The sequence below is a fragment of the Acinetobacter sp. YH12070 genome, from assembly GCF_013419625.1.
In the GTDB taxonomy this organism is placed as follows: Bacteria; Pseudomonadota; Gammaproteobacteria; order Pseudomonadales; family Moraxellaceae; genus Acinetobacter; species Acinetobacter amyesii.
Window position 1 is genome coordinate 1 of record NZ_VOZT01000032.1, and the last position, 40,817, is coordinate 40,817.

At 40.5% G+C, this 40,817-nt stretch carries 41 protein-coding genes, 2 tRNA genes and 2 pseudogenes; 22 read left to right on the forward strand and 23 right to left on the reverse strand.

Features of this window, described 5'->3' with window-relative positions; genetic code table 11:
- Window positions 1-124 precede the first annotated feature (124 nt).
- The 3 genes and pseudogenes from FTU17_RS17665 to FTU17_RS10575 all read left to right on the forward strand — a co-directional run.
- Window positions 125-496 (forward strand): annotated as a pseudogene (locus tag FTU17_RS17665) (PadR family transcriptional regulator); the annotation flags it as partial.
- Entirely contained in the window at window positions 496-837 is a 342-nt protein-coding gene (locus FTU17_RS10570; RefSeq protein ID WP_180003932.1) for a DUF3861 domain-containing protein, read from the forward strand. The pseudogene FTU17_RS17665 and the gene FTU17_RS10570, both read left to right, overlap by 1 nt.
- Entirely contained in the window at window positions 830-1,090 is a 261-nt protein-coding gene (locus FTU17_RS10575) for a DUF2798 domain-containing protein (protein WP_180003934.1), read from the forward strand. Before FTU17_RS10570 ends, FTU17_RS10575 begins: the two co-directional genes overlap by 8 nt.
- A 13-nt stretch (window positions 1,091-1,103) precedes the next feature.
- Here FTU17_RS10575 and FTU17_RS10580 read toward each other — a convergent pair whose 3' ends face one another.
- Window positions 1,104-1,454, reverse strand: a complete 351-nt coding sequence (locus FTU17_RS10580) for a co-chaperone YbbN (protein WP_180135430.1) — start codon at window positions 1,452-1,454, stop codon at window positions 1,104-1,106.
- 131 nt (window positions 1,455-1,585) lie between these two features.
- Here FTU17_RS10580 and FTU17_RS10585 point away from each other — a divergent pair, with 131 nt between their 5' ends.
- Entirely contained in the window at window positions 1,586-2,578 is a 993-nt protein-coding gene (locus tag FTU17_RS10585) for an NAD(P)H-quinone oxidoreductase (RefSeq protein WP_180135432.1), read from the forward strand.
- Window positions 2,579-2,732: 154 nt separating this feature from the next.
- Here FTU17_RS10585 and FTU17_RS10590 read toward each other — a convergent pair.
- Window positions 2,733-2,818 (reverse strand) — tRNA-Leu (locus tag FTU17_RS10590).
- 10 nt (window positions 2,819-2,828) lie between these two features.
- Window positions 2,829-2,902 (reverse strand) — tRNA-Cys (locus FTU17_RS10595).
- 152 nt (window positions 2,903-3,054) lie between these two features.
- On the opposite strand from FTU17_RS10595, the gene folD reads away from it, so the two are divergent.
- Both folD and FTU17_RS10605 read left to right on the forward strand, forming a co-directional pair.
- On the forward strand, window positions 3,055-3,903 hold the full coding sequence (gene folD, locus FTU17_RS10600) for a bifunctional methylenetetrahydrofolate dehydrogenase/methenyltetrahydrofolate cyclohydrolase FolD (protein ID WP_078192972.1): 849 nt from the start codon (window positions 3,055-3,057) through the stop codon (window positions 3,901-3,903).
- Window positions 3,904-4,099: 196 nt separating this feature from the next.
- Window positions 4,100-4,768 carry a methyltransferase gene (locus FTU17_RS10605; protein WP_180020683.1) on the forward strand — a complete coding sequence of 223 codons (669 nt, stop codon included), beginning with the start codon at window positions 4,100-4,102 and terminating at the stop codon, window positions 4,766-4,768.
- A 68-nt stretch (window positions 4,769-4,836) separates the two neighbouring features.
- Here FTU17_RS10605 and FTU17_RS10610 read toward each other — a convergent pair whose 3' ends face one another.
- The 3 genes and pseudogenes from FTU17_RS10610 to FTU17_RS10620 all read right to left on the reverse strand — a co-directional run.
- Window positions 4,837-5,265, reverse strand: coding sequence for a hypothetical protein (locus FTU17_RS10610; RefSeq protein WP_180041678.1), 429 nt, complete (start codon window positions 5,263-5,265; stop codon window positions 4,837-4,839).
- Window positions 5,266-5,463: 198 nt separating this feature from the next.
- Window positions 5,464-6,783 (reverse strand): MFS transporter, encoded by a 1,320-nt coding sequence (locus FTU17_RS10615; protein WP_078190125.1) that lies wholly within the window; start codon window positions 6,781-6,783, stop codon window positions 5,464-5,466.
- Between the two features lie 288 nt (window positions 6,784-7,071).
- Window positions 7,072-7,248, reverse strand: a pseudogene (locus tag FTU17_RS10620) (alpha-ketoglutarate permease); the annotation flags it as partial.
- Window positions 7,249-7,603: 355 nt separating this feature from the next.
- Here FTU17_RS10620 and glpD point away from each other — a divergent pair.
- Entirely contained in the window at window positions 7,604-9,121 is a 1,518-nt protein-coding gene (glpD, locus tag FTU17_RS10625; protein ID WP_180003942.1) for a glycerol-3-phosphate dehydrogenase, read from the forward strand.
- An 80-nt stretch (window positions 9,122-9,201) separates the two neighbouring features.
- On the opposite strand, the gene FTU17_RS10630 is transcribed toward glpD, so the two are convergent.
- On the reverse strand, window positions 9,202-11,034 hold the full coding sequence (locus tag FTU17_RS10630; protein WP_180003944.1) for a phosphoenolpyruvate carboxykinase (GTP): 1,833 nt from the start codon (window positions 11,032-11,034) through the stop codon (window positions 9,202-9,204).
- Window positions 11,035-11,446: 412 nt separating this feature from the next.
- Between FTU17_RS10630 and FTU17_RS10635 the strand changes: the two genes are divergently transcribed.
- The 5 genes from FTU17_RS10635 (at window position 11,447) to FTU17_RS10655 (ending at window position 16,744) form a co-directional block, all read left to right on the forward strand.
- Window positions 11,447-12,385 carry a diacylglycerol kinase family protein gene (locus tag FTU17_RS10635; RefSeq protein ID WP_180003946.1) on the forward strand — a complete coding sequence of 313 codons (939 nt, stop codon included), beginning with the start codon at window positions 11,447-11,449 and terminating at the stop codon, window positions 12,383-12,385.
- Complete coding sequence (locus FTU17_RS10640) at window positions 12,366-13,151, forward strand: metallophosphoesterase (protein WP_180135434.1); 786 nt, start codon at window positions 12,366-12,368, stop codon at window positions 13,149-13,151. The genes FTU17_RS10635 and FTU17_RS10640 overlap by 20 nt, the downstream gene beginning before the upstream one ends.
- Window positions 13,152-13,334: 183 nt before the next feature.
- Complete coding sequence (groES, locus tag FTU17_RS10645) at window positions 13,335-13,625, forward strand: co-chaperone GroES (RefSeq protein WP_078192966.1); 291 nt, start codon at window positions 13,335-13,337, stop codon at window positions 13,623-13,625.
- A gap of 73 nt (window positions 13,626-13,698) precedes the next feature.
- Window positions 13,699-15,333: a chaperonin GroEL gene (gene groL, locus FTU17_RS10650; RefSeq protein WP_078192965.1), complete on the forward strand. Its 1,635-nt coding sequence runs from the start codon at window positions 13,699-13,701 to the stop codon at window positions 15,331-15,333.
- 259 nt (window positions 15,334-15,592) lie between these two features.
- Window positions 15,593-16,744, forward strand: coding sequence for a LuxR C-terminal-related transcriptional regulator (locus tag FTU17_RS10655; protein ID WP_180135436.1), 1,152 nt, complete (start codon window positions 15,593-15,595; stop codon window positions 16,742-16,744).
- A 38-nt stretch (window positions 16,745-16,782) separates the two neighbouring features.
- Here the strand turns inward: FTU17_RS10655 and FTU17_RS10660 are convergent, their stop codons facing one another.
- Complete coding sequence (locus FTU17_RS10660; RefSeq protein ID WP_180026658.1) at window positions 16,783-17,967, reverse strand: hypothetical protein; 1,185 nt, start codon at window positions 17,965-17,967, stop codon at window positions 16,783-16,785.
- 244 nt (window positions 17,968-18,211) lie between these two features.
- Between FTU17_RS10660 and FTU17_RS17520 the strand changes: the two genes are divergently transcribed.
- Window positions 18,212-18,337 (forward strand): hypothetical protein, encoded by a 126-nt coding sequence (locus FTU17_RS17520; protein ID WP_257222683.1) that lies wholly within the window; start codon window positions 18,212-18,214, stop codon window positions 18,335-18,337.
- Window positions 18,338-18,419: 82 nt separating this feature from the next.
- On the opposite strand, the gene FTU17_RS10665 is transcribed toward FTU17_RS17520, so the two are convergent.
- The gene (locus FTU17_RS10665; RefSeq protein ID WP_180007485.1) at window positions 18,420-18,902 is read right to left on the reverse strand and encodes a copper resistance protein NlpE; all 483 of its coding nucleotides are present in this window, start codon (window positions 18,900-18,902) and stop codon (window positions 18,420-18,422) included.
- 281 nt (window positions 18,903-19,183) lie between these two features.
- Here FTU17_RS10665 and FTU17_RS10670 point away from each other — a divergent pair, with 281 nt between their 5' ends.
- Complete coding sequence (locus tag FTU17_RS10670; protein ID WP_171262613.1) at window positions 19,184-19,762, forward strand: 1-acyl-sn-glycerol-3-phosphate acyltransferase; 579 nt, start codon at window positions 19,184-19,186, stop codon at window positions 19,760-19,762.
- Window positions 19,763-19,856: 94 nt separating this feature from the next.
- Here FTU17_RS10670 and FTU17_RS10675 read toward each other — a convergent pair whose 3' ends face one another.
- Together FTU17_RS10675 and FTU17_RS10680 are read right to left on the reverse strand one after the other, a co-directional pair.
- A complete protein-coding gene (locus FTU17_RS10675) occupies window positions 19,857-20,186 on the reverse strand; it encodes a hypothetical protein (RefSeq protein WP_078189873.1) in 330 nt (109 codons plus the stop codon).
- A gap of 190 nt (window positions 20,187-20,376) precedes the next feature.
- On the reverse strand, window positions 20,377-21,114 hold the full coding sequence (locus FTU17_RS10680) for a sulfite exporter TauE/SafE family protein (RefSeq protein WP_180055799.1): 738 nt from the start codon (window positions 21,112-21,114) through the stop codon (window positions 20,377-20,379).
- A gap of 223 nt (window positions 21,115-21,337) precedes the next feature.
- Here FTU17_RS10680 and FTU17_RS10685 point away from each other — a divergent pair, with 223 nt between their 5' ends.
- Window positions 21,338-21,820 carry a hypothetical protein gene (locus FTU17_RS10685; protein WP_180135438.1) on the forward strand — a complete coding sequence of 161 codons (483 nt, stop codon included), beginning with the start codon at window positions 21,338-21,340 and terminating at the stop codon, window positions 21,818-21,820.
- Between the two features lie 56 nt (window positions 21,821-21,876).
- On the opposite strand, the gene rsmD is transcribed toward FTU17_RS10685, so the two are convergent.
- Together rsmD and mrdA are read right to left on the reverse strand one after the other, a co-directional pair.
- Window positions 21,877-22,428, reverse strand: coding sequence for a 16S rRNA (guanine(966)-N(2))-methyltransferase RsmD (gene rsmD, locus FTU17_RS10690; RefSeq protein WP_180089048.1), 552 nt, complete (start codon window positions 22,426-22,428; stop codon window positions 21,877-21,879).
- A gap of 3 nt (window positions 22,429-22,431) precedes the next feature.
- Window positions 22,432-24,474 carry a penicillin-binding protein 2 gene (mrdA, locus tag FTU17_RS10695; protein WP_180135440.1) on the reverse strand — a complete coding sequence of 681 codons (2,043 nt, stop codon included), beginning with the start codon at window positions 24,472-24,474 and terminating at the stop codon, window positions 22,432-22,434.
- Between the two features lie 234 nt (window positions 24,475-24,708).
- Between mrdA and FTU17_RS10700 the strand changes: the two genes are divergently transcribed.
- The 4 genes from FTU17_RS10700 (at window position 24,709) to FTU17_RS10715 (ending at window position 27,636) form a co-directional block, all read left to right on the forward strand.
- On the forward strand, window positions 24,709-25,227 hold the full coding sequence (locus FTU17_RS10700) for a hypothetical protein (RefSeq protein ID WP_180060043.1): 519 nt from the start codon (window positions 24,709-24,711) through the stop codon (window positions 25,225-25,227).
- Window positions 25,228-25,291: 64 nt separating this feature from the next.
- Window positions 25,292-26,608, forward strand: coding sequence for a hypothetical protein (locus FTU17_RS10705; RefSeq protein WP_168378316.1), 1,317 nt, complete (start codon window positions 25,292-25,294; stop codon window positions 26,606-26,608).
- 84 nt (window positions 26,609-26,692) lie between these two features.
- Window positions 26,693-27,352 (forward strand): adenylate kinase, encoded by a 660-nt coding sequence (gene adk / locus FTU17_RS10710; RefSeq protein ID WP_078189866.1) that lies wholly within the window; start codon window positions 26,693-26,695, stop codon window positions 27,350-27,352.
- An 86-nt stretch (window positions 27,353-27,438) separates the two neighbouring features.
- Window positions 27,439-27,636, forward strand: a complete 198-nt coding sequence (locus FTU17_RS10715) for a hypothetical protein (RefSeq protein ID WP_078189865.1) — start codon at window positions 27,439-27,441, stop codon at window positions 27,634-27,636.
- Window positions 27,637-27,692: 56 nt separating this feature from the next.
- On the opposite strand, the gene nth is transcribed toward FTU17_RS10715, so the two are convergent.
- Together nth and FTU17_RS10725 are read right to left on the reverse strand one after the other, a co-directional pair.
- Window positions 27,693-28,382 (reverse strand): endonuclease III, encoded by a 690-nt coding sequence (gene nth / locus FTU17_RS10720; protein WP_180020700.1) that lies wholly within the window; start codon window positions 28,380-28,382, stop codon window positions 27,693-27,695.
- Between the two features lie 2 nt (window positions 28,383-28,384).
- Complete coding sequence (locus tag FTU17_RS10725; protein ID WP_180003967.1) at window positions 28,385-29,179, reverse strand: RnfABCDGE type electron transport complex subunit B; 795 nt, start codon at window positions 29,177-29,179, stop codon at window positions 28,385-28,387.
- 330 nt (window positions 29,180-29,509) lie between these two features.
- Here FTU17_RS10725 and gdhA point away from each other — a divergent pair, with 330 nt between their 5' ends.
- Window positions 29,510-30,856, forward strand: coding sequence for an NADP-specific glutamate dehydrogenase (gdhA, locus tag FTU17_RS10730; protein ID WP_257246863.1), 1,347 nt, complete (start codon window positions 29,510-29,512; stop codon window positions 30,854-30,856).
- A 162-nt stretch (window positions 30,857-31,018) separates the two neighbouring features.
- On the opposite strand, the gene FTU17_RS10735 is transcribed toward gdhA, so the two are convergent.
- The 4 genes from FTU17_RS10735 to rlmH form a co-directional block, all read right to left on the reverse strand.
- The gene (locus tag FTU17_RS10735; protein ID WP_257224256.1) at window positions 31,019-31,309 is read right to left on the reverse strand and encodes an META domain-containing protein; all 291 of its coding nucleotides are present in this window, start codon (window positions 31,307-31,309) and stop codon (window positions 31,019-31,021) included.
- Window positions 31,310-31,484: 175 nt separating this feature from the next.
- Window positions 31,485-32,261, reverse strand: coding sequence for an META and DUF4377 domain-containing protein (locus FTU17_RS10740; RefSeq protein WP_180020701.1), 777 nt, complete (start codon window positions 32,259-32,261; stop codon window positions 31,485-31,487).
- Between the two features lie 168 nt (window positions 32,262-32,429).
- Entirely contained in the window at window positions 32,430-33,206 is a 777-nt protein-coding gene (locus FTU17_RS10745; protein ID WP_078189859.1) for a dioxygenase, read from the reverse strand.
- Between the two features lie 137 nt (window positions 33,207-33,343).
- On the reverse strand, window positions 33,344-33,826 hold the full coding sequence (gene rlmH / locus FTU17_RS10750) for a 23S rRNA (pseudouridine(1915)-N(3))-methyltransferase RlmH (protein WP_078189858.1): 483 nt from the start codon (window positions 33,824-33,826) through the stop codon (window positions 33,344-33,346).
- Between the two features lie 152 nt (window positions 33,827-33,978).
- Here rlmH and FTU17_RS10755 point away from each other — a divergent pair, with 152 nt between their 5' ends.
- Window positions 33,979-34,941 carry a M20/M25/M40 family metallo-hydrolase gene (locus tag FTU17_RS10755; protein ID WP_373684069.1) on the forward strand — a complete coding sequence of 321 codons (963 nt, stop codon included), beginning with the start codon at window positions 33,979-33,981 and terminating at the stop codon, window positions 34,939-34,941.
- Window positions 34,942-35,353: 412 nt separating this feature from the next.
- On the opposite strand, the gene lon is transcribed toward FTU17_RS10755, so the two are convergent.
- The 4 genes from lon to FTU17_RS10775 form a co-directional block, all read right to left on the reverse strand.
- Window positions 35,354-37,780: an endopeptidase La gene (lon, locus tag FTU17_RS10760; RefSeq protein ID WP_180135441.1), complete on the reverse strand. Its 2,427-nt coding sequence runs from the start codon at window positions 37,778-37,780 to the stop codon at window positions 35,354-35,356.
- A gap of 147 nt (window positions 37,781-37,927) precedes the next feature.
- The gene (locus FTU17_RS10765; RefSeq protein ID WP_180135443.1) at window positions 37,928-38,515 is read right to left on the reverse strand and encodes a 5-formyltetrahydrofolate cyclo-ligase; all 588 of its coding nucleotides are present in this window, start codon (window positions 38,513-38,515) and stop codon (window positions 37,928-37,930) included.
- 137 nt (window positions 38,516-38,652) lie between these two features.
- Window positions 38,653-38,913, reverse strand: a complete 261-nt coding sequence (locus tag FTU17_RS10770; RefSeq protein WP_180135445.1) for an OmpA family protein — start codon at window positions 38,911-38,913, stop codon at window positions 38,653-38,655.
- A 1-nt stretch (window position 38,914) separates the two neighbouring features.
- Entirely contained in the window at window positions 38,915-39,538 is a 624-nt protein-coding gene (locus tag FTU17_RS10775; protein WP_180040700.1) for a hypothetical protein, read from the reverse strand.
- Between FTU17_RS10775 and FTU17_RS10780 the strand changes: the two genes are divergently transcribed.
- Window positions 39,519-40,733 carry a cadherin-like domain-containing protein gene (locus tag FTU17_RS10780; protein WP_180135447.1) on the forward strand — a complete coding sequence of 405 codons (1,215 nt, stop codon included), beginning with the start codon at window positions 39,519-39,521 and terminating at the stop codon, window positions 40,731-40,733. The two genes, FTU17_RS10775 and FTU17_RS10780, sit on opposite strands and share 20 nt — an antisense overlap.
- Window positions 40,734-40,817: the final 84 nt, after the last annotated feature.

The window sequence follows — 40,817 nt, forward strand, 5'->3', positions numbered from 1 at the left end:
CTAGACAAAATGACACCAAATGAGTTTTACTATGATCAGCTACCCCAACAAAACAAGGTGGCTTAACTAGAGCGGAATATCACTTATAAATACGCTTTTAGTTGTTCAAACATGTGGGACCACCTCTATCGTTGGCGGCGGTTACAGTCCAAGCACAGGGACAATTTACCCAACGCTGAATTACCTCGAAGAACAGCAATACATACACGCAGAACTGAATGCCGAAGACCGTAAACAATACAGCGTTACGCAGTCAGGCATACAACACCTAGATGCAGAAAAAGCCACAGTAGAGAAAATCCTCTGCCGTTTTGATACCCGCAAGCAAATTCATAACAATGAACAATATGTCGACATTAAACGCGCGATGGAAAACCTAAAAGCATCACTGCGCATCAAAATTCAGCACTGTGAACTGACACCTGAACAGGTGTATGCCATTGCAGAAAAAATCGATCAGGCGGCAGTCGAAATCAGCCGTATGGAGGTGTCTTAGTGAAACAGCATCAATATGAAATTACACTCAAACACATTGCCGATGCGCAGGGCAATCCATCGACCTATACTGAAGCTTTGCAGTTTAAGGCCTACAACCATGATGATATGTTTAAGGTGCTGGAGCATTTGAGCAAAGCGCAATTGTTAGATGGTGAAAAGACCAAAGCCTTTGCCGTTGGTCTGAAACTGTTTGGTGAAACTTTGCTGGAAAATAAAGACATCCCTTTATTTAAGGAGTTTTTACCGCAATTTATTGAATTTATGAAAACTCTAAAACAAACCGTGAAAACTCAAAATGCACAATCAGCAACGATAGAACAAGGTGAAAGCCATGAATAATCTCCCAAAATTTCATCCTAAGCATCTTACGTGGTTAATGCCTTTGATCCTATCTGGCATTATGAGTGGTGCTATTTCTTGCTTTAATATTTTTTTAAAAGTAGGTGCGGTTGAGGGCTTCTTAGGGATTTGGTTACATGCTTGGAGCTTATCGTGGATGATGGCATTTCCACTTATTTTGATCGTGTTGCCATTGGTGCGTAATACGTTAATGAAGTTTGTGCGTCTACCAAATGAGCCTGCATCCAAATAAAAGGAAAATTTGCTTAGTCATCGTCTGAGTGTGCTTGCATCGCGCTTAGAATGATGGCTGTTAATTCAGTCAGTGATTTGACACCTGCAATACGTTGAATCACTTGTCCGCGATAAAACACTAAGGTTGAAGGTAGACCATAAACGTTATAGCGCAAAGTTAGAATAGGCGAGGAATCAACATTCACCTTGCCAAATTTGAGCCGTGCATGCTCTGCTGACATTTGGCTTGCACACTGCTCAAATACAGGATAGTTCTGCACACAGGGCGCGCACCAGTCAGCATAGAAGCGAATCACGGCAAAACCATCAAACCATTCATAGTCATGGGCGTTATCTTCATTGTATTCAATGATCTGAGACATGCTCGGCCTATTATTCATTTACGAAATACAGTACAGATTATACATAAGTCCATGTTTATTCATTCTGTGCCATTTCTATGTTCAAATAGTGCAGAGATAGATGAATAGTCAATAATTGAAAAGGAAAAACAATGTCACAGCAAAGCATGCAGCAGGTCATTATTACTGAACCGGGCGGTGTTGATAAACTGGCTTATGAAACGGTAGCCGTACCTACAGCGAAAGCAGATGAAGTTTTGGTTAAAGTGCATGCTTTTGGTATCAACCGTCCAGACATCTTGCAGCGTCAAGGCTTGTACCCAATGCCGAAAGGGGTAACACCAGTACCGGGCTTAGAAGTAGCTGGTGAGGTTGTTGCGGTTGGTGAAGCTGTTACCCAATTTAAAGTGGGTGACAAGGTATGTGGTCTGACTAATGGTGGCGGTTATGCCGAATATTGCGTAGTACCTGAAAGCCAAACTTTAAATATTCCTGAAAATGTCAGCTATGTGCAAGCTGCTGCGATTCCTGAAACCTTCTTTACCGTTTGGGCGAATGTATTCCAAATGGGTCAAGCCAAAGCAGGTGAAACGGTGCTGATACATGGTGGAACCAGTGGTATTGGAACCACGGCAATCATGCTCTGTAATGCGCTTGGGATGAAAACCTTTGCAACAGTCGGTTCAGATGAAAAAGTGGCAGCGATCTCTGATATCACGCATGCGATTAACTACAAGACGCAAGACTTTGAGCAAGTGATTAATGAAGCGACCAATGAGCAAGGTGTAGATGTCATTCTAGATATCGTTGGAGCACCGTATTTGGCGCAGAACCTCAATCTATTGCGTCGTGATGGTCGTTTGGTCTATATCGCATTTTTAGGCGGTGCAAAAGCCAAAGAGGTGAAATTGGGTCAAATCATGATGAAGCGCTTGACGATTACAGGCTCAACCATGCGTGCGCGTAATACTGCAGAAAAAGCAGAGATTGCCAAAGGCATTCAGGAAAATGTTGTTCCGTTATGGTCTAAAGGTGAATGCCTGCCAATGATTTACAAAACATTTAAGTTTGATCAAATTCAAGAAGCACATGCAGCCATGGATACAGGCGACCATGTGGGTAAGATTGTGGTTGAAGTGATCTAAAGGATTATTTTTAAAACGCGATGTATTTGCAGGGTGTTTTAAAATAATAAAAGGGGGCGATGTCCCTCTTTTTTATTGTCTTACTAAACTTTAGGCATAAAAAAACCAGCTTATCGCTGGGTTCTTTATTACACCATCTTCAGTAGTAGAAGAATGGTGCCCGAGGCCAGACTCGAACTGGCACGCTTTGTGGGCGGGGGATTTTAAATCCCCTGTGTCTACCGATTTCACCACTCGGGCTTAACAAGATTGGAGGCGGAGGTCGGAATCGAACCGGCGTACACGGAGTTGCAGTCCGCTGCATGACCACTCTGCCACCCCGCCATGTCTTGTTGATGCGTATATTAGCAAGCTCTGAAAAAAAAACAATAGCAGATTCATCTGTATGAGCATAAAAGCAGCATACAAGGTAAAAAATTTAATATAATCATGTATTATGTGCAAAATTGATTCATATCATCACTTGGAGAAGTGCCGTGGCATTAGTTTTAGATGGTCGTGCATTGGCGAAGAAAATTGAAGCTGACTTGTTGACTCGCGTAGAAGCGCTAAAAGAGAAAACTGGTCGTACCCCAATTCTTGCGACTATTTTGGTAGGTGACGATGGTGCATCTGCAACTTATGTACGTATGAAAGGGAATGCTTGCCGCCGTGTTGGTATGGATTCATTAAAAGTTGAGCTTCCTAAAGAAACCACAACTGAGCAATTGCTTGCTGAAATTGAAAAATTGAATGCAAATCCAGATGTTCACGGTATTTTGTTACAACACCCCGTACCTGCTCAAATTGATGAGCGTGCTTGTTTCGATGCGATCTCTCTTGAAAAAGACGTGGATGGCGTGACCTGCTTAGGTTTCGGCCGTATGGCAATGGGTGAAGCAGCATATGGTTCTGCGACTCCTGCAGGCATCATGACCATTTTAAAAGAAAACAACATTGAAATCGCAGGGAAACATGCGGTTGTTGTGGGTCGTTCTGCAATTTTGGGTAAACCAATGTCTGCGATGCTACTTGAAGCGAATGCAACAGTGACCACTTGCCACTCACGTACTCAAAACTTAGCTGACTTTGTTAAGCAAGCTGACATTATTGTGGGTGCGGTAGGTAAAGCTGAATTGATTCAAAAAGATTGGATCAAACCAGGTGCAGTGGTTGTTGATGCTGGCTTTCATCCACGTGATGGCGGCGGTGTAGGTGATATCCAATTGGTGGGTATTGAAGAAGTTGCTTCTGCTTATACACCTGTTCCGGGTGGTGTAGGCCCTATGACCATTACAACGTTGATTCGTCAAACTGTTGAAGCTGCTGAAAAAGCTTTAGGTTAATGTTGTCGGTTTTTCCTTCTCCCTCTGGGAGAAGGCTAGGATGAGGGTGCTTTTTATAAATAATCCTCTCCCTAACCCTCTCTTGCGCTTCAATTTAAAAGCAGTGCTTTAAATTTTGCTCAGGAGAGGGAACTTCCGATCTTAATTTAGGCTTTTATGACACTAAAACTCTGCATATTCGAAAAATAAAATTCTAATGAGCTGTACTTTCCAATTTCCCAAAGCCCCTGAACATTTACTTAAAGCACTGCATGAAGTCATTCCACATTGTGAATTACATGCTCAACAGTTGCCTGAAACCCCGATTTCTTTATGGTTGATCCCACCGGTATTTCCAACCGATAAATTGGATAATGAAGTCATTCGTCGTATATGGAATGATACGCCGTATTGGATTTTTTGTTGGGCTTCAGGGCTTGCAATGGCGCAGTGGTTGTTGGCTGAACCCCATCATGTCAAAGATAAAGTGGTGTTGGACTTTGGTGCAGGTTCAGGTGTGGTGGCGATTGCAGCAAAAATGGCAGGGGCGAAACGCGTGATCTGCTGTGACATCGACCAAGTGAGCCTAGATGCATGCCGTGCCAATGCAGAGTTGAATAATGTTGAACTCGAATATTTGGACGATCTGTATAAAGCCGAACAAGTCGATATTTTATTGGCTGCAGATGTGCTATATGACCAATGCAACCGTTTCTTTTTGGATGAGTTTTTAAAGTTTGCTCCAGAAGTGTGGGTGGCAGACAGTCGTGTGAAAAACTTTAGTCATCCTAAATATGAAAAACTCGATGAACGAAGCGCGACGACATGGCCTGATTTGGATGAATCACCTGAGTTTCGTAATGTGAGTTTTTATAAAACCCTATAAATATTAAACCCATAAAAAATAAGACGCTTTAAGCGTCTTATTTTTTGTCTTTTAAACTGCAAATTTGATTAAGAACAGTTATAGCGAACCACACGTAAGGTTGCAGGGCGAGCATCGAGTGCATTACGCGCGCCTAAGTTTTCAGAGTTACGTAGATCAGGAGTATTTGATAGACCGAAGTTCGCACGTGTATTACCAATTTGACGGCCGTACTGGGTATTTTCCAAAGCAGGATTTGCAATTTCGTTCACGCTTAAGATTTGTAATTTATAGGTCTTTTGCGTATTTAATACTTTTTGGCAAGCACGTTGTAATTTATTGGCATCCAGTTGTTGGTTTTGGCGACCCGCTAAAGTATATGCAAGTGTTGCGCTATCTGCAGATTTGGACTCTATTTGAAAGCCCGTTTGACCATTAAAAGCACGTGGAGTGCTTTGGCAAGCAGCCATCGACATTGCAACAATACCCAAACTTAAAACTTTGTAAATATTTTTCATCATTCATTCGCCGTGTGTATTTGTATGTTCAGTATGCCATAGTCCGTCTGTCGACTCGATGGCGAAAACCAAGAAAGCCAAAGAAGTTTGATTAAATCTTTGATGCAGCCGAAACGATGAGTAGATGGAAATGGAGATAAAAAAAGCTCATCAAAATAGGCTTTGATGAGCTTAAGTGGAATAGCAGGGCTGAGCGAATTAATCGTCAGTGATCATGCTATGTTTTTTAGTATCTTTCATGAAGACATAGGTAATTAAAGATAAACCAATCATGAATGTAATGTAGTAGAAGAAGTAGTTTTCATGGCCTGCATTTTTGAAGCTCAAAGCTACAAGTTCTGCGGTACCACCAAAGAGTGTATTTGCAATGGCATAAGGCAATGCAACACCTAGGGCACGGATGTGTGCAGGGAACAACTCTGCTTTTACTACGGCATTAATCGCAGTATAACCAGTAACAATCACCATACCGCTCATGCAAAGCATAAATGCTGTGGTTGGGCTGGTAGTTGAACCGATACCATTGAAAATAGGAATGGTAAACAGCACACCAAGCACACCAAAGGCGATCATAATTGGCTTACGACCAATTTTGTCTGAAAGCGCACCGACAGCAGGTTGTAAAAGCATAAAGATGAAAATCGCAGCAGTGGTAATTTCGGTAGCTGTGGTTTTTTCAAAGCCAGACGTGTTGACCAAATATTTTTGCAAATAAGTGGTAAAGGTGTTGAACGCTAAAGTACCACCGGCAGTTAACATGATCACAGTGAAGGCTTGTTTAGGGTATTTGGTAAATAACGCTAAAGCACCTGATTTTGGACCACCATTTTTAGCCTGTTCTTGGGCTTCTTTAGAGGATTGAGTTTCAACTAAACCGCGACGAATCCAAAACACCACAATAGCGAGCAACGCACCGATGAAGAATGGAACACGCCAGCCCCATTCAGTTAAAGCTTGTTCGGAGAAATTGCGTTGTAGGATAATTAAAACGCAAAGAGCCAATAGCTGACCTGAAATCAGTGTGACATATTGGAAACTTGAGAAGAAACCGCGATGGTTTTTACCTGCCATTTCAGTCAAATAGGTGGCACTAGAACCATATTCACCACCAACACTTAAGCCTTGGAGTAAACGCGCTAAAAGTAGAATAGCGGGTGCGAGCATCCCTACAGAATCGTAGGTTGGTGCACATGCGATCATCAGTGAGCCGACACACATCAACGATACAGACAGCGTTAAACCTGCTTTACGACCTTTACGGTCAGCATAAATACCCATGACCCATGCGCCGATTGGACGCATTAAGAAACCGAGTGCAAAGACTGCAGCCGCTTGTAAGAGTTTTACAGTATTGTCACCATCAGGGAAAAATTGCGGTGCAAAGTAAAGGGTAAAGGCAGCGTAGACATACCAGTCGTACCATTCAACGAGGTTGCCGGCAGATCCGCCGAGGATAGATTTGACACGAGTTTTTCTATCCAATTGTTCAGGAACAACTGGCTCAGATGAGTTTGACACATCATTCTCCAAGGAATGAATGCAAAACATATCCATTTAAACTCTTTGGGAAAAGTTTAAATCAATATATTTTGTCGAAATGGGAGATGGAACTATATTTATTTAATTTATACTCCTGTTGTCGCAGAAAATCATGCGACTTTAGTCTATAAAATGCGATATTTTTGACCAGATACATTTTTCACGACTAAATGAAAAAAAACAAAGCCTCATAGACTGAGGCTTTGATGGGGAAAACATGCTGTTTTTGATCAGCTTGATCAATAAGTCATCATCAAATGAACCTGATCAATGCTCCTGAATTTTGGAATGGTGTTTGGTGTCTTTCATAAAGACGTAGACCAATAATGAAATAAAAATCATGATGGTTACATAGATGAAGAACCATGTCTCATAGCCAGCTTCTTTGAAACTTAGGGCAAAAAATTCTGCAGTACCACCAAAGATGGTATCTGTAAGTGCATAAACGGGGTACATCAAAACTGAAGGCTTCTGCAGCTGAACATGCAATATATAAAAGCTTGAAATAAAATTTTAAAAAAGATTAGGTTGAAAAAAAATACAAATCAACTGCTTGTAATTATGTTTGCTTTGAATATAGGTTCTGACTTTAAAATGATTGATTTCATGCTTGAGCCAGCAGGCTTTTAAACGTACATTTAAAATATAACTTCTCATTTAATGAGGAATACAAAAACTCAGCGTAAGGATATCGTGACCAAAATAGGTATCTTGATCAAAAAATCATGATCAATGAGAAAAATAATAAAGCAAAGAAAACGAAGCATTGTTGAATAAAAAGATAGAGTGGGAGGGAGCGATGAATACAGAACAACAATCAATATATGACATGGTGGTCATTGGTGGTGGAATTAATGGTGTTGGTATTGCCTGTGATGCTGCGGGGCGGGGTTTAAGTGTTTTGCTCTGTGAAAAAGACGATCTCGCGAGCCATACTTCATCTGCAAGTAGCAAATTAATTCATGGTGGTCTGCGCTATTTAGAACATAAAGAATTTCGTTTGGTACGTGAAGCACTCGCAGAACGCGAAGTTCTCCTTAAAAAAGCCCCTCATATTATTCGACCGATGCGTTTTATCATGCCACATGAACCGCACTTACGTCCGGCTTGGCTGATTCGTACTGGATTATTCTTTTATGATTATTTGGGTAAACGTGAACAGCTTGCAGGTTCAAATGGAATTGAATTTGATGTGGAAGCTAGTCCTTTAGCATCCAAATTTACCCGAGGGTTCGAATATTCCGATTGTGCAGTAGATGACGCACGCTTAGTTGTACTCAATGCAATACAAGCACGAGAACATGGTGCACAGATTCTGACTCGAACAGAATGTTTAAATGCATATAGTAAAGGTGGAATTTGGCAGGTATGTCTAAAAAATGCCAAGGGATTGCAAAATGTGCAGGCTAAAGTCTTGGTGAATGCGGCAGGTCCTTGGGTCGCTGACTTTATAAAACAGGGGTTAAAGCAAGAGTCACCTTATGGTATACGGCTGATACAAGGTAGTCATATCATTGTTCCAAAACTTTTTGAGGGTGATAAAGCTTTTATTATGCAAAATGATGATCATCGCATTGTCTTTGCGATCCCTTATTTAGAACAATTTACACTGATCGGCACGACAGATCGTGAATATCATGCAGACCCAAATCGAGTAAAGATAAGCCAAGAAGAAATCGATTACTTGCTTGATGTGTCAAATGATCACTTTAAAACTCAATTGACGCAAACGGACATCATTTCAACTTATTCAGGTGTGCGTCCGCTGTGTGATGATGAGTCAGATAATCCAGCCGCAGTCACGCGAGATTATACTTTGGCACTGACCGATGTAGAAGGGGCTGCATTACTTTCAATCTTTGGTGGCAAACTTACCACTTACCGAAAACTAGCAGAAGCGGCATTAGATCAGCTTAAAACTGTTTTTCATCATCGATCCAAACCTTGGACTGCTGATACAGCATTGCCTGGTGCGGAAAATTTAGAATCAATCGAGCAGTTGATAGCTGAAATCCAACAAAAAGTGCGAGGGGTTTCGATCAGTCTAGCCAGTCGTTGGGCACATGCTTATGGAACACGTGTTTGGGCTTTACTGAATCATTTAACTTCGATTGATGAATTGGGTCAAAACTTTGGACATGGTTTGTATGCTCAAGAAGTGGATTATTTAGTTGAGCAGGAGTGGGCGAGAAGTTCTGAAGATATTTTGCAAAGACGGACAAAGTTATATTTGCAATTCAGTGCAGCTGAAGTTGATGTTTTGGATGAATACTTAATGGCAATACGTATAAAGCAAAAAGCTCAAGATGTGGCTTAGTTGATATAAAAAAGACCGCGCAAGGCGGTCTTTTAAATCTTTCTTAATCCCTCTTTTAAAGGAGGGAAATTAAAGGCCAATTAAGCAGATTTTTTTACAGCTTCTAAAAGTTCGTCTTGACGTACTTTAAGTGCTTTTGGTAAGCGATCACCAAGTTTGTTGAACAATTCAGTGTGGCTTTCAAGTTCTTTGATCCATTGATCTTTATCTTGAGAAGTTACAAGCTCGAATTGCTCTTTAGTGAAGTCTGAACCAGTCCAGTTCAATTGTTCGTATGTTGGAACAAGGCCGATAGGTGTTTCAACAGCGTCTGCACGACCTTCACAACGGTCAATGATCCACTCAAGAACACGCATGTTTTGACCGAAACCAGGCCATACAAAGTTACCTTCAGCATCACGACGGAACCAGTTCACGTTGTAGATACCAGGAAGTTTATTGCCAGCAGCTTTAGCTTTAGCAGCAACTTCTTCACCAAGTTCTAACCAGTGAGAGAAGTAGTCAGCCATGTTGTAACCCGCAAATGGAAGCATTGCGAATGGGTCACGACGAACGATACCTTGTTGACCAACAGCAGCAGCAGTTGTTTCAGAGCCCATAGTTGCAGCTTTGTAAACACCGTCAACCCAGTCAAATGCTTCTGAAATTAGAGGCACTGTGTCTGCACGACGACCACCGAAGATGAACGCAGAAATTGGAACACCTGCTGGATTTTCCCAGTCAGCATCAATAGAAGGACACTGACCAGCTGAAACAGTGAAACGAGCATTTGGATGAGCTGCTTTTTCTTCGCCGGTGTGTGGTTGACCTTTCCAGTTAGTTAGATTAGCAGGTACTTCTTTAGAAAGACCTTCCCACCATACTTCACCGTTGTCAGTTACAGCAACGTTGGTATAGATTACGTCTTTGTGAAGTGTTGCCATACAGTTCGGGTTAGTCTTGGTATTTGTACCAGGTGCTACACCGAAGAAACCAGCTTCAGGGTTGATTGCATATAAGCGACCGTCTTCACCTGGTTTGATCCAAGCAATATCGTCACCTACAGTTTCAATTTTCCAACCTTCGTAACCCGCTGGTGGAATCAACATCGCGAAGTTTGTTTTACCACAAGCAGAAGGGAATGCAGCTGCGATGTAGTGTTTTTCGCCTTGTGGGTTAGTCACGCCAAGGATTAGCATGTGTTCAGCTAACCAACCTTGTTGACGACCCATAGAAGATGCAATACGTAAAGCTAGGCATTTTTTACCCAACAATGCGTTACCGCCGTAACCAGAACCGTAAGACCAGATTTCACGAGTTTCTGGATAATGAACGATGTATTTTTCAGGGTTGCAAGGCCAAGCAACGTCTTTTTGACCTTCTTCAAGCGGAGCACCAACAGTGTGTACGCAAGGAATGAAGTCACCGTCAGTACCAAGTACGTCATAAACAGCTTTACCCATACGAGCCATTTTAGACATGCTTACAGCAACGTAAGGAGAATCAGTAAGTTCGATACCGATGTGAGCAATATGAGAACCTAAAGGACCCATAGAGAAAGGAACAACGTACAAAGTACGGCCTTTCATTGAACCGTCAAATAAACCATTCAGACGAGCACGCATTTCAGCTGGAGCTTCCCAGTTGTTTGTTGCGCCTGCATCTTCTTGTTTTTCAGAACAGATGTAAGTACGACCTTCAACACGAGCAACGTCAGAAGGATCAGAATTAGCAAGGTAAGAACCAGGATGTTTTTCTTGGTTAAGTTCTTGCATAGTGCCGTTAGCGATCATCAAGTCGATATAACGTTGATATTCTTCTGCGCTACCGTCACACCATTCGATTTTTGCTGGTTTGGTTAATTTGGCAATTTCTTCCACCCAAGCAATTAGCTTAGGGTGACGAACGAATTCTGGTGCGTTCACTTGGGTCATGGTGAGGCCTATCTCAAAAATGTACTAACCGTACAAAGTATAATCTGCATCATGGGTTACATCATGCAGATAAAAGATGAAAAAAAGTGGCTGTATTAAAGCATAAAATCATAAAAAAAATAAGACTAAAGAAGTGGTAGATTTTTTTTGGTAGTTAATGCTATTTAAGTTAAATGTAAATAAAATACAATAACTTAATAGATTTTATCGCGAATTTTAACTTTATTTATTAACGTGATGGACAATATTTTATATATTTATTTTTAATAAAAACAAAAAGTTGCATGTATTTGATATTTGAGAATTATTATTGATTAAATAAATGGTGGTAATTCGATTTTTACATAAAGGCGCTATTATTTGCTGTTAAATTCGACAAAATACAAAACTAAGCGGCCAAGATGTATAAAAAGTGATTAAACAAGCCAAGCCTTTATCTATTATTTATAATAAAAAATCAGGATTTCATGCTGCAAACAAAGATGAAGTCTACGAGGAACTTGTGCGGATATTATCCGATCATGATTTCGAAATACAGTCTTTTGAGCTTGGGCAGGAAGCCAGTTTTGATACTTTAATGAGCAAGGTGTTTGCACGCCACCAAGACCCAGATAATTTGGGCGTTGTCGTTGCTGCAGGTGGTGATGGAACCTTAAATGCAGTTGCTCATCGGTTGATGCATACCGATATTCCAATGGGGATCTTACCTTTAGGCACATTTAATTATGTGGCGCGCGTACTCAATATTCCTCTCGATTTAATTCAAGCAGCACAGGTCATTGCGACAGGCAATAATCGACAGGTACATGTGGCGCAAATCAATGAACATATCTATTTAAACAATGCCAGTTTGGGCTTGTATCCATTATTTATACAAAAAAGAGAGTTTTATAATCAGAAGTTTGGTCGTTTCCCATTGCATGCTTATACCTCAGGTTTGGATGTGCTGATTCGAGATCGTAAAGAGTTGAAATTGGAAATCGAAGTTGATCATCATATTTATCCAGTCAAAACGCCTTTGATCTTTTTTGGTAATAACCAATTGCAATTGGCCGATTTAAATTTGCAAATTGCTAAAGATGCAGCAGCAGGTAAAGTTGCAGGTGTGGTGGTCGCAAAAAGTGATAAGAAAACTTTATTTAAAATTTTATGGCAGTTGATCCGTGGCAATATCGACAATGCGCCAGATGTGTATAGTTTTGCCGCTAATGAAGTCACGATACATACTCAACGAAAAAAAATGACCGTTGCTGTGGATGGTGAGATTGTAGAAATGAAACCGCCGCTTAAAATTCGAGTGCAAAAACAAGCCTTAAAGATACGGGTGCCACATGATACTGCATCTGTCTGATCTGCATTTTGGCACTGAAAAGCCAGAGTGTATGCGCGCGATTCAGCAATTTTGTCGTGAAAATCGTATCGAAGCCGTGGTTGCCAGTGGAGACTTAACCCAACGTGCGCGCTATCGTCAGTTTTATGCATGTAAGCAATTTTTAGAAAGCTTAAAGCTGCCTTATATCGTTGTGCCAGGGAATCATGATATTCCGCTGTATCATTTATGGAACCGTGTTTTTAGTCCTTTTGCACGTTATCAACTATTTTTTGGTGCCATGGAAAATGTACTGGAAACCGAGCATTTCTACTTAATTGGGATCAATAGTATTCGTCGTCGTTACCATACGCGAGGGCATGTATCGCTCGAGCAAATACATCATGTCAAGGAATTACTTAAACATGCGCCGCCCAATAAAGTGAAATTAATCATAGCGCATCAACCTTTTTATACGCCGCCCAATGACCCGCATGGTGTGAAAGATTGTCCTGTTCAAGGGCGTTTGGCACTCGAACAGTGGAGTCAACACGGTTTAAATGGTTTATTGCATGGACATTTACATGTTCCAGCCAGCTATGACCTCAATCAGATTTATGCTTTAGGTGCTGCGCATCCAGTTTGGGATATTCATGCTGGAACTGCAACGTCATATCGCCTACACGATAACCTTGCCAACAGTTTTAATGTCATTGATGAGCAGATGAATGTGCAGCATTATTTTTATCATTCAAAGTTAAAAATATTCGAAGAAAATCTTAGTACTCATATTTTGGATGAGCTTTAATCCTTTAAATTTAAATTTTGAAGAAAAAAAATACAAAAAAATGAAAAAAATTAAATTTTGCCCTTGAAGGGTTTTTTTCCATCCCCACAAAAGTGTCATCTAAATTATTTTTTGTCGATGGCTTACGGAAATCAAAATGTCATCGTCTTTTATCTAGTAAATAGACTTAGTCTGGAGTTAACTATGAGCAATATTCGTCCTTTGCATGACAACGTTGTGATTCGCCGTGTTGAAAAGGAAACTAAAACTGCTGGTGGTCTTATTTTAAGTACTTCAGCAGCTGAACAACCTGCTCAAGGCGAAGTAATCGCTGTAGGTAATGGCAAAGTAACTGACAATGGCGTACGTGCATTAGACGTTAAAGTTGGTGACAACGTATTGTTTGGCACTTATGCCGGTACAAAAGTAAAAGTAGCAGGCGAAGAGCTTCTTATTATGAAAGAGTCTGACATCTTAGCGGTACTTGAAGCTTAAGTTTCGTACACGCATTTAGACCCTTTTATTCATCATAAATTGTTAAAAATTTTAAAAAGATTCGGAGTTAAACATGTCAGCTAAAGACGTAAAATTTGGTGATTCAGCGCGTTCAAAAATGATCGCGGGTGTAAATGTACTTGCAGATGCTGTAAAAGTGACTTTAGGTCCTAAAGGCCGTAACGTTGTCATCGACCGTTCTTTCGGTGCACCGCACATCACTAAAGATGGTGTTTCTGTTGCTAAAGAAATCACGTTAAAAGACAAGTTTGAAAACATGGGCGCTCAGCTAGTTCGTGAAGTGTCTTCAAAAACCAACGACATCGCGGGTGACGGTACAACAACTGCAACTGTTCTTGCACAAGCAATCCTTAATGAAGGGATTAAATCAGTAACTGCGGGTATGAACCCAATGGATCTTAAACGCGGTATCGACATCGCGGTTAAAGCTGTAGTTGCTGAAATTAAAGCGACTGCAAAACCTGCATCTGACTCTAAAGCGATTGAACAAGTAGGTTCTATTTCTGCGAACTCTGACACCACTGTTGGTAAACTTATTGCTCAAGCAATGGAAAAAGTTGGTAAAGAGGGTGTAATTACAGTTGAAGAGGGTTCAGGCTTTGAAGATTCTCTAGATGTTGTAGAGGGTATGCAGTTTGACCGTGGTTACATCAGCCCGTACTTTGCAAACAAACAAGATACACTAACAGCTGAACTTGAAAACCCATACATTCTTCTTGTTGATAAAAAAATCAGCAACATCCGCGAATTAATTGCTGTACTTGAAGCTGTTGCTAAAACAGGTAAACCGCTTCTTATCATTGCTGAAGATGTTGAAGGTGAAGCACTTGCAACTCTTGTTGTAAACAACATGCGTGGCATTATCAAAGTTTGTGCTGTTAAAGCACCTGGTTTTGGTGATCGTCGTAAAGCGATGCTTCAAGACATCGCGATTTTAACTGGCGCGACTGTAGTTTCTGAAGAGGTTGGTATGTCTTTAGACCAAACTACACTTGAGCACTTAGGTACAGCGCATAAAGTTACTGTTTCTAAAGAAAACACAGTAATTGTTGATGGTGCAGGTGTTGCAGAGCAAATTGCTGAACGTGTAACTCAAATTCGTGCTCAAATTGAAGAATCAACTTCAGAATACGACAAAGAAAAACTTCAAGAACGCGTTGCTAAATTGGCAGGCGGTGTTGCTGTAATCAAAATCGGCGCTGCAACTGAAGTTGAAATGAAAGAGAAGAAAGATCGCGTTGACGATGCACTTCATGCAACTCGTGCTGCAGTTGAAGAAGGTGTTGTAGCAGGTGGTGGTGTTGCACTTGTACGTGCTGCAAAAGCACTTGAAGGTGTGTCTGGTGCTAACGATGACCAAAATGTTGGTATCAACATTTTACGTCGTGCAATTGAAGCACCGCTTCGTCAAATCGTTGCAAACTCTGGTGATGAGCCATCAGTTGTAATCAATGCTGTGAAAAACGGTGAAGGTAACTTCGGTTACAACGCTGCGACTTCAGAGTATGGCGATATGTTAGAAATGGGTATTCTTGACCCTGCTAAAGTGACTCGTTCTGCGCTTGAGCATGCTGCATCTGTTGCAGGTCTTATGCTTACAACTGAATGTATGATCACTGAAATCCCAGAAGACAAGCCAGCAATGCCAGATATGGGTGGCATGGGTGGTATGGGCGGTATGATGTAAACCTCAGCGTACCCAAACTTAAAAAACCTCGTATCGTCAGATACGGGGTTTTTTTTATGGCGTAGTTTTTGTAATGTAGAGATTGCACACATGAAAAGACAAAATCACCTAGCTATTTTTTATTTACACATTAAATGTGTAATATGTATTTAAACTCCTTTTTTTGTGAATAAAACTCATTATTCTTTTTAGAACAATAAGAAAAACAAATGATTAAATAAATGTAATGCAGATTGGAGTAGGCATAAAGGGGATAAAAATGGATAACCGAGAACACGAAATTATAGGCAGTATTTATGATGCCGCTGTAGATGTGAATTTATGGCCGCAAGTAATTGAAAAAATTGTTCAATATACAGACAGTAAAACCGCCATTTTTACTGCCTTAGATCAATTTAGTCCAAGTTACGATTTTTTATTTAGTCACAATATTCCAGATGAAGCTTTGCATGCCTATCGTGATGAGCGGATTCGTGTGATTGACATGCAGTTACACCGAGTATTGTGGGAAAATTTAGGTGTGGGCCAAGTAGCGAGCTCGGATTTATCGCATTATGGGGAAAACCCTGAAAGTGATGAATATATCTTTTATGAACGGTGTTTAAATCCGACGGGAATTAGTTATATCTCGGCTGTTTTGCTCGATCAGGGTTCACATCGCTGGGCGGTTTTGGGATTACACCGTGCGCCAGATGTAGCGCCGTATCAACAAAAAGAGTTGGATTTTTTAAAGCATTTGGGTGTGCATTTACGCCGTGCCTTACAAATCCATCGTCAGTTTAGTTTGGTTAAACAAGAAAATTTAAGTTTGTATAGCGTGCTCGATCATTTAAAAACAGGTGTAATTTTGCTTGATCATCAGCTGAGTTTGACTTATTCAAACCCTTTAGCTCAAAGCATGCTGGAACACGATTCATGTTTAGATTTGGACTTGTATAATCGTTTAAAAACCCATGCTTATGATCAAAGTCGTTTAGATCAATTATTACATTCAGCGTTGTTGGGACAGTCGGCATTAAACGCAGATGTAGGCGGTGTATTGTCTTTGTCAGATGCGAAAGGACAACAATTAATGCTGACTATCGTACCTTGTTCTAAATTAAAAAATATGCAGCATCAAAATGCAGGACAACATCAAATTGCGGTATTTCTGACCGATATGCATCAGCACTATGCCTTGTCACAAGCCTATTTGCAGCAAGCTTATCAATTATCTAAACGTGAGTTTGAGTTGTGTGAGTTGTTGTTGAATGGTTATAAGTTAGAAGAAATTGCGGAACATTGCGGGATTACCCTCAGTTCGGTGCGCACTTATTTTAAAAATATTTATGAAAAAACCCAATGCAACTCGCAAATTGAACTTATGCATTTATTAATGGGTTGTACCATTCATTTTGAGCATATTGGTTAAAGCTGCCTAAGTTTGGCTTAGGCAGCTTTTGAATATGTTTAGTTACTACGTTGTAGGGTAACAGAGTCTTCGCCTTGCGGATGCAAGGTTAGGCTTGTTCCTGAGATGCTGTAAGTTGCATTCACTTTACTGCCATCCCAAGAGTCTTGTAAGCCACCGCAATCGTTGGTGTCATATAACACTTCTGTTGCGGCAAGTGTATTGGCTGTCATTGAATATTTGCCATATTCAATACCTGGGTTAGCGCAATCATCATCGCCTTCAGTGTCTAACAAGAAATAGAATCCTGTGTCAAAGAAAGCAAATAAATGAGTTTGATTAAATTGCCAAGTGCCGACTAAACCTGATGATTGTTTGACTTTAGTTAAAATATAAGTGCTATTACTTCCTACATCAGTCAGCACTAAATCTGTACCGTTATAACTTAGGCGGTAATGACCATCATTGTCTGGATGTGAAAGCCCGTAGTCTCCATTAGTATCTACTGAGATCACAGGGCTCAGCGCTGAAGTTAAAGCATTCCAATTTAGTCGTCCTGTTTCGATACCAGACTTCCCTGTTTCATCAGCTACATCTGCTTCACCTAGCGCATAACGTCCGTCTGGTAAAATATGTAATATAACAGCAGTGCTTTCAGTACGCCCAATTTCCCAAGTGCCTGCAATATCTTTATAGAAAGTGGCTTGGAAGTTTTCTGCAGCTTTTTCAGGTGTCACGAGTTGGTCAACTGTGAGGGTTGTTTTGCTAAGCACTTCAGTTGTGAAATCGGTGCTATTTTGTTCAAAAGTTAGATTTACAGTATTGAAGGCTGCTTGAGTCTCTGCACTAATCTCAATCCCATTACTATGGTCGCCATCGCTATCTAAAGATTGTAAAAATACCATTAAGTTGGTACGGGCATTTTCACTTTCAGCCAAATCTAGTGGGGTAATACGTGCTTTAGCTTCAATGGCTTCACCAAGTTGCACATCACCAATAAAGAAGCGAACAGTATCACCCTCAGCATATTCAAACTCACCTTTATCATTGGTGATACCTTCAATACTTTCACCTGAACTCGAAGCTCTGAGATATTTAACCCCAGTTACAGGGCCATCGGTCAGTACACCAATCTGTGTTGCTGAACTCGGTGGCGGATTCTGATTGCTACCAGAATCATTGTCTGACCCGCCACATGCACTGAGTAAACCTGCTAAGGCTAAGCAAATTAACGTTTTTTTCATCATGAATTCCTTGTCATCCAAATTGTTATGTCAGAAGTATAGAAATAAGATGAATCTAGGAGCTATCCCAAAATTGGGAGGGCAAATACAAAAATCTGTGAGAAAAAATGAAGAAAAAACAATATTTTTGTGAAAAAGTATAATTTTTTGATTTTCAGTCACGGAAGATCCACTCGCCTATGTTAATTTGAAGAAAAATATTGCGTGTTTAAGCCCAATCGCCACCAAAAAGTGATCTTGTTCTATGCTGTCAAAATTTTTTATTGAACGTCCAATTTTTGCAGGTGTGCTCGCTATTATGGTGATGGCCGTACTTCACTTAGCGCTGCAATTGGTGTTGCTGGTGGTAGCGAAGTTGGTGGTCGTGTAGGTCTTTCTTATGTATTTGGCGGAAAATAATTAACCCGTTGATACATTTGGATTAAACAAAAAATCCTATTTAGAGTAAAACACTAATCAAGCTTTTTGGTGAGTTTAAGATTTACTTCAGGCATTTCTAGTTTTTCACCTTTATCACCACGAAGCTCAATAAAGTTTTCACCTACAAAGTAAATTCGATTGTCGCCCTCGGCATCAAGTTGAATCATCCCAGGTTGATCTGGCAAAAACTTAAAACTGCCTTTTACTTTATTTTCAGTGTTTGCAGGTTTGCCTAAAAACTCTTGGCTAAGCTCGTAGCTTTTATCGAGTTTGAGTTCAAGCTCAGTTTCAATCCCTTTGCAATCATGGCAAGGCAGAATCCCTTTATATTCACCTGCCCAATCAAGTGCATTTTCGGTGTTATCACCTGTGGCAATCGGACTTTCTGAGGCTGCGTCTGTATTGGCAATGACATTATTATCTGGTGGTGTCGCAGTTTCAGATTCATTGCTGGTTTTTGAACATGCCGTTAAGGTTGCACTGACCATACAGAGAGCGAGCATTAGTTTTTTCATGAGATTTATACACCGTACGTACCCAATATAATGCTAAGCGTGACTATTATTGCGCAAGAAAAATAGCCTATTCCTGTTAACAATTGTGTGTTTGGTTAATGGGTCAAAACTGAAATTTGTTTTTTAATAATTCGTAAATGAAAAAATATTGGTGACTTACCTAAAAGTGAACGCTAAAGGACATTTATATATTAATTGGTGAATAACTGAACAATATAGGCTTTTATAATTATTTTGCGTTGTTAAACTCTGCGGCATAGAAAAAACTGTCGGTGCAAATTGTGTTTGAAAAAACAGCGGAAAAAAGTCTTAACTTAATGGGGTGGCAAATTGATAACCATTGGGATTTAAATATTGACCAATGTGTCATGATTGCAGCGCCACATACCAGTAATTGGGATGCACTTTATGCACGCCTTGCCCTGAAAGCTTTAGGGGTAAATGTTCGTATCACGATTAAAGACAGTTATATGAAATTTCCGTTTGGACCTTTTGTACGTGCTATGGGCGGAATTGGTATTAATCGTCGTCCAAAACAAGATGGTGAAGCACGTCAAAGTATGGTTGAGCTGATGGCTGACTTGTTCAAGCATCATCCAAAATTGGTCATGTTGGTGACGCCAGAAGGGACACGCGCCAAACAAGAGAAGTGGAAAACTGGTTTTTACCATGTTGCTATGCAAGCGGGTGTGCCGATTGCTTTAGCCTATATGGACTATGCGCAGAAAAAGACTGGGGTGGGTAAAATTGTTTATCCTACAGGCGATTATGAAAAAGATATGGCTGAAATCATGGATTTTTACGCGCAAATACATGCCAAATTTCCTGAAAAATTCAGTGTCGATACACGCTATCACTAATCCAACAATCCAAAAAAAAGGACAGCATCGGCTGTCCTTTTTTATGTTTAGATTCTTCTATTTAGATTCTTCTGTTTAGATTTTTATATTGAAATTAATCATTAAAATCGGGATGGATACCGCCCAGATTTTGACATGCCGCCTTATAAATTATGTATTGCTGATCAACTACATCGATGAGCGGGATACGAAATAATTTTTCGCCTTCTTTATAGCTGTCGATATATGACACGACCTTTTGTTTACTTGATGCCAGTTTTTCTTCATGAAAACTTGTAATCGAGCTATGAGTCATATGTGAACTTTCAATATTATTGCATTGAAAATGTGAGAGTAGTTTTTCAGCTTTTTTAATTTCGCTGGACGTGCCAAACATACAGCCGCTAAGCAGAGTTACACCTGCAAGCAGGATGAACTTTTTCATGGTTTTATTTTAAGCAAAATTATGAGGTGCAATATTCTATTAATTTTCGTCAGAAAAATTAATTACTTTTTTACCATTTGGCTAATTTTTATTTAAATGTGAACTGTGTCATTGTTACAAGATGTGAATATCTAACTGAGAAGGGGTTTTTCTAGAATGATTTGGACAAATATCTTTAGGTTTTGAGTCATCAGGTTAAGATACTCATCGTTACCAAAAAGCAGCCTGAAGAAAATAATAGCCCTAACACGATATGCTTAAATTGGCGTTCTGAAATGCGATAAAAAAGTTTGGCACCAAAAATCACTGGAAAAGCCATAATTACCAACAGCACGGCTAAATAGGGCAGATGTTCACGATGGATGATCCCTTGTAGCAGATAGCTGATGAGTGTAACGAGCTGAATGGCTAAATTGAAATGTCGCAAAATATAGCGTTGTTCTGCTTTGGGTGTATTTTTCAGCATGAGCCATGCAGAGGGTAATGCACCACAAAAGCCTCCAAGACCACCCAAGATTCCAGCAATATATCCAATACTAGAATCCGCCCATTTCCCTGATTTTTGGATGAATGAAAATTTAGGATTAAAAAATAAAATTGGGCACCAAAACATTAAAAAAGCGCCCAAAACCAATTTAAATGTATCTGGATTAATGCTGTCTAATAAATACGTACCGAGCGGTACACCTAAAATTCCTGCAATTAAATAGGGATAAATGATTTTTTTATTGATCGGAATGCTTTTGCGTTCTGATGATAATGAGATGAAGTGGCTATAAACTGAAGCGCAGACCACCAAGGGTGCGGCTATTTGTGGGGGGAGTATCCAAACCCAAAATGACATTGCGATAAGGGCGAATGCAAACCCTGTTAATCCTTGTACGAATCCCGCAAAGATGGCACCAAGAATAAAAATCAGCCAAGTCATTAAATTACAGCTTTGAAATACGTGGCGCTATTGTAGTGAATTTTTCTATATAAATGTGGCTGACTGAGCAAATGAAGAAAAATTGGATGTTAAATGATGAATAAAACATGAATGTTTAAATACAGCAGATGTACACAGACTTCCAATTAAATTCATTTCGATAAGTGAAAATGCTCTTCATCAAAGAGGTGAAAATGCTCTTCATCAAAGAGGAGTGCTACACATGCTTAAACAAGTTGCTTTGCTATCTGTGGTTGCAGTTACATTTACAGGGTGTGTCGTGGCGCCATTTGATGATGGCCGATACCATTCGAATCAATATGGCTATGCAAATCAATATGGTTATTCAGGTCAATATGGTGGTTCATACGGTCAGCGCTATGACTCAAGTCAGCGTTATGACCGCTCATATGGTCGAGTGAATAGCCCGCAACATCGACCAAACTCACCACGACCGAATTCGAATAACCGTCCAGACAATATATATAAACCAAATGCGCATAAACCGAATGTACACAATTCTTCATCTCAGCATCCGTCAAATGTGCAGCGTCCAAGCTCAAAGCCTCAGACTTCGGCTAAACCCAATACAAGCAAGCCCCAGCAGCAAAAACCACAGCAACAACGTCCAAAAGTGACGCACGTGGATAAAGTTAAAACCACAGGTGGATTTAACAGCCAGCGTCCACTTCGACCACAGGTTTAATGATTTTCAAGTAATAAAAAAGGACGCATTGGCGTCCTTTTTTATGTGCATCTACATTAAGCCTTTTTATATAAGCCTGCACGCACCGTTCCAGCTTTGGTTTGTTTAATTTGCTGCCAACTGCTCGGGAGTTTTAACTGAGCAAGATCGCGATCAGCTTCGATATAAATTAAACCATTGTCTGCAATGCACGGATCGACCAATTCAGCAAGTTCTTGCCATAAATCAAGACTATAAGGGGGATCTAAGAAAATCAGATCAAATTGATCTTTCAAGTTAGGAATGGCTTGTTGTGCCGTCATGTTTTTGAGTTGCACACGTTGTTTGTTCACCCTTAAGAGTTCTAAATTGTCCATGAGAAACTTCGCTTGGGTGCGATCAGGTTCAATTAAAACGGCTTCTGCTGCACCACGTGAGAGTGCTTCAAACGATAATGCCCCTGAACCTGTACAGAGGTCGAGGACTTTGGCATTTTGAACATCCCACATGAGCCAGTTAAATAATGTCTCGCGGACACGGTCAGGTGTAGGGCGTAAACCGTCAATACTGGCAAAAGGTAATTGACGACGCTTCCATTCACCACCAATGATTCTTAATTGATTTTTCATGAATTATTCCTCATCGGTTGCATGTGCTGCACTGGCAGCACGAGGTGTTGTATTTACACTATTCGGTTGTTGAGTGGCACTGTTGTTCTGCTGAGCTGTTGGGCTCGCATTTGGATCGGCTGATAAAATATTCGAGCCGCTTGGTAATTCACTTGGTTTTAGACCTGCAGTCATAAGACCACCGCTAATTTGATGGCTAGCAGGACGAATTGGATTCTTTTTACGTGTTAATAACCAGTAGTCAAACATCGGTTTCGCAATTTGAGCAGCAGAACCACCGTGACGACCATTTTCCCAAACGACGGCAATGGCAATTTCAGGTTTTTCCGCAGGGGCAAAACCAACAAATAAACCATGGTCAAGCTGACGCTCTGTCAATAAGGACTCGTTATAACGTTTACCTTGGGCAATACTTTTAACCTGTGCGGTCCCTGTTTTACCTGCTATTTGATACATTGGGGTACGAATACCACGACCGGTCCCTGTTTGAACCACATCAATCATGGCATCACGCATTTTGATCCAATCATCTGGCTTACCATTAAATTGAATGCGACCATTCGGGGCGTTATGGACTTTATGGACTTTAGCACCTTTACTTTCACGCAAAACGTGAGGTGTAACATGAGAGCCTTGATTTGCGGTAATGGCTGTCGCCATCGCCAGTTGTAATGGTGTTGCAGTAAATGCACCCTGACCAATACTGACAGAAATAGTTTCACCTTTGAGCCAGTTGGACTTCCGTGTGCGGAGCTTCCATTCAGGATTTGGATATAGCCCCGTACTTTCACTTGGTAAATCTACACCGGTTTTTTCACCGAAGCCAAACTGACGCATCCAAGTATTCATTTTTTCAATGCCCATACGATAGGACAAGACATAGAAATAGGTATCGCAGGAAATGACTTGAGCTTTGTGTAAATTGACTGAGCCATGACCAGTTTTTTTGTGGTCACGGAAACGATGGCTGTCACCCGGAAGCGTGAAATAGCCCGGATCTGAAATGGCAGTACTCCAGTCCACTAGACCATAATGAATACCACCTAGACCAAACATCGGTTTGATCGTTGAACCTGGAGGATAAGCCCCTTGCACAGCACGGTTATATAAAGGCTGATCAAGGCTATCACGTAGTTCAGAATAATCTTTACTGCTAATCCCGGTAACAAATAAGTTGGGGTTAAAACTTGGACTAGAAACGAGAGCAAGGATTTCCCCAGTACGTGGGTCAATCGCAACAATCGCACCACGTCGATCTGCAAGCTGCTCTGAAGCAACCATTTGCAGTCCATAATCTAGGGATAAATATAAGTCATTACCACGAATTGGATCTTTACGACCTAAATGGCGTAACACATTACCAAAGGCATCGGCTTCAACCGACTCATTGCCCGGCATACCATGTAAAAGTTCTTCATATGATTTTTCAACGCCAATTTTACCGATCAGGTTTGAGCCAGCGTATAAATCTTTATCAATCGATTTTAGTTCTTTGTCATTAATACGACCCACGTAGCCAATCACATGGGCAAATAGTTCGCCATGTGGATAGTAGCGAGTCATTTGGGTCTCTATATTGACACCGGGGAATTGATATTTCACCTCACTAAAACGGGCGATTTCATTTTCATTTAAATTCAGTTTAATCGAAACACGTTCAGTCTTTTTAGAGGTTTTAATTCGACTTTTAAAGCGTTCGATATCTTCAGATGTAAGCTCTAATAAGGGTGTTAGGCGCTCTACCGTATCATCGATATCTTCAACATCCGCACGGCTCATGGTTGCTGAGAAAACCGGATAATTATCGGCTAATAACACGCCATTACGGTCATAGATATAACCACGAGAAGGTGCAAGTGGTTGCAGTCGAATTCGGTTTTGATCTGCAGCAGTTGAAAAGGTCTCATAACTCTTGATTTGCAAATATGCATAACGTGCCACAAGCAACAGCATAAAGAAGGAGACAATCCCTATCGAAATCACCACGCGATTACGATAAATCCGCTTTTCTTGCTGGACATTTTTTAAAGGATAATGCTGCTTCATACGCGTTCGACTTAAAGACTGAGAGCTAAAATAACGGAAGAGGCATATTCTAGCGCAACTGACATTTTTTTGATAAATAAAAACGACTCTGCTGTGATTGCAGTCTATATTTTGACTTTGCAGACATGAAAAATATGGGGCTTTGTGTATAACAGTTCATATTATTCTGCTAAAGTCGAAACGTATAAAAAAGGAATATTCCAAAAAATAATACTAAGGAAGTTTGTGAAAACAATGAATAAATTATATCCATTGCTTGCATTTATGATGCTTGGAAGCATCGCACATGCCAATGACAATTCATTTTTACCTGAGGCAAAATTAACAGGTGAGGGTTATCAACCATGGAATGTTGGAGCAGGTTTTACTCAAAAAATTATTCACGTGAATGGTGAGTGGGTAAACCCATATGGCATTGCTTATGCAAAAGCTGGTGTTTTCTTGAACGATGATAAAACACCTGGCGGGCAAGTCGGCTTTCGTTACCCAGTTCATTTCACTGGCAAAGATAAAAATGGTTATTATATCGGAGCTTATGCGGGCCACATCGACTCCAAGAAAGTAGATGGTGAAGATGAAGCGCGTTTAGGTGGTGGTATCGATCTTGCTTATGTGATGTTGAGTGCCGAGCGTATTAGTACGTTTAGTGTAGGCATGGGTGCGGGTGAAAAATTAGAAGACAAATCAGGTAATGTGATTGTGGAAACCGAACCGAGACTACAAATCTCATATACTTTAAGTTTTGGTTTGTAGTGAAAATAATCAACTTTATTTTATAACCGCACTCACTGAATAAAATTAAATATGGAAGTTATGCATGCTTGAGTACGTTAACGAATTGTGGCAAACCTTTTTGCAACGTCCCGATTTTTGGGCTGTGCTGAGTATTATCCCCGTTACCGCATTCGTTACCTGGGCACACGTTTGGATGGCACTGAAAATGGTGTTTTACCCGATTACTTTCTGGGGATTCCATTTAGGTCCATTACCCGTGGGATGGCAGGGGATTGTGCCAAGAAAAGCTGGACGTATTTCTGGCATTATTACGGATAACACATTGTCTAAATTGGGTTCCTTACGCGAGTTTTTGGATGCAATGGATCCTGAGGATATGGCGCGCATCATTGGTGAACAAGTTGGCTTTGAGCTTGAGCATTTGATTGATGAAGTCATGCTAGACCGAAATGCGGTGCTTTGGGAAAACCTACCGTATTCAATTAAACGCCGTATTTATGCCCAAGCACATAAACAGCTGCCAAATACCTTAAAAGAACTCGTGACCGAACTGACCATGAACGTAGAGTCACTTGTTGACATGCGTGAAATGGTGGTGAGTCAAATGGAAGCGGATCGTCTCTTGATGGTGCGGATGTTCCTTAAAGTTGGCCAGAAAGAAATCAACTTTATTTGGCATATCAGTGCCTTGATTGGGATGTTCTTTGGTATCTTCCAGATGATCGTTTGGTTTGTGGTGCCATGGCATTGGACAGTTCCATTTTGGGCAGCAATCTGGGGCTTTTTGACCAACTGGATTGCCATCTGGATGGTATTTAATCCAATAGAGCCGCACCCTGTTAAGTATTTGCAATTATTTGAATTAACTAAAGATCGTAAATTCCCTTGGATTAAACCTGTGATTCCACGTATTGGAACGTACAATGTTCAAGGGGCGTTTATGAAACGCCAAGAAGAAGTTTCAGATGTATTCGCAAGTGTAGTCACAGAAGACCTAATTACGTTAAAATCTATCATGACCGAAATGATGTATGGCGGGAAGAAAGATAAGACTCGTCGCATTGTGAAACGTCATATTAATGAAATTATGGAATCTCCACTGGTTCGTACCTCATTACAGTTGTCTTTAGGTCCAAAAGAGTACGCAAAACTCAAGACAGACTTGATCGATCGCTCAATTGAAATTACGATGGTGCCTGTATGCGACCCTGCGTTTAATGCGAGCCGTGCACAGAAAATCTTTCAAATGTTTAGAGACCGTATTCGTGAGCTAACACCGAAAGAATTTCAAAATCTATTACGTCCTGCATTTCAGGAAGACGAATGGATTTTAATTGTCTTGGGTGGTGTAACCGGTTTTATCGCGGGTACAATACATTTGTTTGTGGCTTTCTTATAATTAGATGCTGGAAGACGATCTGAATCTTGGGTTCAGATCACTACATAGCGTCATATACAATGTTTAAAATGAGGATGTTTTTTTATGCGCATTATATTACTCGGACCACCTGGAGCAGGTAAAGGTACACAAGCTCAGTTGATCTGTAAGCGCTACGATATCCCACAAATTTCAACCGGTGATATGCTCCGTGCTGCGATTCGTGAAGGTACTGAATTAGGTCTACAAGCTAAAAGCGTCATGGACAATGGCGGCCTTGTATCTGATGAGCTTATTATTGGTCTTGTTAAAGAACGCATTGCTCAACCTGACTGTGTCAACGGCTGCATTTTTGACGGTTTCCCACGTACGATTCCACAAGCTGAAGCGCTTGAAAACGAAGGTATCAGCATCGATCACGTAATTGAAATCGATGTACCTGACGAAGAAATCGTTCAACGTTTATCTGGTCGTCGTCAACACCCAGCATCTGGTCGTGTATATCACACCGTTTACAACCCGCCAAAAGTGGAAGGTAAAGATGACGAAACTGGTGAAGATCTTGTTCAACGTCCTGATGACCAAGAAGCAACAATTCGTAAGCGTTTAGGTTCTTACCACGCTGAAACTGAGCAATTGGTTGGTTTCTACCAAGGTCGTGCAGCTTCTGGCGAAAACGCACCGACTTATGACAAATTAAATGGTCTTCGTCCAATCGATCAAGTTCAAACTGATTTGTTCGCGATTTTAGATCAGTCTAAATAATTCAACTTTTTTGAATTTTTGACAATCAAAGAGTCCTACTGCATAGTGGGGCTCTTTTTTTATGTGGCTTTTAGGGCGAATCTGTTATGAAATTTGCTTTGGTTATAATGGTCATCATCGCTGTGGCGGTGTTATTGGGCTTATTATTTGTCAGCTTTAAAATGTTGCGTAAGGTGCAAGTGGAAGAAGCAGAGCAAGCTAAACTGAACCCTAAGCAATATCGCTTACATCCAAAACTGCAGCAAGAGTTTGATAAAAAACAGAAAGAACAAGATAAAAATTAATCATCAATTTGATCAATTGATTCTTACAAATTCCATCTAGCCCGAAATTGAAGAGATTAATCTTCAATTTGGGTGGTTTTAATCGGTCTTAATGCACCAAACTCATACTTATCATTCCAATTACATACATCAGACACGATACATTCATCGCATTTGGGTTTGCGGGCAATACAACAATAGCGTCCATGTAAAATCAGCCAATGATGTGAATCGACGATAAATTCTTTAGGAATCACTTTGACGAGTCGGTGTTCGACTTCCAGAACATTTTTGCCGACAGCCAATCCTGTACGATTACCTAAACGAAAAATATGTGTATCAACGGCCATGGTCGGTTGACCAAAAGCAGTATTCAGCACCACATTTGCAGTTTTACGACCGACACCGGGTAAGGCTTCCAAATCTGCACGATTATTCGGAACGATGCTGTTGTGCTTCTCAATGAGAATCTTGCAGGCTTTAATGACATTTTCCGCTTTTGAGTTATACAGGCCAATGGTCTTGATATATTCCTTCAGTCCGTCAACACCTAACGCATAAATAGCTTCAGGAGTATTTGCTACTGGAAAAAGTTTATCTGTGGCTTTGTTGACACTGACATCTGTGGCCTGAGCAGATAGGGTAACAGCCACTAAAAGTTCAAATGGACTACTATAATTGAGTTCAGTTTTCGGGTTGGGGCGTTGCTCACGTAAGCGTTCAAAAAAAGTTTGAATTTGCTTCTTAGTCATGTTTTTAACAGCCATGATTAAGCCCCTTGCAGTTGTGTTAATTGTTGCGTGAGCGTATGGAGTAACTCACGTTTTTTTGCATCGTCTCGAACACTCAGTTGTTTTTCTAATTTCTTAATTTGTGTACGAATTTTTGCAAGTTCAATGGTGGTTTTTGCATCGAGTTGAACGACTGGCGTAGCAGGTTTTTCCACGACTTCAATGACCGGTACTGAGTCTGTCTGGGTCGAAAATTGGGCAAAAAGTTCCGTATCAATTTCTGCGCGTACAATAGGGCCTTTACGATGAATTCGGCGCTTTTCCTCACGCTGAATATGTGCATAGTAGCGGCGACGTAAATCATTCTGTTCTGCGATTCGAACAGGTTCAGATGGCACTTGATCAAGCTCTTCGACAAGGTCGATACAATCCACTGGACACGGTGGGATGCAGAGTTCGCAGCCCGTACATAAATCCGTCAAGACCGTATGCATCAATTTGCCTGAGCCAATAATGGCATCAACAGGGCAGGCACTGATACATTTGGTACAACCAATGCATTCATCCTCACGAATCACGGCTTTGACCCGTTGCGGGCGCCCATCACTTTGGATGGGCCAAACACTGGCTTCTGCTGTTAAGTGTGGACGATTTAATAACGCTGCTAGTGAATCTGCCACAGGTTGACCACCGGGTATACATTTATTGGCTTCTTCTCCTTCACTGATGGCTTTGGCATAGGGTAAGCAGCCGTCTCGGTGTCCACAAAGTCCACATTGAGTTTGTGGCAATAGGGCATCAATTTGTTGGATGAGGGAAATTTCAGAAGTCATGGGTAGTCGCGAGTACAAATGAAGGCAGAGAAAAACCAAAGAGGACGTTGAATTCTAGCATGTTTCAGTATGAATTGCTGTGCGCAAAAATGGGTCTATAGATGCATCATAAATGAGCAAAATAATTCATTAAAATATTCCTAAAAGTAATAATATTTATAACTAAAATATCTGAGTAATCAATTTAAATCGCTGTTCTTTAAAGAATTTAAAGATTTTTTAAAAAAACTATTGCTGATTAGTTACAAAAGATATTTAATATTTTGCGCCAAAATATATCTTTGATCAAAATTGTGATCAATTTTGATCCATACATCTGCTGAGGATTAAGTGTTGAAATATAACAGCCTTAACGACTTCCTAGACTACGTTAAAACACGTGATGAACATCAACCTGAATTTCTTCAAGCTGTTGAAGAAGTGATGACGAGCCTTTGGCCATTCATCGAAAAGAACCCACAATATGCTGACTACGGTTTGCTAGAACGTCTTGTTGAGCCTGAGCGTGCAATTCAGTTCCGTGTTTCATGGGTAGATGACAAAGGTCAAACTCAAGTTAACCGTGCTTTCCGTGTTCAATACAACTCAGCAATTGGTCCATTCAAAGGTGGTATGCGTTTCCACCCATCAGTGAACCTTTCAATTCTTAAATTCTTAGGTTTTGAACAAACTTTCAAAAATGCTTTAACTACACTTCCTATGGGTGGTGGTAAAGGTGGTTCAGATTTTGACCCTAAAGGTAAATCTGAAGGCGAAATCATGCGTTTCTGCCAAGCATTAATGATCGAATTATACCGTCATCTTGGTTCTAACACTGACATCCCTGCGGGCGACATCGGTGTAGGTGGCCGTGAAGTGGGCTACATGGCTGGTATGATGAAAAAATTAAGCAACGACACAGCATGTGTGTTCACTGGTAAAGGTTTAACTTTCGGTGGTTCACTTGCACGTCCTGAAGCAACTGGTTACGGTACTGTGTATTTCGCTGAGGAAATGCTAAAAACTCGTGGCGATAGCTTTAAAGATAAAGTTGTAACCATTTCGGGTTCTGGTAACGTTGCACAATACGCTGCTGAAAAAGCAATGTACTTGGGTGCGAAAGTGGTTTCACTTTCTGACTCAGCTGGTACTGTATACGTGAAAGATGGTTTCACAACTGAACTTCTTGCTGAAGTAATGGAATTGAAAAACGTTAAGCGTGGCCGTATTTCTGAATTTGCATCTAAGCACGGTTTTGAATATTTAGAAGGTCAACGTCCTTGGTCTATCAAATGTGATATCGCGCTTCCATGTGCAACTCAAAATGAATTAGATGAAGCTGATGCTGAAGCGCTTCTTGCAAATGGCGCAATCTGTGTTGCTGAAGGCGCAAACATGCCATCTACTTTGGCTGCAGTTGAGAAATTCGTTGAAGCGAAAATTCTTTATGCACCAGGTAAAGCATCTAATGCGGGTGGTGTTGCAACTTCTGGTCTTGAAATGTCTCAAAACGCAATTCGTTTGGGTTGGACTTTCGAAGAAGTTGACGAGCGTCTACACGCGATCATGAAAGAAATTCACCGCAACTGCGTGAAATACGGTACTGAAGAAGATGGTACTGTGAACTATGTAAACGGTGCGAACATTGCAGGTTTCGTAAAAGTTGCTGACGCAATGCTTGCTCAAGGCGTTTACTAAGTTCTCCGTAAGTTGAACTGAAAACCGAGGCTCAAGCCTCGGTTTTTTTATGGCTTAATGGTGTGGAATATATTGGATTGTTAATTAGTGCTCATCAGGGTAAGTTGGATTTCGCTATCCATAACACTGAAGTGAAAATTTAAGGGTTGGTCGAGCAAACGTTTAAAAATGAAGCCCTGACCGATGTAACTGTGTGCTGAACTTCAGAGTACTCCCTACATCTCCTATAAAACGCAAAGTATGCTTTTCTACATCATAATTGTGGCCAATGCGATTACAGCCATTAAAAAATGTCATACGGCCATTGTTGAATTTGAGAGTTATTGGGGCGGGTAGAGCCTTATTCTCTACGAGAACCCACGTCTTTTGAGTTAATTGTTCTGCTTCAAAATCACGTAAATCAGCAATTCGCTGTATGCCTTTAAAAATATAGGTCTGTTGATTGCTATTCATCACGATTAATTCAGGCAGGTCATTTTGCTTTTGAAGTAGCTTTAGATTGACATCGCTAAAGCGTTGGCTGAACAGTACATCGTGATTTGAATACTATGCATATCCAATCAGCGTTTGCGGTTGTGTAGATATAAAAAAACCGAGGCGATGACCTCGGTTTTTTATCGGCTGTAACTTACAACGTACCTTTTACGGTTTCACGTTCGACTGACATATCAAAAATATAGGCATATTTTGATTGGTCAGCAGCAGGGTTTTTACGTTCAAAACGTTTTACGCGAATAATTTGGCGTTCTGCAGGAGTGTGCTTAAAGCCTTCAATTTGATCGTAAAATAAAGTCCAGTCTTTATCAACTTGTGTTTTTAGGCCTTTTTCATCGTATTTCACTTCACGTACTTGCAAACAAGTTTGTGGAGCAACGCCTGTACATTGTTTAGTTTCAGGGCTGATTTCAAGGAAAATCGTTTCGCCTTGCGAGTTGTACTGAGTTTCAGGTGTTAATTTTCCAGTGAAAACCAGTTTTTCACCTGTTGCAGAGATAATGGTTAACGTTGGATTTTGTGGATCTGTAGTATTTAAAACAAAAGGTGCTTTACGGTCACTAAAGAGTGAAGATGCAAGTCCTTCTTGTTTCATCGCATTATCAGGACACGCCATCATGGTAGATGCAATGTTGCCTGTTACAAGTGTATTGTGTTCCACTTTCCATTGGGTTGACATGCTATTACAGCTGGTTGAAATACCCAAAGTGCCATTTTCTAAAAAATTTAAAACCAAAGGTTTTGGTGCATTTTCAGTGGAAGTGCTCCATTGATATGAAGCTAAAGTTTTATCAGCATTTTGTTGTTGTAATACGCTCACGGCTAAATCTCCAGCTTTTTGGATATCGCTTGATTGACATGCTGCAAGGGCTAAAGGGAAGAGGACGATCGCTAAATATTTTAATTTCATTACGCTAACTGTTCTAAGTGAATTTCAGCCTGTAGCATAACCCATTCATTTTAAAAAAATATGAATACATTCAGCTCAAATAAGTAGCAAAATGTATCCATAAATAATAATTTGTTAACTTATTAATATAAATTATGAATAAGTCAAGCTATCTCGTTTTATTCACGTTTAATCAAAACGATAAATATCCATACCCAGCGAACCCATACTAAAGCTACTGTGAACAATAGAGAAGCGGGGGCCTGCACCCATCGCAAAGAAGATGGGTGCAAAATGTTCAATGGTCGGATGGTTGCGTTGTACAAACGGGATATTTTGCCAGTCGAGAACTGCATCAAAATCTTGATGAGTGAGCTTATTGACCACAAAATTACGGAATGTAGACGCCCACTCAGGCACGGCTGCTGCACGTCCATCCCAAGCCAATTCACGTAAGTTATGAGTAATACTGCCCGATCCAATCAACAGGATTTGCTTGTCACGTAAAGGTGCAAGCGTTTGTCCAATTTTATAGATCTCTTGCGCAGACATGGTCATCGGCAGTGATATTTCAATTACAGGAATGTCGGCATCAGGATACATATGCAATAACGGCATCCAAACGCCATGATCGCGCGGACGGGTGCTGTTGGCATGTGCAGATAATCCTGCATTGGCAAGCAAATGGAGAATTTCTTCTGCGAGCTCTGGATTACCCGGTGCAGGATAGCGGATATCATAAAGTTCCGCAGGGAAGCCACGGAAGTCATGCCAAGTTTCAGGACGGGCACTTGTACTTACTTCTAGTGCGTTACTTTCCCAATGCGCGGACATGATAATAATGGCTTCTGGTTTTGGAAGATTCAGGCTTAAACGTTCCAACGCGGGACCGACTTGCTCAGGATTGATAGCAAGCATAGGTGAGCCATGGGAAATAAATAAACCTGGAAGTGTTTGTAAATTCATCGTGGTCGCCGTTGGTTGTTTAAAGGAATATGATGATCATGCACTATATTATTCAGCGTAACAATTCGGATAATTTCAACGGTTTGTTTCATTGTTGCAACGCTGTAACTGCTGTATACGCTGGATGTTAGTTCGGATTAACCCGCACGATGGTAAGGGTGATTATGGTTAATACTCATTGCACGGTATAGCTGTTCGATGAGCATGACACGAACCATTGGATGCGGCAAAGTCAGTTTAGACAAAGACCAATGCCATGCTGCAGCTTTGCGTACCGCTTCAGAATGTCCATCTGGCCCACCAATGGCTAAAACCACATCATTGCCTTCAAGCATCCAGCCTTTCATGGTTTCAGCCAGTTTTTCGGTACTGAACTCTCGACCACCGACTTCTAAGGCGATCAACACTTCATTCGATTTCATGGCATTTAAAATGCTGTCACCTTCAATTTGACGGTATTTTAAAATATCGGCTTCAGAGTCGTTCTTGCCACGTTTAGCCATAGGTAATTCAATGATTTGCGTTTGAACAAATGGCTGAATACGTTTGAAATAATCTTCAAAACCCGTCAGAACCCATGCTGGCATTTTTTGACCGATTGTCAGAATACGAATTTTCATACAGCGCCTGAAAGTATACAAAAGAGCATTATAACGGTTCGCTTGAGCTTTGTATGTTCAGACACAATTTGCAATTGAAATCGTGTTCTGCTTGCTGTTTAAATACGCAGCATAAACAGATTAGATCAAAGATGAAAATTGGAATAATAACAATGAAAAAAACATGGCAGGACGGTAAATTATTTTTGCTCAAGCAAGCAGCAATGCTTTCAATTTTTGGATGGTGTTCATTTGCGGCGTATGCCAACAATATTAGAACGGCTGAACCGGATAATTTAAAAGTCTATTTAGAGCAAATTATTGGTAATGAAGCTGAATATCGTAACTATAAGAATATTCAAGAGTTAAACCGGGTGTCTGCTTGGATTCGTGAGCAGATGCGTTTATTTGGTGTGAATTGTCGTTTTCAAACCTATACCGTAAACAGCCAACCATACCGTAATGTGGTCTGTCCCTTAAATGCAGGGCATAGCAACCGAGTGATCATTGGCGCGCACTACGATGTATTTGAGGAGCAGCATGGCGCTGATGACAATGCTTCTGGCGTTGCAGGTGTACTCGAAGCTGCTCGGATTCTTTCGGCTGAAAAAGCGCGATTAAAACAAAATATTGAATTTGTATTTTATACCCTTGAAGAGCCGCCGTATTTTAGAACAGAGTCGATGGGCAGTTTTATCCATGCAAAATCGGTAGCAAAGGAAAAGGATAAAATTTCAGGTGTATATATTCTGGAAATGATTGGTTATTTTGATCCCAAAGTCACCCAAGAATATCCAGTTGGACTGAAATGGATTTATCCATCGCATACAAATTTTATTGCATCGGTGGGGAATATTCAGTCTCGTGACTTAACTTCATCGTATTGTGCGGCGATGGAGTCTTTGAAGCAACTACAATGTGAGCGCTTGATTTCACCTTCATTTATTCAGGGTGTGGATTTTTCAGACCATATGAATTATTGGCAATTTGATATGCCAGCGATGATGATCACTGATACGGCATTTTATCGTAATAAGCACTATCACACCGAGCAAGATACCTTGGATAAATTAAACTTAGACAAAATGGCTCAAGTGATCGATGGTTTGGTGAAAACCATCTTAAATTTGAAATAGCATGTCTTTAAAAACATGACATAAAAAACGCAGCCCCGAAAGCCTGTGGACTGCGATAAAAGGTCATCTACCTGGAGATGTAGATGACCATCTTGTTCCAATGATCATCACGCTTTTAGACGTGATTGGAACCAATAAAGAAACATACAGCGCGTATATCTCTCTACTATATATGTGGGATAGAGGGCGATATTTCAAGTAATAGCATTCAAATTTTGTAAGACTTTCTAATTGGCTATTCTTGATCTTGATGTCGAATTTGAAATAGTTATCCAATCCATAGTTGTAGCTGTTGTCTTGAATCTAGTGGTTGTGAAGAATTTGAATGAAAAGTTTCGAATATTTAGTATGAAATAATGGATATAAAAAAGCCCTGTCGAAACAGGGCTTTTTTATTACGAGTTGCTAGCGCTTAGTGACGAGCAGCTTTGCCACCTTCAGTTGCTTTGACAATCGGTGTCTTTGCAAGAGGTTTAGGCATATCAACCAAGGCTAGTGGTAAAATCTCATCAATCGATTTCACTGGTTTAATTTCTAGACCTTCTTTGACATTGTCTGGAATCTCAGCCAAGTCACGAACGTTGTCTTGTGGGATAAAGACAAGCTTAATGCCACCACGGTGAGCAGCGAGAAGTTTCTCTTTTAAACCACCAATGCGCATTGCACGGCCACCCAGACTGGTTTCACCAGTCATTGCGATATCTGGACGAATTGCAATGCCTGTAAAAGCTGAAACAAGAGCGGTAGTTAGGGCTAAACCAGCAGATGGACCATCTTTCGGTGTTGCACCTTCTGGTAAATGCACGTGTACATCTGTTTCTTCAAAGCGAATCGCTTCAATACCTAGTTCATCTGCACGGGTACGTACAACGGTCATCGCTGTTGTGATCGATTCTTTCATGACATCGCCAAGAGAACCGGTGGTAATGAACTTGCCTTTACCTTTCACTGCTGCAACTTCAATTGTTAGTAGTTCACCACCAACAGATGTCCAAGCCAAGCCGTTTACACGACCCACTTCAGCTTCTTCTTCGGCCATACCGAAGTCGAATTTGTGTGGACCTAAGTAGTCAGGAAGATTTTTCGAATTCACTTCAATTTGAAGATTTTTCGCTTTCTTACTCACCGCTTCTTTTACCACTTTACGCGCAATTTTCGACACTTCACGCTCTAAGCTACGCACACCGGCTTCACGTGTATAACGTTGTACGATATCGCGGATGGCTTCTTCGTGAACGGTTAATTCTTTCGCACGTAGACCATTGTTCTTGATGGCTTTTGGAACAAGGTAACGTTCAGCAATATTCACTTTTTCATCTTCGGTGTAACCCGGTAGACGAATCACTTCCATACGGTCAAGCAAAGCTTCTGGAATATTCATGCTGTTTGCAGTACAGATGAACATCACTTCAGAAAGGTCTAGATCAAGATCTAAGTAGTGATCATTGAACTTGCTGTTTTGTGATGGATCTAGGACTTCAAGCAATGCTGAAGCAGGGTCGCCACGATAGTCTTGCGCCATTTTGTCAATTTCATCGAGTAAGAACAGTGGGTTCTTTACTCCAACTTTAGTCAAAGACTGCACAATTTTACCCGGCATCGCACCGATATATGTACGACGGTGACCACGGATTTCAGCTTCGTCGCGCACGCCGCCAAGCGCCATACGGACAAATTCACGACCAGTTGCTTTGGCAACAGATTCACCGAGTGAAGTTTTACCTACACCTGGGGGACCAACTAAGCAAAGAATTGGACCGCGAAGTTTTTTCACACGTGATTGAACAGCAAGGTATTCCACAATGCGGTCTTTCACGTCGTCTAAACCATAGTGATCGGCATCAAGAATGTCTTGAGCTTTCGCAAGGTTAATGCTGACTTTGCTGGCTTTGTTCCAAGGCGTATCTAAAATAACTTCTAGATAGTTACGCACGACAGCAGCTTCGCTCGAAGCAGGTTGCATTGCTTTTAGCTTACGGAACTCATTTTCAGCTTTTTTACGTACATGTTCAGGTAAATCGGCTTCAGTTAGACGTTTTTCAATTTCTGCAACGTCATCCTCACCACCGCCATTCATATCAGAAAGTTCGCGTTGAATGACCTTCATTTTTTCATTTAAGAAGTATTCACGCTGATTCTTTTCCATTTGGCGTTTCACAGAATCATGTAAGGTTTGCTCAATTTGCTGCTCTTCTGACTGTTGTAATAAATACGTCATGAGCTCAGCTAAATGTGCTTCAAATTCATCATGCTCTAAGAATTTTTGTTTTACATCAATATTCAAAGGCACGCGTGTTGCTACAAAGAATAATAATTGTAGCAAATCATCAATTTTATTGGCTGCTGCAATCAATTCACGTGCGTTACGCAATTTTGCTTCTGCATATTGAGCAAATAAGGTGCGTAATTCTTCCACACGATTATTCTGAGTTTCTGAGTCAACAGAAACCGTCATTGGGCTTAATGAATGCTCGGCAGTCAGGTAATCATCGGCATCGATAATTTTTTCTAACTTGGCACGATATAAGCCTTCAATCAGTACTTTTATACAGTTTTCATCATTCTCATGATTCACAACTTGCACAATCTTCGCGACAGTACCGTATTGATATAAATTGTCGTGATCAATTTCTTCTGTAAGCGAATCTTTTTGTGCAACTACGAATACAAGATTGTCACTGTCACGTGCGACATTGACTGCATTGATCGACTTTTCACGACCCACAAACAGTGCAATTTGCATGTGAGGATATACAACCACATCTCGTAGCGCTAAGAGCGGTAATACGCTCGGAATTGTAGTTTCCAAGCTTTCTTCATTCATAATAATCTCAGACATGGGCACTCCTAATGAGTGACAACGGTGTTGCCATGTTTTTTATAGTGATGTGTATTTTTTAAATTACAAGGGTCATGCCAATTAAAATGTATAAAAAATGACTAAATATGTGATTTTTAAGTGTAACTCAGTGTCAAGAATACCAAATTAACGTTTGAAACTTAAAGTTTGAGATGGGCTAATAAAGCCATCTAGCGGTTGATCCCATGCCTCTCGGACCAAGGAGTCTTGAATGAGTTGAAAATCATGACCAAGTCCTAAACGGTAGGGGGTAGAGTGAGCTGTTGCTAATGTTTTATCGTAGAAGCCACCCCCCATACCAATACGTGTGCCGTACTTATCGCAAGCTAGCAAGGGCATGATTAAAAGGTCAAGATGAGAAACATGCTTCCCACGGCTTGCCATGGGTTCTTTCATACCAAGTGGGTGATGAGAAAAACGTTTATTAATGTATTGATGACGTGAGATTTCAACCCAAACCAGTTGCTGATTCATGTTGCAAATCATGGGTAAATACACGTGTTTTTGATGCGAAAAACAGTAGTGGATAAGCTTTTGAGTGTGAATTTCACCAAATGCATGTAAATAAACGCCTATATGCTGACTGCGCTTAAAATAACTGAGTCTGATTAAACGCTGTAGGACTTGTTGTTCAGCTTGTCGTTGCTCCCATAGGTTTAGGTTACGACGCTGCTTACGGAGTTGTTTACGAAGGCTGGTGGTGCTCAAAGTCATGATTCATTTCAAAGTAGCACAAAATTCTCAAAGGCATTTTAACGCGTTCAAGCTTAAAAGTCCGAAGAAATAGATTTTATCTTTTTTATATAAAGCGTTCCTTAAAACACTAGTCGGCTTAAGGAACGCGGACTTATTTAAGGCTTTTTAATACCAAGAATTTGGACGTCAACACGACGATCTGCTTGTAAGCAAGCTTTTAAGGTATTTCGATCTTGAACATCAAAACAACCATTGGTTACAGGCTGAGTTTCACCTGCTGAAGCGAAACTTAATTTGTTTCCAGCAATCCCTTGGTTCATTAAGTAATTTTTGACAGTCTGTGCACGTTGCAATGCAAGTTGCTGATTATATTGTTCACTGCCTAAACGGTCGGTATGGCCGGTAAGCTTAATCATATCAATCACGTGCATATTGGTTATTAAGTTTAGTTGCTAGTTCATTCAAGCTTGATTTACCTGCAGGAAGTAAATCATTTAGTTTGCCACCATTAAATTTAAATAAAGAATCGGCAGCTAAATTTATATTATCTAAACTAGGTTCAATTGGTTTTATCACATTATTTAGAGCATTTTCTCTAATCGGGCAATTATTAATCGTAGTGCCATCATTATTTAATATAATAGGTTTGCCATTATTATCAACTGTAAGTAATAAGTTATTCAAAAGTGACTTTTCGTTTACACAATAGCTAACTGAATAATTTTTACAATGAGTTGTACAATTTTTCACCTTAAATTGGTATTCGCCTTCTTTTAAATAAAAATCAGCAGAATTATTAATATAAAAATCACCCGCTTTAAATTCATCTATATAGAGTTTAGTTGCACATTTTTGGTTCTTAGCTTGATCATCTGCGCATAATTTTTCATCACGTTGCACATGTATTTTGTATGCATCAATCATATTGTTTTGAAACAATAAATTATCTGGTTTTGCATATTTATTTACGCCAGGAAAAGTTGAACATGCGACAACTGAGCGTCCACAAGTTGAAGTGACTGTGACACCGAATGGTGACATCGTACAGACTTACCCTGATGACACTGATCCATCCACAATTACGCCTGACCAAATTACGGTTAAAGATCCAAATGGCAAAGACATCGTGGTTGAGTTTGGTACACCTGAGACTCAACCAGACGGTTCAATTACGGTAACGGGTAAAGTGCCAGAGGACGTTGAAGGCAAAGTTACGGTTAATGTACCAGAAGGTTCATATGAAGACACTTCGGGTAACCTGGGTCTACCAGGTACAGGCAACGAAAACATCAATATGGTTCCGCTTGTAGCAGAAGTGACGATTACACCAGATGGTAAGATTACTGTAACTTATCCTGATGATGTTGATCCATCGACGATTACAGAAGATAAAATCGTTGTTGAAGGTCCAAATGGTCCAATCGAAGTACCATTTACGCCGCCAGTGGAACAACCTGACGGCTCTTATATTGTGACTGGTGAAGTACCTCCAGGTGTTGATGGTAACGTTACAGTAACTGTCCCTACAGATAGCTATGAAGATGAATCAGGTAATCCGGGTGAGGAAGTAGATAAAACTGTCCCAGTGGACAATATCGCTCTTGAAGTTGAGACAACCCAAGTGGTTACGATAGAAGATCAAAGTGTGACATTAACATGGGCGCATTTTGGTATTTCAGATGCAAATACAGCAAATGATCAGCTTGTTATTACGGTAACAAATCTGCCAAAAGACGGTGTATTGACAATCGTAGATGCTGCTGGGAATAAAACACCAATCATCGCGGGTCAAACACTATCTTATGCTGATATTAATGCCGGAAAAGTTGTATTTGCACCAGATGCTAACGAAGCTTCAGCAACTGACGGCGGAGTATATGCAGGCCTAGAATTTAATGTTTCTGATGGTAAACATGTGACTTCAGGTGAATTGGAAATTGTTGTTGATGCAGTTGCAGATAAGCCTTCTTTAACATTAGATTTATTAGATTGGAGCCCAACGGCTGTTAATTTAAATATTCAAACTTGGAATAATCTTAAAACTGTTACTGTTGATGGAAAATTTTATAATTTATTGCAAGGTAATGGTAATGGCATGCCAGCAGATACCTTGAGAACGGTTTTTGAATACTTAACCAGTTCGAAAAATACAACTCTTCCACCTGCAAGCACTAGTGAAACTACAAGTTTGGTTGAACCGTACCGGGTTTGTCGGAGACATTTTTATTTAAGTTAGGCCACGTGACCTAACGGGTTAATCTTATCATAGTACATTGCTTCAAACTCAAAAGGCGATACATAACCCAATGCGCTGTGTACA

What these genes read in the sequence shown, in the direction of transcription:
- FTU17_RS10575 (WP_180003934.1), top strand. Translation starts at nt 830, where the DNA reads ATGAATAATCTCCCAAAATTTCATCCTAAGCATCTTACGTGGTTAATG.
- FTU17_RS10580 (WP_180135430.1), bottom strand. Translation starts at nt 1,454, where the DNA reads ATGTCTCAGATCATTGAATACAATGAAGATAACGCCCATGACTATGAA.
- FTU17_RS10585 (WP_180135432.1), top strand. Translation starts at nt 1,586, where the DNA reads ATGTCACAGCAAAGCATGCAGCAGGTCATTATTACTGAACCGGGCGGT.
- FTU17_RS10605 (WP_180020683.1), top strand. Translation starts at nt 4,100, where the DNA reads ATGAGCTGTACTTTCCAATTTCCCAAAGCCCCTGAACATTTACTTAAA.
- FTU17_RS10610 (WP_180041678.1), bottom strand. Translation starts at nt 5,265, where the DNA reads ATGAAAAATATTTACAAAGTTTTAAGTTTGGGTATTGTTGCAATGTCG.
- glpD (WP_180003942.1), top strand. Translation starts at nt 7,604, where the DNA reads ATGAATACAGAACAACAATCAATATATGACATGGTGGTCATTGGTGGT.
- FTU17_RS10630 (WP_180003944.1), bottom strand. Translation starts at nt 11,034, where the DNA reads ATGACCCAAGTGAACGCACCAGAATTCGTTCGTCACCCTAAGCTAATT.
- FTU17_RS10640 (WP_180135434.1), top strand. Translation starts at nt 12,366, where the DNA reads ATGATACTGCATCTGTCTGATCTGCATTTTGGCACTGAAAAGCCAGAG.
- groES (WP_078192966.1), top strand. Translation starts at nt 13,335, where the DNA reads ATGAGCAATATTCGTCCTTTGCATGACAACGTTGTGATTCGCCGTGTT.
- groL (WP_078192965.1), top strand. Translation starts at nt 13,699, where the DNA reads ATGTCAGCTAAAGACGTAAAATTTGGTGATTCAGCGCGTTCAAAAATG.
- FTU17_RS10655 (WP_180135436.1), top strand. Translation starts at nt 15,593, where the DNA reads ATGGATAACCGAGAACACGAAATTATAGGCAGTATTTATGATGCCGCT.
- FTU17_RS10660 (WP_180026658.1), bottom strand. Translation starts at nt 17,967, where the DNA reads ATGAAAAAAACGTTAATTTGCTTAGCCTTAGCAGGTTTACTCAGTGCA.
- FTU17_RS17520 (WP_257222683.1), top strand. Translation starts at nt 18,212, where the DNA reads ATGCTGTCAAAATTTTTTATTGAACGTCCAATTTTTGCAGGTGTGCTC.
- FTU17_RS10665 (WP_180007485.1), bottom strand. Translation starts at nt 18,902, where the DNA reads ATGAAAAAACTAATGCTCGCTCTCTGTATGGTCAGTGCAACCTTAACG.
- FTU17_RS10675 (WP_078189873.1), bottom strand. Translation starts at nt 20,186, where the DNA reads ATGAAAAAGTTCATCCTGCTTGCAGGTGTAACTCTGCTTAGCGGCTGT.
- FTU17_RS10680 (WP_180055799.1), bottom strand. Translation starts at nt 21,114, where the DNA reads ATGACTTGGCTGATTTTTATTCTTGGTGCCATCTTTGCGGGATTCGTA.
- FTU17_RS10685 (WP_180135438.1), top strand. Translation starts at nt 21,338, where the DNA reads ATGCTTAAACAAGTTGCTTTGCTATCTGTGGTTGCAGTTACATTTACA.
- rsmD (WP_180089048.1), bottom strand. Translation starts at nt 22,428, where the DNA reads ATGAAAAATCAATTAAGAATCATTGGTGGTGAATGGAAGCGTCGTCAA.
- mrdA (WP_180135440.1), bottom strand. Translation starts at nt 24,474, where the DNA reads ATGAAGCAGCATTATCCTTTAAAAAATGTCCAGCAAGAAAAGCGGATT.
- FTU17_RS10700 (WP_180060043.1), top strand. Translation starts at nt 24,709, where the DNA reads ATGAATAAATTATATCCATTGCTTGCATTTATGATGCTTGGAAGCATC.
- FTU17_RS10705 (WP_168378316.1), top strand. Translation starts at nt 25,292, where the DNA reads ATGCTTGAGTACGTTAACGAATTGTGGCAAACCTTTTTGCAACGTCCC.
- adk (WP_078189866.1), top strand. Translation starts at nt 26,693, where the DNA reads ATGCGCATTATATTACTCGGACCACCTGGAGCAGGTAAAGGTACACAA.
- FTU17_RS10715 (WP_078189865.1), top strand. Translation starts at nt 27,439, where the DNA reads ATGAAATTTGCTTTGGTTATAATGGTCATCATCGCTGTGGCGGTGTTA.
- nth (WP_180020700.1), bottom strand. Translation starts at nt 28,382, where the DNA reads ATGGCTGTTAAAAACATGACTAAGAAGCAAATTCAAACTTTTTTTGAA.
- FTU17_RS10725 (WP_180003967.1), bottom strand. Translation starts at nt 29,179, where the DNA reads ATGACTTCTGAAATTTCCCTCATCCAACAAATTGATGCCCTATTGCCA.
- FTU17_RS10735 (WP_257224256.1), bottom strand. Translation starts at nt 31,309, where the DNA reads ATGAATAGCAATCAACAGACCTATATTTTTAAAGGCATACAGCGAATT.
- FTU17_RS10740 (WP_180020701.1), bottom strand. Translation starts at nt 32,261, where the DNA reads ATGAAATTAAAATATTTAGCGATCGTCCTCTTCCCTTTAGCCCTTGCA.
- FTU17_RS10745 (WP_078189859.1), bottom strand. Translation starts at nt 33,206, where the DNA reads ATGAATTTACAAACACTTCCAGGTTTATTTATTTCCCATGGCTCACCT.
- rlmH (WP_078189858.1), bottom strand. Translation starts at nt 33,826, where the DNA reads ATGAAAATTCGTATTCTGACAATCGGTCAAAAAATGCCAGCATGGGTT.
- FTU17_RS10755 (WP_373684069.1), top strand. Translation starts at nt 33,979, where the DNA reads ATGAAAAAAACATGGCAGGACGGTAAATTATTTTTGCTCAAGCAAGCA.
- lon (WP_180135441.1), bottom strand. Translation starts at nt 37,780, where the DNA reads ATGTCTGAGATTATTATGAATGAAGAAAGCTTGGAAACTACAATTCCG.
- FTU17_RS10765 (WP_180135443.1), bottom strand. Translation starts at nt 38,515, where the DNA reads ATGACTTTGAGCACCACCAGCCTTCGTAAACAACTCCGTAAGCAGCGT.
- FTU17_RS10770 (WP_180135445.1), bottom strand. Translation starts at nt 38,913, where the DNA reads ATGATTAAGCTTACCGGCCATACCGACCGTTTAGGCAGTGAACAATAT.
- FTU17_RS10775 (WP_180040700.1), bottom strand. Translation starts at nt 39,538, where the DNA reads ATGTCACCATTCGGTGTCACAGTCACTTCAACTTGTGGACGCTCAGTT.